Source organism: Sphingomonas sp. Leaf208 (genome assembly GCF_001421415.1).
GTDB lineage: Bacteria > Pseudomonadota > Alphaproteobacteria > Sphingomonadales > Sphingomonadaceae > Sphingomonas.
In genome coordinates this window covers 113,449-158,463 of the sequence record NZ_LMKH01000037.1, presented here as the reverse complement: position 1 = coordinate 158,463, position 45,015 = coordinate 113,449, and the positions used below count along the sequence as shown (strand labels likewise).

The window sequence follows — 45,015 nt, the reverse complement described above, 5'->3', positions numbered from 1 at the left end:
GACGATGCCGTTGAACAACGCTGTCACGCTCTGGCTTCGGCCGGTCTCGTGCTCTTGCTGCGCGCCCTCCCAGAACATTACGAGCGGCCAGCGTTCCGGAYAGTGCGGTCAGAGGCGGCGCAGCGCCAGTCGAACGGGCACGGTATCGACCCGACCAGYRCTCGTYTGATCGAGCGTCGAGCGAAGAATCTGGACCGCCAGATCGATCGTGATTCGCGTTTGCCGGTGCACCCGGCTAAGGAACGCAAAGAGAACAAACTTGCAAGGATTCGTTATGGTTGGACGGTGCCGGCTCTGTACGAACAACGATGAGATTGTGGTAATCGAGCACGTCGCTGCATACATGTGGAGAGCCGTATGGAGCGGGTTGAGGACCGGACGCCGTGGGCTGACGCCGGTGCGACATGGAAAACGGCGTTTCGTGAAATGGCCGTCGCGGCTCAACAGGCGTTGAAAGGCTAGTCACCTCCTTACAAGGTAGACTGAATCAATATTTTGTTAACAGATTTGTTGTCTGCCCGGCCCGGTGATGGACCGGCGCCCGAGCCCGGCCGCTCGGTCATATTTCCTCGTTCTCCGGTTGTAGGTTGCGCTGTACCTCGGAGAGCGAGGAACTTTTTATTGCGCGACCTGACAGCGGAAGCCAGCTAGGTGGGGAACAGCCGTGTTCGTTCTCAGACCGAGCGCTTTTGCCCACTTCGAACTAAGCATCATTGCTTTGTCCTTCGAGGCTTCCGGTAGAAACTGGCTCGGCTCCGTGACATATCCCGGATGCTGAGCCGTCATGAATAAGCGGAAGTCGCCTACGCACTGCACGTGCTCGCTTTGAAGTGGAGATGTACGCCGCACTACAGAGCGGTTCAGGAGTCGTCTGGCTCTTGAAGCGTATTGCAATCCACGCCCGATGACCGGGTGGAGGTTATGAAGATGAAGATCTCGATTTTGGCCGCTCTCGGAATGACCGTGGCAAGCATTGCTCTACCCGTCAGCGCTGACGCTCAACGACATAATGACCGTCAGCCTAGAGCCGTATCTCACGGATCACGTCACGATGGCGGCCGGTACAAAGCCCACAAGGTCGTTCAGCAGGGGCATCGCCCTCGCAGCGCGTACCCTTGGCATTGCAACGACTATAAACTTCGCAATCACATCCGTTGTCACGACTGACGATTATCAACTGTAGGCGCGTACCCCAGTCAGGAGCCGCCTGATTTTGGATTGTTCGCGCCCATTCGATAGCTCGATACCGTACTCCATTGGCGCGACCACCATCTTGCCATCGTTCATGTAGGTCAGCCCAAGGGTCAGCTTCGTATTCTTCGGCCCCGGCATGACCCACGAAACGCGATACGTTGCCAGAACGTGAAGCCTGTTCGTCGCCCCCGCCGCTTCACGAGTGCCAATGCGGCCGCGCGGCTAAAAGTCACGCCGGCTCTGTTGCCGCCGTCATCAATGATTCTTTCCAATGCTGGGCCGAATTGATCCGGCGTGCGTCTTTCGTTTGCCGGGTGCGTACGGCCCCGGCCGGCCCGCCTCGCGTTCACACGGCGCTTGAGGCGGGCCGTTACCACTTGCGGATGTAAGCGAAGAACGGCATTCATCCGTTGCCGGGTTTACTCCCAACGTTTCCCGGCCGGCCCGCCCTCTCCACCCGTCTGGGCGGGCCGTTACGGTTTGGCCATGATGGTACCAGCGAGCTGGCGTGAATCGGGTTCTTTCAACATCGCCGGTCGGTTTGCTTTTTCCGTAAAGTTCGCGCGACCAAGCCTAACCTTTGACTCTGGCTCCGGACGATATGTTCCAGACGCCGGATGACCAACGCCCCCCCCTATCACTACCACGGCACTCCCTCTCTCAAAGGTAGTGAGGCCTAGTGGATCGACACCCCGCCCAGATCGTCGTCACCGGCCGCATAACGATCCTCGTCGGGCTCCAGGTCGGCGTCGCCATCCAGCTTGTCCATCCGGTCGATTTTGCGGGCAGTGAGACGGGACGGCAGCGCGCGGGGCAGGCTTGGACAGCCCCAAGCAGTAGGTCTAGGGGCATCCTGGCGGGGTCCGGGGGCTCGGGTTGCCCTTATGCCTCCTCCCCGTTCTGGCGGCGCTCTATGGCGGTCCGCACGGCCTAGACGCGATCCGGGTTGCCGATTGGCGGGCGCATACCCTCGCCCCGACGTGTTCGGGAAGCCGATGACGCAACAGGAGGCGGTTGGGCCGGAACTGGTATCGGCCCTCTACTCGAGCCGCGACAAGGTGGACCCGAGGATAAAGCCGCTAATCGACATCGGCGCGCCAGTGACGAAGCCGCAGCGCTCGCACAAGGTCGGCGGCGAGTCGGTCGAGTGGACGCCTGCGCAGCACGAACGCTTGCAGGAGCTTACTGGTGGGCAGGCCAAGCCGAAGCTAGACGCGCTGGTAGCAAGAACGGACTGGCGCAAGATGGACGAGGACGAGAAGCACGACCGGGTTTGCAAGGTGACGAAGGACGCAACAAAAAAGGTTCTAGGGGGTGGCGTCGGGCCGGCACGAGTGGGCCGGGTTCCAGACGGTGGAGTAAAACTGGCCGGGAGCGAATCATTAAGCCCCGGGTTCCACATTGAAGCTTGCCGTTCAGTATTGTCAGTTACGCGGCGGGGGTTCCGGTGAGGGAACGTCTTTAGGCACGAAGCAAAAAAAATCCGGTAATGCAACGACTTAACAGTCGGAAAATGGCTCCCTGAGTAGGATTCGAACCTACGGCCACTCGATTAACAGTCGAGAGCTCTACCGCTGAGCTATCAGGGAACGTTGCCGGAGGCGGCTCTATAAACGGCCGGTCGGACGATGCAAGCGGGTTTCGCCGCAAAAATGCAAAGTCGGCGATAAACCGCGTTCAGGCGACGAACTGTTCCATGGTGATGCGGTCGTCGAGCGCGTGCTCCGGATCGAACAGCAGCGTGAGTTCGCGGGCGCGGTCCATGCAGATGTCGACCTGCGCGACGTCGCGAATCTCGCGCTGGTCGGCAACCGCGGAGACGGGGCGCTTGCCGGGGTCGAGTACGCGGATGCGGATGCGGGCCTTGTCGGGCAGAATCGCGCCACGCCAGCGCCGGGGGCGGAACGGGCTGATCGGGGTCAGCGCGACCATGCCCGAGCCGAGCGGCAGGATCGGGCCGTGCGCGGAGAGGTTGTACGCGGTCGAGCCAGCCGGCGTCGCGACGAGGATGCCGTCGCAGGCGAGTTCGGCGAGGACGACGCGATCGTTCACCGTCACTTCGAGATTGGCGGTCTGGCGGGTCTCGCGCAGGAACGAGACTTCGTTGATCGCGGGCAGCGTGTGCGTCCGGCCATCGACGCCGATCGCGGTCATGCTGAGGGGGATGACCTTGAACGGTTTCGCGCGCTCCAGCCGGTCGGTGAGGCCGTGGTGGCGCCATTCGTTCATCAGGAAGCCGACGGTGCCGAGGTTCATGCCGAACACGGGCACGGGCGGCTTGCGGCGCTCCAGCATCGTGTGCAGCGTCTGCAGCATGAACCCGTCGCCGCCGAGCGCGATGATGACGTCCGCCTCCTCGACAGGCACCCACTCGCCCATGTCGGCGAGTTCCGCTTCGGCGGCACGAGCAGGCGGGGTATTGGACGCGACCAGCGCCCGCCGCTCGTACAGGCTCATCCGCCGGTGACGCTCATGTGGCGTGCGACCGCAGGGCCTTCGCCCTGGCCGATGCGGAAGTCGTGCGCCTTGGGCTTGGCGAACAAGCCTGCGTCGATCGCTTCGTCGAGGCCGGCGGTCCCGCCTTCGCGCAGGGCCGCCTTCAGGTCGACCTGATCGTCATGGCCCAGGCACATGTACAGTTTGCCCTCGGTGGTCAGTCGCACCCGATTGCAACCTTCGCAGAAATTGGCGGTCAGCGGCGAGATGAGCCCAAGACGCGTGCCCGTGCCATCGACGTTCCAGTAGCGCGCGGGGCCGCCGGTCTTGTGCGCGTCGCGGGCGAGCGTGAACTGATGGCCGAGATCCTCGAACACCTTGGTCAGCGGCAGGAAGCGATCGGTACGATCCTCGTCGATCGCGCCGAGCGGCATCGTCTCGATCAGCGACAGGTCGAAGCCCTCATCGCGGCACCAGGCGAGCATCGGTGCGATCTCGTCCTCGTTGAAGCCCTTCAGCGCGACCATGTTGATCTTGATCGCAAGCCCCGCGTCGCGTGCGGCGTAAATCCCGCCGATCACCTGCGATACGTCGCCGTGGCGGGTGATGTAGCGAAAGCGCTCGGGATCGCGGCTGTCCATGCTCACGTTGACGCGGCGGATGCCGGCATCGACCATCGCCTCGGCATGCTGCGCTAGGCGCGTGCCGTTGGTGGTCATCGTCAGCTCTTCCAGGCCGGACCCTATGTTGTGACCCAGGCGCTGGACCAGTTCGGCAACGTCCCGGCGCACGAGCGGCTCGCCACCCGACAAGCGAATCTTTGTCACGCCGCGCGCGATGAAACGCTCTGCAATGATCGCGATCTCTTCGAGGCTCAGCAGCTTGCTGCGCGGCAGGAACGTCATCTTTTCGGACATGCAGTACCGGCAGCGCAGGTCGCAGCGATCGGTCACCGAAATCCGCAGATACTTGATCGTGCGACCATGCGTATCGCGCAGCGGCTTTTGCTCGAGGGTGGGCGCGATCGTCATCTTCTCCGAGCTAAGACCTGACTGTCCCACTAACAAGGCCGGATCGGCTGGTATTGGATTGGCGCGCGGCGATACGGCGGCTAGGCTCGCACCAATCGAGCGAGGTGCGACGGATATGGAAGACATGCAGATCGCAACGACGCTGTTCGCGGTATCGTTCCGTCAACGTGATGAGATCGCGGAGATTTTAGCGAGCGCAGGGGCCGGTGCGGCGTGGCAGGCGGCGGTCGTGGGCGATGCCGAAGGGTTGGAAAGCCGGTTCCTGGGGAGTGGTGCCGCGGTCGCGTTGATCGATGCGCGCGGTGCGCTCGACGACGGACTTTCGGCGACGCGCAGACTGGGCGGGTTGGTCGCTACCAACGGTGCGGCGTTGCTGGTGCTGGTATCGCGCGGCGATGTCGAGGCGATCGGCGAGTTCTTTGATGCGGGCGCGACGCAATTCCTTGCCAGTCCGGCGAGCGAAGGCGAACTCGTCCAGGCGCTGCGGTTCGCAGGGCGCCATGCCGCCCGCGCATCCGGCGGCGCGATCGATCGACGCGGCATACCCGGCGCATCGCACTATGACAGGGAGACCGGCGAAGCGCGGCGCTGGATCGTCAGCCGTATCGCCGAGGAGCGGCCGGTGGCGGTGGTGCTGGTCGCGCTGTCGCGCCTCGACATCGTCAATGCGGCGCATGGCCGCCCCGCGGTGGATGGCCTGATCGAAGCGGCCGTGTTGCGCGCGGAGACGGTCGCGCGCCAGGCGATCGGCGTGGATGCGATGGTCGCGCGGCTTGGCGGGTCGGAGTTCGTGCTGGTGATCGAGGCGGCCGGGGCCGCGGTGACGGCGGCGATCACCGCGCTGGACGCGGCGCTCGCGCGGCCGTTCGCGGTGGCCGATACGCGCGCCGTGCTCGGCTGTCGCTTCGGCGTGGCGCAGCGCCAGCCGGGCGACGATGCGGCGGCGTTGCTGCGCCGGGCGAGCGAGGCGCTGGCGGAGGCGAAGGCGAGCGACGGATCGGTGCTCCACGTCGCGCTGCCCGACGGAGTCGCGCCGATCGACGCGCTGGCGATCGACCTGCACCATGCGATCGAGCGCGACGAGATCGACTTGCGTTGGCAGCCGCAAGTCGAGATCGCGAGCGGCAAGATCACGGGGGTCGAGGCCTTGGCACGCTGGAACCACCGGGCGCTCGGGCCGCTCGGGGCGGATACGTTGTTCGACGCCGCCGACCGGGCCGATCTGGGCATCGCGCTGTCGGACCATATCCAGCGGCTGGTGCTGGCCCGTGCGATCGCCTGGCCCGAGGTTCTGGGGACGTTGCGCGTGTCGCTGAACCTGACGGCGGCGGATATCACGCGGCCGGGTTTTGCCGCGCTGTTCCTCGCGCGGATCGACGAGAGCGGGTTCCCGCGCGGGCGGCTGACGGTCGAGATTACCGAGACCGGGCTGATCGAAGACCTCGCGGCGGCGTCGGCGTTGCTGGCGGAACTGCGCGGGGCAGGGTGCCGGGTGGCGATCGACGATTTCGGGACGGGGTATTCAAGTCTCGCCTATCTGAAGTCGCTGCCGCTCGACTACGTCAAGATCGACAAGTCGCTGGTGCGGGACATCGATGGCAGCGCGCGCGACCGTGTGGTGGTGGCGGGCGCGATCACGATGGCGCGTTCGCTGGGGCTGGCAGTGATTGCCGAGGGGGTCGAGCGACCGTCGCAGCTCGAACTGCTCGCCGCGGGGGGATGCAGCCTGTACCAGGGCTTCCTGCTATCCGAACCGGTCGGCGAGGCGGCTTTGCTCGAACTGATGGGGAGAGAATGATGCGTACCGTGATGATACCCCTCGCGATCGTCGCGATCGCAGCACCCGCGATCGCGCAGACGCCCGCCGAAATCGCGATCCGCAAGGGCATGGAAGCAAGCGCGGCGGGCTGGAACGCGGGCGATCTCGCGCGCTTCATGGACATTTATGCCGAGGACGCGGTGTTCGTGACGCCGAAGGGACTGCTGCGCGGCAAGCCGGCGATTGCGGACAAATACCGGTCCAGCTTCAGCGGCACGGGCAATGCGCGCGGCAAGCTGTCGTTCGCGTTCCTGGAGATGCGCGGTCTGGATCCGGCGCATGCGATGCTGTTCGCACGGTGGACGCTGACCGGGGCGTCGACCAGCGAATCGGGCATGACGACTTTGGTATTCGAGCGGCGTGGCGGGACGTGGAAGATCATTTCGGATCACAGCAGCTGAATGTCCGACGAACGATGTGGGATGACACGATGACACAGCGGCTCGACCAGGCGACGGCGGCACGATTTGCCGGGCTGACGCTGGGGCATCTGACCCGCGAATGGCCATACAAGCTCGACCAAGTGCTCGACGGGCCCGGCGACCTGGCGCTGCCGAAGACGCTGCATCCGGTGTTTCATGGCAGTTTCGACTGGCATAGCTGCGTGCATGGCTGGTGGCAGGTGATGCGCCTCGCGCGGCTGTATCCCGACATGGCGGAGGCCGCCGCGGTCGAGGCGCTGGCGGACCGGATGCTCGTCCCCGCGCTGATCGCGGGCGAGGTGGCGTATCTCGATCGGCCGGGCACCGGCGGGTTCGAGCGACCCTATGGCTGGGGATGGCTGCTGGCGCTGCACGACGAGTTGGCGCGGCGACCCGACCGGCCCTGGGCGGCGGCGGTCGAGCCGTTGGCACGCGCGTTTGCGGCGCGGTTCGCGGCTTACCTACCAAAGCTGATTTACCCGGTGCGGAGCGGCAAGCATGATTGCACCGCGTTCGCGCTGGTCCACGCGCTGCGCTGGGCGCGGACGCACGACGCATCGCTCGCCGCGTTGATCGAGGCGCGCGCGCGGGATTGGTACGGCGACGACCATGATTGCCGCCCGTTCGAGCCGAGCGGGGAGGATTTCCTGTCGGCGACGCTGTGCGAAACGGTGTTGATGAAGGATGTGCTCGGGGCGGAGTTCGCGCCGTGGCTGGCGGCGTTCCTGCCCGATCCGTTCGGCCCCGCGACGGCATGCCTGCGCTCCCCCGCGATCGTCAGCGAACGGACGGACGGCCGGCTCGCGCATCTCGACGGCGTGAACCTGTCGCGCGCGTGGTGCTGGCGGACGATCGCCGATGCACTCCCCGATCCTGCCGCCGCGCGCGCGATCGCCGACGTGCACTTGGCGGAGGCGCTGCCGCATCTCGCGGACGACTACATGGGCGAGCATTGGCTGGCGACGTTCGCGCTGCTCGCGCTGGAGGCCGAATGATCTGAAGAGAGGGGCTGGCGTAGCGGACCGCGCTGCCTACAGTCGCATCACTGAACGATAAGAGAGTGATGATGCAAAGACGCCTGCCGTTCCTGGCCTTGCTGGCCCTTTCGACGACCGCGCTGGCCCAGACGCCGGCTCCCGCTACCGATCCGAATGCGTATCTCGAGGACATCCACGGCACGCGTGCGCTCGATACGGTCAAGCGGTGGAACACGCAGTCGCTCGCCGCGCTCGAAGCCAAGCCTGGCTATGCGCGCTACCGCCAGCGTGCGCTCGACCTGTTGCAGGCGGATCGCCAGATCGCGACGCCCGACCAGATTCTCGGCGATCAGGTGCTGAACCTGTGGCAGGACAAGACGAACGTGCGCGGCCTGTGGCGGGTCGCCTCGCTCGCCTCGTTCACCAGCGGCAAGCCGGTGTGGCGGACGCTGATCGATGTCGATGCTCTGGGTAAGGCCGAGGGCAAGAGCTGGGTGTGGAAAGGCGCGACGTGCCGCTCGCCGTCGTACGATCGCTGCATGGTCGCACTGTCGAACGGCGGCGGCGATGCGGTCGAGGAGCGCGAGTTCGACATCCCGACGGGCAAGTTCGTGACCGACGGCTTCTTCGTGCCGAGCTTTAAGACCGGGCTGAACTGGGCCGGGCCGGACGCGCTGTACGTGGCGACCGATTTCGGCGCCGGCAGCCTTACGAAATCAGGCTATCCGCGCACCGTGAAGCGGTGGCAACGCGGCATGCCGCTCTCGGCCGCGGCCACCGTGACGAGCGCGACGGCGGACGATGTCGGGATCGAGACCAGCGTCTTCACCGATGGCGACCGGCGCTATCCGCTGGTGTCGCGCAACGTCGATTTCTTCCATTCGAAGCGCAGTCATATCGCCGAGGACGGCAGGCTGGTGCCGTCGCCGTTGCCCGACGATGCGGAGATCAACGCAGTCCTCGATGGCCGGTTGATCGCGACGCTGGCGTCCGACTGGAAGGGAATCCCGAGCGGGTCGGTCGTGGCGTACAGCGTCCCCGACGTGCTGGCTGGACGCACGCCGACGATCGAGCGCGTGCTGGTACCGACCGCGACGCAGGCGGTGGAGCAGGTCGATTCGAGCAAGTCGGTGCTGTGGGTGAAGATGCTCGACGACGTCTCGGGCCGGCTCGTATCGCTGACGCGCGGCGCGGACGGCGTCTGGACGCAAGGCGTCGCGGCGTTGCCGACCGCATCGACGATCCACCTCGAAGCGACCGCAGGCAAGGACGATGTCGCCTTTGCGGTTGTCGAGAGCTTCCTCAGCCCGCCCGCGCTTTATGCCGTCCGCCCCAACGCGAAGCCGGTGGCGGTCGACACGCTGCCCGCGCGGTTCGATCCCTCGACGATGCAGGTCGAACAGCGGTTCGCGACGTCTAAGGACGGTACGAAGATCCCGTATTTCCTCGTGCGCAAGATGGGCTCGACGGGGCCGGTACCCGCGCTGGTCCACGCGTACGGCGGGTTCCGCAACGCGCAAACACCGACCTACCTCGTCGACCAGCCCTATCGCTCGGGGCCTGCGGGGCTGTTCTGGGTCGAGGAAGGCAACGCGTTCGTGCTCGCCAACATCCGTGGCGGCGGCGAATACGGGCCGCGCTGGCACCAGATGCCGCTGCGTGAAAACCGGCAAAAGGCGTATGACGATCTCCACGCGGTCGGCGACGATCTGGTGCGGACCGGCGTCAGTGCCAAGCGGAAGATCGCGGTATCCGGTCGGTCGAACGGCGGCCTGCTGGTCGGCGTCGCGATGGAGCAGCGGCCCGATCTCTACGGCGCGATCGTGATGGGATCGCCGCTGCTCGACATGCAGCGCTATTCGCATCTGTCGGCGGGTGCGTCGTGGATCGGCGAATATGGCGACCCGGACAAGCCCGCGGACTGGGCGTTCATCTCGAAATATTCGCCCTACCAGAATTTGAAGCGCGGCGTGCAATACCCGACGCCGTTCATCTACACCTCGACCGAGGACGACCGCGTCCACCCCGGCCACGCGCGCAAATTCGCCGCGCGGCTGGAAGCGTATGGCGATCCGTTCTTTTACTATGAGAACCCGGAAGGCGGCCACGCGGCGGGCGCCGACAAGATCGAGGACGCCAAGCGCGCCGCGCTCGTCACCGTCTATCTGAACGCACAACTCGCGCCACAGCGCTGATCGTCAGGAATTCCAAGATGCGTAATTTCCGTCTGTTGCTCAGCGCCGCGCTGCTCGCGCTGCCCGTTTCGTCGATCCCTGCGCCCGTGCTGGCCGCGCAAGCCGAGACGAGCGCGTTCGCGTTGCTGTCGAAGCGCTATGTCGATGGCCTCGCCCGCCTCAATCCGTCGTCGGCGACATCGCTCGGCGATCACCGGTTCGACGCGCAGATCACCGACATGTCCGCCGCCGGGCGCGCCAAACGAGAGGCGTTCTCGAAGGCCATGCTCGCCGACCTCCAGCGGATCGACCGCAAAGCCCTGTCGCGCGAGGAGCAGGTCGACGCGGCGCTGCTCGACAATGCGCTGCGCTACGACATTTGGGATACCGAGACGCTCGGCGGGTGGGCGTGGGATCCGCAGGTCTATAACGACATCGCCGGCAGCTCGCTCTATTCGCTCGCCGCGCGCGATTTCGCGCCGTGGCCGCAACGGCTGAACGCGGCGACCGCGCGGATGGAGGCGCTCCCCGCATTGCTGGCCCAGGCACGCGCCAACATCGTGGTCGCGCGCGTGCCGTCGATCTACGCGACGACCGTGGCGAAACAGAACAGCGGCATCGTCGACATCGCCGAGACCATGCTCGCCCCGCACAAGAGCGAGTTGTCGGCAGCGGACGCCAAGCGGTTCGACGCCGCGCTCGTCAAACTGAAGGCGGCGGTCGCCGAGCATCAGGTCTGGCTCGACAAGACGCTCGTGCCCGGTGCGAAGGGCGACTTCCGCCTGGGCGCGGCGCTCTACGACAAGAAGCTCGGCTTCGCACTGCAATCCGACCTCACCCGGGCCGAGATCAAGCGCCGCGCGCAGGCCGCGATCGTCGACACGCGCGCGCAGATGTACGCGATCGCGCGCCAGATATTCGGGGCCAAGAAGGGCGCGCTGCTGCTTCCCGACAAGCCGTCCGAGGCGCAGCAACAGGCCGCGATCCAACTCGCGCTCGAACTCACCTACGCCAAGCGCCCAGCACGCGACGGCATGATCGACGCCTCGACCAAGGCGCTGGCGCAGGCGACCGCCTTCGTCCGCGACAAGGGGCTGGTCGGAATGCCCGACAGCCCGGTGAAGATCATCACGATGCCCAAGTTCCAGCAGGGCGTCGCAGTTGCGTACTGCGATTCCCCCGGCCCGCTGGAAAAGAACCTCGGCACGTTCTTCGCCGTCTCGCCGATCCCCGACGACTGGACCGAGGCGCAGGCGACCTCGTTCCTCAGCGAATATAACGACTACATGATCCACGACCTCGCGGTGCACGAGGCGATGCCGGGGCATTATCTGCAGCTCGCGCACGCCAATGCGACACAGTCGACGCTGCGCGCGGTGCTCGGCTCGGGGCCGTTCATTGAGGGCTGGGCGGTCTATGCCGAGGGCATGATGGCGGACCAGGGCTATCTGAACGGCGATCCGCTGTTCAAGCTGACCGTGCTCAAGATGCGGTTGCGCTCGATCTCGAACTCGCTGCTCGACATCGGCATCCACACCGAAGGCATGACGCGCGAGCAGGCGATGCAACTGATGACGCACACCGCGTTCCAGCAGGAGCGCGAGGCGGCGGGCAAATGGGTCCGTGCGTCGCTCGGCTCGACGCAGCTGCTGAGCTATTTCACCGGTTATTCGGAGCACATGGCACTGCGCGAAGAGGCCAAGAAGCGGCAGGGCGCGGCGTTCGATCTCAAGCGTTACAACGACGCGTTGCTCGCGCATGGTTCGCCCCCGGTGCGCTACGTCCGCGAACTGCTGTTCGACCTGCCGATCGGCTGACGGCAGGCGGGTGCGCGTAACGCATATCCCGTGGTCGATCCGTTCATCGGCAGGGGGGCGAGGGCATGTCTTGCCGGCGCAGTACGGCGTCGGATCTTACCACGACCCATTCCGTGATGCCGTATTGAGATTGCCGTCGTGATCGTCGTTGGGTTCGCCCGTCCGGGCGCAGAGCGATTGACGCGGATCGCACGACGCCGACAGCATATGGTTTCATACAGTGGCCACGGTAACGGGCGCACGCTTTCAGATTGTCATAGCCCATGCGTCTTCCTCGCCTGTTCAGCCGCCCGTCGAACGACATGGCGATCGATCTCGGAACGGTGAACACCGTCGTCTATTTGCGCGGTCAGGGCATCGTCCTGAACGAACCGTCCGTGGTGGCGATCGAAACGCGCAATGGCGTCCAGCAGGTGCGCGCGGTGGGTGCCGAAGCGAAACTGATGATGGGCAAGACGCCCGACGGGATCGAGACCATCCGGCCGATGCGCGACGGCGTGATCGCCGATCTCGACGTCGCCGAGCAGATGATCAAGTTCTTCATCGAAAAGGCGCATGGCGGGCCCAGCCGACTGCCACGCCATCCCGAGATCGCGATCTGCATCCCGTCCGGCGCGACCCTGGTCGAGCGTCGCGCGATACGCCAGGCGGCGTCCAACGCCGGGGCGCGCAAGGTGTATCTGATCGAAGAGCCGATGGCGGCGGCGATCGGTGCCGGACTGCCGGTGACCGAGCCGGTCGGGGCGATGGTCGTCGATATCGGCGGTGGCACGACCGAAGTGGCGGTGCTGTCGCTGCGAGGGCTTGCCTACAGCACGTCGGCACGGGTCGGCGGCGACAAGATGGACGAGGCGATCAGTTCGATGATTCGTCGCAAGCACAATCTGATGATCGGCGAAGCCACCGCAGAGCGCGTCAAGCTGGCGGTCGGCATGGCGCGGATGCCGGAGGATGGGATCGGCGAGGTCATGCGCGTCAAGGGACGCGACCTGCGTGCAGGGGTGCCACGCGAGATCGAGGTGACGCAGGCGGATATCGCGGCGTCGTTGGCGGATCTGATCGGCCAGATCGTCGAAACCGTGCTGACTGCGCTGGAGAAGACCGAACCCGAACTGGCTGCCGACATCTGCGATCAGGGCATCGTCATGACGGGCGGCGGATCGCTGCTCGCGCGGATCGACGAAGTGTTGTCGGACGCGACGGGGCTGCCCGTCACGGTCGCCGAGAACGCGCTGACCTGCGTCGCGATCGGTGCGGGCCGCGCGATGGAAGAGCCTGTCTATCAGGGCGTGATGACGGAAATCTGATGTACCGGACTAACCGGCGCTCTGCGGTTTCAGCAACGTCGGAATGCACTGCACGTCGTGAAGGTCTCGAACCCGACATCGGTTTTCAAGCGCTTGGCTCGATGACAGGGCAAGGGGTTGGTGGGCCCGGCAGGAATCGAACCCGCAACCTAGCCGTTATGAGCGGCCAGCTCTAACCGTTGAGCTACAGGCCCAACCCGTAACCGCGTTAGCGCAAGCGTCCATCCCGCAAAAGGGCGCACAAGCAAAAGGCAAAGAAAAAGGGCGCTCCCGAAGGAACGCCCTTTCCGACACTAATACTCTATCGAGCGCGAACGCCCGACAGGGTCTTAGTTCATGTTGTCGGTCTTCTCGTCGGCAGCGTCACGGACGTTGTCGGCAGCTGCGTTCATGTTGTCAGCAGCGTTCTCGAGCACGTCGGTAGCGACTGCGTTCGAGGTGTTGTCCGCCATGGCGTCCATGTTGTCAGCCTGCATTTCCATGTTGTCAGCCAGCATGTCCGCGTTGTTCTCAACTGCGGCGGCTTCTGGCGACTTGCTGCAGGCTGCGACGGACATCAGGCCGGCGGCAGCAGCGATCAGAACGATCTTCTTCATTCGAATGCTCCCAAGCATAGTTTCACTCGCGGCCGACCCGATTGCCGTCGCGAAGTCACGTCAAATAGCGGCCCCCGGCGGGCGGTCAATCCGCTAAATTCATCTGTCCGCAAGGTTTGCGGCAGAACGATGACAGATTGGTTCATGCAATTCGTCACTTCTGGGGCACAATTGACCCGATTTCCTCGGGTGCATTGGCCACTGTCGCGATCACCGTGGTCCAGGCCGCGACGTTCTGGCGGAGCTGTTCGGGGTCGATCAGATCCAGCGTGTCCTCGGGCGTATGGTGGTAGTCGAAGTAGCGCAGGCCCGACTGGTTGAGGTCGATTCCGGCGACACCCGTGGCGATCACCGGGCCGACATCGGTGCCGCCGTGCGGGGCGTCGGCACCGCGGACGATCCCGAGCGGCGCGAGCGCGACCGCCAGGCGATCCTCGATCGGCTTGGCGGCGTCGGGCAGGCTGCTCTCGAACCGCCAGACGCGATCGGCACCGAAATCCGATTCGGCGGCGGTCGCGTGGCGTTCGCCGGCGTGCGCCTTGGCGTAGGCGGCTCCGCCGAAGCCGCCGCTCTCCTCGTCGCCAAACCAGACGACGCGGATCGTACGGCGTGGGCGCTGGCTGCCGTCCATGACGATCTTAGCGGCCGCCGCGGTGATCGCGATGCCCGCGCCGTCATCGATCGCGCCGGTGCCCAGATCCCAGCTGTCGAGATGGCCGCCGACCAGCACGATGCCCGCCTTGGGATCCGTGCCGGGGACTTCGGCGACGACGTTGCCTGATTCGCGCATCCCGACCTGCTTGTCTTCCAGGACCAGCTTCAGCGTCACGGGCTTGCCGAGCTTCACCAGCCGCTCGACATGCTCGGCGTCCGCGACCGACAGCGCGGCGGCGGGGATCGGCGTCACGCCCGTGTCGAAATTGGTGTTGCCCGCATGCGGCCCGCGGCCGTGATCGGTGCCGATCGACCGGATCACGATCGCCGCCGCGCCCTTCTTGGCGGCGACGTTCGGTCCGACGAAGCGCGCGGTGCCCTGCGATCCATAGCTCGACCCGTCCTGGGTCGGCTGCATCGTGTTCGACACGAAGGCGATCTTGCCCTTCAGGCTGCCGTCGGCGGCGAGCGCCAGGTCGTTGTACGTCGGGAAATACACGATCGGCAGGGTCAGCCCGCCCGGCGGCGTTGCGCCCGAATTGCCGAGGCCGACCAGATGCAGCTTCTGCGCATAGGGCGCGACCAGCTCACCACTCTCCGTGCCACGCGACCAGACCGGCAGCTGGTATGGCTCGATCCGCACATTCTTGAACCCGAGCGCCTTCAGCTTGGCCACCGACCAGGCGCGCGCCCGTGGTGCCGCCTCGGTGCCGGTCATCCGCGGGCCGACCTCGGTCGTGATCCCCTCGACGATCTTGTAGGCGGTATCGTCGGTCAGCGCCTTGTCGCGCAGTGCCGCAACCTTCGCGTCAACCCCGGTCGCGGGTGCAGCGGTGCGCTGCGCGGCAAGAGGAACGGCGGTGATTGCAGCACAGGCCGCCAGAAATGGTGCGATACGCGTCATCAGCAATTCCCCTTGGTGTCGGCCTCCTTCGTTAGGTCCCAGCTCGCGCGTTGCCAACCTTCGCGGCTGCCCTTACATGCGCAGATCAATCCCTCCCTCACGAACACCCGAACGGAGACCCCCGTGGCCGGCCAATACGCCTATGTCATGAAGGACATGACGAAGACCTTTCCCGGCGCGCCCAAGCCGGTGCTGTCGAACATCAATCTGCAATTCTATCATGGCGCCAAGATAGGCATCGTAGGCCCCAACGGCGCGGGCAAGTCGACGCTGATCAAGATCATGGCCGGCATCGACAAGGACTATACCGGCGAGGCATGGCCGGGCGAGAACGTCACGGTCGGCTATCTGGAGCAGGAGCCGCAGCTCGACGCCACCAAGACCGTGCTGGAGAACGTCAAGGACGGCGCGCGCGGTGTCGCGGACATGGTCGATCGCTTCAACGCAATCTCCGCCGAGATGGGCGATCCCCAGGACGACACCGACTTCGACGCGCTGCTGGAGGAGATGGGGACGCTTCAGGAGCAGATCGACGCGATCGACGGCTGGACGCTCGACAACCAGCTTGAGGTTGCAATGGAAGCGCTGCGTTGCCCGCCAGGCGACTGGCCGGTCGACAAGCTTTCGGGTGGTGAGAAGCGCCGCGTCGCGCTGACCCGCCTGCTGATCCAGAAGCCGGGTATCCTGCTGCTGGACGAGCCCACCAACCATCTCGACGCGGAAAGCGTCCAGTGGCTGGAGAACCATCTGAAGGATTATGCGGGCGCGGTGCTGATGATCACCCATGACCGCTATTTCCTCGACAACGTCGTTGGCTGGGTGCTCGAACTCGATCGCGGCAAGTATTTCCCGTACGAGGGCAATTACTCGACGTATCTCGAGAAGAAGGCCAAGCGCCTCGAGCAGGAGGACCGCGAGGAATCCGGTCGTCAGACCGCGATCAAGAACGAGCTCGAATGGATTCGTCAGGGTGCCAAGGCACGCCAGACCAAGTCCAAGGCGCGTATCGCCAACTTCGAACGCCTCGTCTCCGCACAGGAGAACCGCTCGCCGGGCAAGGCGCAGATCGTCATCCAGGTGCCCGAGCGTCTCGGCGGCAAGGTCATCGAGCTCGAGAACGTCTCCAAGGCTTACGGCGACAAGCTGTTGTTCGAGAACCTTTCGTTCACGCTGCCCGCGGGCGGCATCGTCGGCGTCATCGGTCCCAACGGCGCCGGCAAGTCGACGCTGTTCAAGCTGATCACTGGGCAGGAGACGCCGGACAGCGGCACGATCGACAAGGGTTCGACCGTGCGGCTCGGCTATGTCGACCAAAGCCGCGACCATCTCGACGACAAGAAGAACGTCTGGGAGGAAATTTCCGACGGCCTCGACTCGATGAAGGTCAACGGGTTCGACCAGTCGACGCGCGCCTATGTCGGGGCGTTCAACTTCAAGGGCCAGGACCAGCAGAAGAACGTCGGCAAGCTGTCGGGCGGCGAGCGCAACCGCGTCAACATCGCCAAGATGTTGAAGCGCGGCGGCAACGTGCTGCTGCTCGACGAGCCCACCAACGATCTCGATGTCGAGACCTTGGGCGCGCTCGAGGAAGCGATCGAGAATTTCGCAGGGTGCGCGGTGGTGATAAGCCACGATCGCTTCTTCCTGGATCGTCTCGCCACGCACATCCTGGCGTTCGAGGGCAACAGCCATGTCGAATGGTTCGAGGGCAATTTCGAATCCTACGAAGAGGACAAGCGCCGCCGTCTGGGCGATGCGGCGGATCGTCCTACCGCGCTGTCCTATAAGAAGCTGACGCGCTGACCCGATGTTGCGGGGGCTCGATGAGGAACTGGTCGCTCACAAATACGCGCACGTCGAGCGCGAGCGCCGGTTTCTCGTCGACCCTGCGCGTCGGCCCGATCTGGCCGATGCGCCGTATATCCTGATCGAGGACCGGTACATCGAGGGTACGCGGCTGAGGCTGCGCGCCATGACCGATAGCGGCTCGGGGCGCGTGGTCCTGAAGGTCGGCAAGAAATACGACGTTGCCGATGTGCTGAGCAGGCCGACGGTCACGACGTATCTTGATCGGGACGAGTATGACCTGCTGGCGAGACTGCCGGCACGATCTTTGAGGAAACGCCGGTATCCGGTGGGTGCTGACTTCGGCATCGACCTGTTCGAAGGAGCGCTCGCCGGGCTCGAACTCGCCGAGATCGAGCAGGACGACGCGGCCGCTTTGACGTCGATCGTCAGCCCCGAATGGGCAATCGCGGAAGTCACGCATGATCCGCGATTTCAGGGTGGGCGATTGAGCCTGCTGGATGCGGCAGGCGTGACGAGACTTATTGCCAGTAACATCGAGTGAGTATGACGGTTATCGAACAATCTCCCGGCGGCGATCGGCCCCCTGGCGCAGGCGAACTGGAATATCGTCTTCGTCAGCAGTCGATCCTGGCCGATTTCGGGATCGAGGCGCTGCGGGCGCGGGATCTGCAGCCGATGTTGCAGCGCGCGACCGAGTTGTGCGGCGAGGGGATGCGGTCGAAATACTGCAAGTTCCTCGAATACCGTCCCGAACAGAACACCTTGTTGGTCCGCGCAGGAATCGGCTGGGCGCCGGGGGTGGTCGGGTCGACCGAGATGCGGACCGATCTCGGTTCGCCGGCAGGGTTCGCGCTGGAGACCGGGCTGCCGGTGATATCGAACCACCTTGAGAACGAGCAGCGCTTCCGGACGCCGGAGTTCATGGCGCAGCACAATATCCGCCGCGCAATCAACGTGCTGGTCGAGACGTCGGGTAAGCGGTTCGGCGTGCTTGAAGTCGACAGCCCCGACGAAGGCAAGTTCGAGCCCGCCGATTTCGCGTTCATGCAGGGGTTTGCGAACCTTATCGGCGTCGCGATCGAGCGACAGCAGGCGGAGCAGCGGCTGAGCGAAGCGATGGAGCATCAGGAGTTGCTCACGCGCGAAGCCAGCCACCGGGTGAAGAACAGTCTCGCTCTGGTGTCGGCGATGCTCAATCTTCAGATGCAGGATGATGATGATCCGCGGATCCGCCGGCTGCTCGGCGATGCCCAGGCGCGGATCACCGCGATTGCGCAGACGCACGACCAGCTCTGGCGTGGCGATCAGGTCGGCATCGTCGCGCTGAACGATCTGGTCTGCGGGATCGCTACGGGGCTGGGGGAGCAGTCGCTCAACCACCGGATCGACTGCGATATCGAGGCGATCCTGATCAGCGCGGACGTGGCGATCCCGATGGGGTTGCTGGTCACCGAACTGGTCACCAACGCGATCAAATATGCCTATGGCGACGACGGCGGCGTGATCCTTGTCACCGTGCGGAGTGCTGACGGGCGGATAATCTTGACGGTGTCCGACGAGGGCGGCGGGTTGCCGGCGGACTTCGACTTGAAGACAGCATCGCGGAAAAGCCTTGGGATGCGGATGATCGGCAGCCTCGCGCGACAGTTGCGCGGGACTGTGACGATCGAGAACGCTGCGGTCGGGACGTGCGCGACGCTGGACGTGCCCGATCCTCGGGTCGAGGTCGCAGGCTAGGCACTGTTCTCCTGCGAACGCAGGAGTCCAGGGTCAGGAGCGTTTCGTTTGGTATCCTGGGTTCCTGCTTTCGCAGGAGAACGGCAGTTAAGCGGCGACCGCGTCGGCTTTAGTCGCCATCCACGCTTCGGCTTTTGCCAGCGCGGGGGCGTCGTCGACGTCGATCCAGTCGATGTCGCTGCAATCCACGATCCGGGCCAAGCCTTGCGCGGCTAGCAGGCGAACGCCCTCCGTGAGCGAGGGGCTCGCGAGCGTTGCCAGCGCGTCCGACAGCGCAGGGCCGATCGCGAAGACGCCGGTGTCGTAGCAGTCGTGCGGTTCGAGCCCCTTGCCGATCGCGACGATGCGGTCGCCTTCGGTCGCCACGCAGGTGACGTCCTCCGGGTCGACCCAGTCATGACCGAGCCGTCGGTCGATGCCGAGGCGCAGACCACCGCCCGCGCCGGCCCTCGCCATGCGCGCGTAGAGTTCGGGGCTGACGAGGTGGTCGCACATTGCGAGAATTGCTTCACTACCGCCGAGCGCATCGCGCGCCGCCAGTACCGAAACGCCGTTGGGTTCGCGGTGATCCGCGAGAACCGTCTCGACCTTCAACGGCCAACGCCGGCTCGCGAGATACGCCTCGATCGCCTCGCGCCCGTAGCTCACCGTCACGATCGCCCGCGCGAAACCAGCCTCGGCCAGCCCTTCAAGCGCGTGAGCGATCAACGGCCGCCCCGCCACCGCGCAGAGCGGCTTGTACGGGGCGGAGGTGCGAAGGCGGCTGCCTTCCCCGGCGGCGAGGATGATCGCCGTTTGAATCCGGGGCGCATCGATCATGTCAGGCGGCCTTGATGAACCGCTCGACTTCGATCTGCGCGAGATCGTCGGTCATCTGCGTGCGCGGGTGCTTGCAGAAATAGGCCGAGGCAGGGTCGATCACGCCGGCGATGCCGCGATCCTTGGCGATCTTGGCGCAACGGATCATGTCGATCGCGACGCCCGCCGAATTGGGGCTGTCCTCGACCGATAGACGCAGCTCGATGTTCATCGGCACGCCGCCGAACAGCTGGCCTTCCATGCGCAGGAAGCAGACCTTGTTGTCGTTCTGCCAGGGCACATAGTCCGACGGACCGATATGGACGTTGTCGTCGTCCATGCGCTCGGCCGCGACCGACTGCACGGCTTCGGTCTTCGAGATCTTCTTCGACTCGAGACGGCGATGGTTTGACATGTTGAGGAAGTCGGTGTTGCCGCCGGTGTTAAGCTGGTACGTACGATCCAGCTTCACGCCGCGCTTGGCGAACAGGTCGGTCAGCACGCGGTGGACGATCGTCGCGCCGAGCTGAGCCTTGATGTCGTCGCCGATGATCGCGACGCCGGCGTCTTCGAACTTCTTCGCCCAGACCGGGTTCGAGGCGATGAAGACGGGGATGTTGTTGACGAACGCCACGCCCGCTTCGATCGCGCATTCGGCGTAGAATTCGGTCGCTTCCTGCGAACCGACCGGCAGGTAGTTCATGAGAACGTCGGCGCCCGATGCCTTCAGCTCGGCGATGACCTCTTCACGCGTCGGTTCGGCGGCGTCCGAGACGAGGAACGTACGGTCGTCCTTGAAGTCGGCCATATGGTCGGCGACGCCGTCCAGCTTCTTGCCCATCTTCACGATCGTGCCGGTGTTGCCGACATTGGGTGCGAACACCGCGGTGCAGTTCGGCTTGGCGAAGATCGCCTCGGCGACGTCCTTGCCGACTTTCCGGCGATCGACGTCCCAGGCCGCGACGACCTTGATGTCGCTCGGCTTGTAGCCGCCCATATCGAAATGCATCAGGCCAACCTGGTCGTTTGCCCCCTCGCGATAATGCTCGAGGCCCTGGACGAGCGAGCTCGCGCAGTTGCCGATGCCGACCACGGCGATCCGAATGCTATTCATTACTGACCCTGTTCCTTACGAAAGATGCATGCGCGACGCGGTCTTTGGTCGCGTTGCGGAAGTATTACGAACGAAAGCCCGCTCGACACGACGGTGCCAGACGAGCCCGACGATGGCCACGAGCGTCAAAGGGACGATCTCGAACCACCAGAAGATGCGTGGGTTGCCCGCGAAACAGGCGACGAAGATCGCCCATACCCGGACATTCGCGGTAAGCAAGGCCATGAAGCGCAACGGCGCGACGGCGCGGGCACCGTACAGGGCCCCGAGCGCGACCGGATCCGCCGACTGACCGAGCGTGCGCTCGAACGGCATTGCGATCCGGTCGATGCTGCTCGCGACGCCGTCGTAGAAGCGGACGAGCGCGTTGCCGGTCGGAACGGGAAGCGCTTCGAGCGCCACGCCCTTGATGCGACGATGGAAGCGTGAGCGCTCGCCCTCGTACATGTTCGACTGCACCGCATGTGCGCCACCGGCGGCAAAAGCGAGGACCCAGGCCTCGGGCGTGTCGATCGTCAGCGCGAGCGAGATGTAGATCAGCGCGAAGACGCCGTGATCGCATAGCCCGTCGAGCATGCGACCGAGCGGGCTCGCCGTCTTGGTTGCACGCGCGACCATGCCGTCGAGTCCGTCGGCGATAAGCCACCCCATCGACAGCACCAGGCCGACCAGCGCGAGGGCCCAGTTTCCCCATTGCGTGTAGGCAAGCGCCGCTGCTCCGCCGAGGCAAAGCCCCGCCACCGACACCGAATTGGCCGAAATTCCACGCGCCAACGCAAGCGGCAAAAGCGCACGGCCTGCCGGGTGAATCAGCCAAAGATTAGATGGGATCTCGATCCGGCGATCGCGCGATCCATCCGGTGGAGCCACTGTCATAGGATTTTCATAATGCGCCGGATGGGCGATTTATGCAAGGTGGCGCGGCTGACCTTACGGAACGCTTGACCGCAATTCCTTGATCCAGATCTCGGCAGTTCCATCCGACGGCGCACGCCAGTCGCCACGCGGCGATAGCGCACCGCCTGCCGAGACCTTCGGCCCGTTGGGCATCGCCGACCGCTTGAACTGGCTGGTCGTAAAGAACCGGAACAGGAATTTCTCCAGCCAATGGCGGATCGTCGGCAGGTCGTAGGCGACGCGCGCGTCCGCGGGCAGGTCTTCCGGCCATGCGCCGACGCTCGCATCGCGCCATGCGTGCCAGGCGAGAAACGCGATCTTCGAGGGGGCAAGGCCGTAGCGGATCACGTAATGCGCGAAGAAATCGTTCAGCGCATAGGGCCCGATCATCGACTCGGTGCTCTGCAATGCGCCATCCGCGCCCGCCGGAACGAGCTCGGGCGAGATCTCCTGCGCCAGGATCGTCGAGAGGATCGCGTCGGTCGCCGCGTCATACTGATCGGTGCGGATACACCAGCGGATCAGGAACTGGATAAGCGTCTTGGGCACGCCGCTGTTCACCGCGTAATGGCTCATCTGGTCGCCGACGCCGTAGGTGCTCCAGCCGAGCGCCATCTCGCTGAGATCGCCAGTGCCGAGCACGATCCCGCGCCGCTGGTTGGCAAAGCGGAAGAGATAGTCGGTGCGCAAACCCGCCTGCACGTTCTCGAAGGTAATGTCGTAGACGGGTTCACCCTCGCTGAAGGGATGGCCGATGTCCTCCAGCATCCGCGTGGCGGCGGGGCGGATGTCGATCTCTTCCGCGGTGATGCCGAGCGCGCGCATGAGTGCCCAAGCGTTAGCCTTGGTCCCTTCGCCGGTTGCGAAGCCGGGCATGGTGAAGCCGAGGATCGCGCTGCGAGGCCGCCCGAGGCGGTCCATCGCCTTCGCCGCGACGATCAGCGCGTGGGTCGAGTCGAGCCCGCCGGACACACCGATCACGATCGTCTCGGCATTCGCGGAGACGAGGCGCTTCGAGAGCGCCTCCACCTGGATGTTGAACGCCTCGTAGCAATCGTCGCCGCGCCGCGCCGGGTCGTTCGGGACGAACGGGAACCGGCGGATGGCGCGTTCGAGGCCAGCGTCCTCAAGTACCGGCGCGTGATCGAACGCGATCCGCCGGAATCGTGTTTCGGGGTTGCCGGCGAACATCGCCGCATCGTTGAACGTGCCGGTCCGTAGGCGTTCCTGCGTGATCCGTTCGCAGTCGACGTCGGCGACGACCAGTTCGGGCTCGGTCGAGAACCGCGCCGACTCAGCGATCTGCTCGCCGAGTTCGTGGACCAGTCCCTGGCCGTCCCAGGCGACCTCTGTAGTGCTTTCGCCCGGCCCCGCGGCGGAATAGACATAGGCGCAGACCGCGCGGGCCGATTGCGCCGCCGCCAGCATCGCCCGGTCGCGCGCCTTGCCGATCACGATGTTCGACGCGGACAGGTTGCAACAGATCAGCGCCCCGGCGAGGGCGCCCGCGGTCGAGGGCGGGGTAGGGGCCCAGTAATCCTCGCAGATCTCGGCATGGAACACGAAGCCGGGCAGATCGCGCGCGGCGAAGATCAGGTCGGTCCCGAATGGTATCGCTTCACCGTCAAGGTCGATCGTCAGTCCAGTCATTCCCATGCCGCTGGCAAACCAGCGCTTCTCGTAGAACTCGCGGTAGTTGGGCAGGAACGTCTTCGGCACCACGCCGAGCACATGCCCCCGCGCGATCGCCAGCGCACAGTTATACAGCCGACCGTTGCGCACCAGCGCGGCGCCGACCAGCAGCACCGGCCGCAAGATCGCGCTCGCCTCAACCACCGTCCCGATCGCGGCTAGCGTAGCTCGCTGCTGCGCGGTCTGAAGATGGAGGTCGTCTATCGCGTAGGAGGTGAGGTTCAGCTCCGGGAAGACGACGAGGTCGACGCCCTTCGCATCCGCCTCGCGCGCCAAGGCGATCGTAGCCTCGGCATTGGCGCCGGTATCCCCCACCGAAGCCCGCGGCGTCGCGGCGGCAACCCGGATCAGCCCGTGACTATGGATCGCGTAGAATGGATGCGTCATGACGCACCGATAAACGCCCCGAGCCGGTCACGCCACCGGCTTGCGCACGTCAGGCACGAACGATGCGCGCGGCGTAACATCCGCGTCTGGCGTAATGGGCCTGCAGATACGCCACGTCCGGCACCGCGAAGAAGCGCTCGATCAGCGGGATCAGGTCCGTGCCTGCGACCAGGTCGGCGTCGATCATTTCGTCGTCGAATCCAAAGGCGCGCAGGGATATCGGCCGGATGCGGATCGCCTCGGGGATGGCGTTGAGCAGGTCCAGCGGTTCCGTCTCCGCCTCGGATACGAAGATCGCGTGGCGCGAGCGGTAGGGCGTGTCGGCCGGCTGATGTTCGTAGTTGATCAGGATCGCGGTTTCGCCGATCTCCAGGTCGCGTACCGCGATGCGATCGGGAAAGCCGGGCTTGGCGTCGACACTGTATCGCCGGGCGCCCGCTAGCGCGAGGCCGGCATCGGAGGCGCCGAACAGGTGTCGAAACTGGTCGGGGTCGAGCCCCTGAACGCGGAAGGACATGATCGCTCCTCTTGAGTATGAGCGAGCTTCATGTCCTGGATCGGGTGCACGTGCGTCCCGTCGCTTGCTATCAAACGGATGCGCCTGGACTCATTCCAGTTTGCTTCGGAGGCTATTTTGACGATCACGATGTTCGGCATCAAGAATTGCGACACGATCAGGAAGGCGCGGACATGGCTGGATGCGCACGACGTGGACTATGCGTTCCACGACTATAAGACCGCCGGAATCGACGCCGCGCATCTGAACGACTGGATCGGCCGGGTTAGCTGGGAGGTGTTGCTCAATCGTGCGGGGACGACGTTCCGCAAACTTCCGGATGTGGACCGAGCGGATCTCGATGCCGGGAAGGCCATCGCGCTGATGCTGGCGCAATCGTCGATGATCAAGCGGCCTGTGCTCGATACCGGCAAGACGCTGCTGGTCGGGTTCAAGCCCGAAGCGTATGAGGCGGCGGGGCTGGGGCACGCCTGAAGGAGATCAGTATGCCGGTTGCAAGTTGGAATGGCCACGAGATCGCTCGATCGGACGATACCGTCGTCGTCGAGGGCAATCATTATTTTCCCGCCGACAGCGTCGATCCGGCATTGCTAGAGGATAGCGCCACGCATTCGAGCTGCCCGTGGAAGGGTGTGGCGAGTTACAAGACGTTGGTCGTCGACGGGAAGCGCAATGTCGATGCGGTCTGGTATTATCCAGAGCCGAAGTCGGCAGCTGCCGAGATCAAGGATCGCTATGGGTTCTGGAAGGGCATCGTCGTTGCATAAGGACGGGCGCGCCATTGTTTGAGTCCTCCCCCGCCAGGGGGAGGTGTCGCCGAAGGTGACGGAGGGGGAGGATACGGAACAGGCGTTTCGCTTACCTCCCCCTCCGGCTGGCAAGTGCCAGCCACCTCCCCCTTGCGGGGGAGGATCCAGACTTGAGGTTTAGATCGCGCCCGAGAACGTGTCGCACTGCTGCGGATCGCCGCTGTCCAACCCACGCTTCAACCAAGACTGGCGCTGTGCCGAAGTCCCATGCGTGAAGCTGTCCGGTACCACGCGACCCTGCGACTGCTTCTGCAACGTATCGTCGCCGATCGCCTGCGCCGCGGTCATGCCCTCTTGGATATCCCCGGCCTCGAGCCGCGTCTTGTTCGCCGCCGCCCACACGCCGGCGTAGCAATCCGCCTGCAATTCGAGCCGCACCGACAGCGCGTTGCCCTCGGTCTCGCTCGCCTGGCGCTGCGCCTGCTGGACCTGCGCGTTGGTACCGAGCAGCTTCTGGATGTGATGGCCGAACTCGTGCGCGATCACGTAGTCCTGTGCGAAGTCGCCGTTCGCCTTGAAGCGAGTCGACAGTTCGTTGAAAAAGCTCGTGTCGAGATAGATGCCCTGGTCGGTCGGGCAATAGAATGGCCCCATCGCCGACTGCGCGGCGCCGCAACCCGAGCGGCCATTGCCGTCGAAGAACACCAGCTTGGGCGCCTCGAACCGCTGGCCGTTCTTCTGGAAGATCGCTTCCCAGGTATTGTCGGCCGAGCTGAAGGCGTTGCAGGCAGCCTTGCTTTCGGCGTTCAGCGAACAGCTCGACTTGGTATCGGTGCCCGAGCGCGGTCCGCTCTGCGTCGTCGGTGCCGAAGTCTGTCCGCCACCGAGCAGCCCGCCAAGGCCACCCATGCCGCCGAACACTGCCATCAGGATCAGCACCACGACGATCCCGCCGCACCCGAAGCGGCTGCCGATCATCGGCAACAGCCCCATCAGCAGGCCGCCACCGCCGCCGCCAAAGCCGCCGCCTCCGTCGCCCGACCCGCGCTGGTCCTCGACGTTGATGTTCGGATCGTAATCGTCGAGCCGCATGGATATGCCCCTTTTCGTTTCTTCTCGGGAACGAAATGCGCAAGGTGGCGCTAGGGTTGCACGGCGGCAGAATACGCTGCGCGAAGATGGGGGAGTATGCATGTTCCTGAAGGGCAAGACCGCGGTCATCACCGGATCCACGTCGGGAATCGGGCTCGCCTACGCCAAGGCGTTCGCAGCCGAAGGCGCAGCAGTGGTGCTCAACGGGTTCGGCGATGCCGATGTGATCGAACGTGAGCGGGCGGCGTTGGCGCAGGCCAGCGGCGCGATCGCGCTCTACGAAGCCGCCGACATGACCAAGCCCGACCAGATCGCCGCAATGGTCGAGCGGGCAGCGGCCGAGACCGGCAGCGTCGACATCGTCGTCAACAACGCTGGCATCCAGCATGTCGCGGGGATCGCCGATTTCCCGATCGACAAGTTCGACGCGATCATCGCGATCAACCTGTCCTCGGCCTGGCACATGATGCGCGCAGCCGTGCCGCACATGCGCGCCAAGGGCTGGGGCCGGATCATCTCGACCGCGTCCGCGCACTCGCTGGTCGCGAGCCCGAACAAGTCCGCCTACGTCATGGCGAAGCACGCGATCGCCGGGCTCACCAAGACGATCGCGCTGGAGACCGCGACCGACGGCATCACCGTCAACTGCATCTCGCCGGGCTATGTCTGGACGCCGCTGGTCGAGAACCAGATCCCGGACACGATGGCGGCCCGCGGGATGACGCGCGACCAGGTGATGAACGACGTCCTGCTCGCCGCCCAACCGACCAAGGAATTCGTCACCCCCGAACAGGTCGCGGCGTTCGCGCTGTTCCTGTGTCGCGACGAAGCCAAGGCGATCACCGGGGCCAATTTGTCGATGGATGGCGGCTGGACGGCGGCGTGATGGTGCCCCGTGGTGCGAGAATATGATTGTAGTACGGCATGTTAGAGGGTTAGCTTCGGATATGCACACGCGGTCGACGACGAAGCGGACATGGTTGGCCACCGGGGCCTGTCTCATACTAGCCGGATACGGTTCGAGCGCATCGCCCGCGACGTTGATCGGCTCGGGCGCCGTGTCGCCGCTCGATACCGATCGCGACTCCGACTGGCGGCGTGTCGCCACGGTCGCTGATCGCGCGCGTTTGCGGGGCTGGCGTGGTGCATGGATGGACGCGCTGGCACAGGTCGACGCGAAGGACCTTGCCGCCGAACCGATATTGTTCGATCCGGATCACGCGCTCGCCGACGCCCTGCCGCCCGCCGGAAGTTATCAGTGCCGCACGTTCAAGCTCGGCGCGCGTGGTGGGATCGGCCCGACATACAGCGCATCCGCCTGGTTCGCTTGCCGGATAGACTCGAACGGCGACACCGATGTCGTCAGCCTGGTCAAGGTCGATGGATCGCAGCGCCCTGTCGGCACGGTCTTCGTCGACACCGCGTCGCGCGCGATATTTCTCGGCACGATGGAGCTCGGCGATGAAAAGCGCCCGATGCGCTATGGTCGCGACGCCAATCGCGACATGGCCGGCTTGATCGAACGGATCGGCACGCGGCGGTGGCGCGTCGTCCTCCCGTATCCGCGATTTGAGTCGGTCCTCGACGTGGTCGAACTGATACCCGCGCCTTAGTGGGCGGGTACTGGTCCCGCCGTGGCAACGACCGCCGTTGTGTTGGCGGCGGTTGCCTGTGACGGGGAGATCGGCGGCAGGCTAGCGAGATAGTCCTTGCCGTGCACCCCGACCGGGATGACGCGACCGGCATTCGCGGCGCCGACGGCCTTCAGGTACGAACGTGGCTTCTTCATCAGCTTGGGCTGGTCGAGTCCGGTCAGGCCCACGATCCGCGCCGCTTCCTTCACGAACGTCACGCAATTGTGATCCGAAAGGCGGTAGACGCTGTCGGGCTTGCCCTCGCTCCAGGCGTCTACCAGCCGCAGCACCGCGTTGTATTGCGTGTCGCTCATCACGACCGAGAATTGCGCATCGCTGCTCGCGACATATCCCGGCCTGGCGATGTCGAGCTTGCCTGGCACGGGCCCCATCAAGAGCGCCGGCGAAACCGATTTCGCGGTGAAACCGGCGTTGGCGTCGACCGGCGCGCCGCCGGCGTCGGGTATGCCCCGCAACGTGAAGAACGCGTGCGGGAAGCTGTTGCCGAGCTCGTGGCTCCAGAAGGTGATGGTGACGGCAGCCTGTGCGGGGAGCGCGTATCCCAGGCACAGGCAGAGCAGGGCGATCAGCCGAAGTAGCGGTCTCATCCCCCAATATTATTTTGGAATGTCGAGCCTTACCAGTGTGATGAGTCTGATTTAGATCAGATTTGCGTAGTATTTTGTGCGGTCGCCGGGGCAGGCGAAGCGGATGCGGCAAGCGTCGCGTTCTCGCGCTTCTCTGGTCGAATATAGATCGAGGAGAGCATCGGGATGGCGGCACGCAACTCGGTTTCGATCGCCTCGATCAGCGTCTCGCCGTCGCCCATCGTCACCGAATCGTCGAAGTCCGCGCTGATCGCGGCGAAGATGCTCTCGGGCGCGGTGTGGATCGTGCGGACGTGATTGACCGAGACGATCGCGGGATGGGCGGCGACGATCTTGCGGATCGTCGCGATCACCGCCGGGTCTGCGCGCTCGCCGATGAGTAGTCCCTTCGATTCCCGCGCGAGCAACACCGCGACCAGCGCGAGGATCAGGCCGATCGCGATCGAGGCGGCGCCATCGATCCGCGGATCGTTGAACGCATGGCTCGCCCAGATGCCGATCCCGGCGATGACGAGGCCGGCCAGCGCCGCGGAATCCTCGAACAGCACGATGAAGCCGGCCGGATCCTTCGACCGATGGATCGCCTGCCACCAGCCCATGTCGCCCTTCGACTTCGAGAACTCCCGCACCGCGATCGTCCAGCTGCTGCCCTCGAGCGCGAACGAGATCGCGAGGACGACGTAGTTGATGGTCGGGCTGGTAAGTGGTTCGGGCTCTTGGATATGCCGCCAGCCCTCGAAGATCGACACGCCCGCGCCGATCGCGAAGATCAGGATCGCGACGACGAACGCCCAGAAATACAGCTCGCGGCCATAGCCGAACGGGTGCGCCTCGTCGGCGGGGCGCTTGGCCTTTTTCTGCCCGTAGAGCAGCAGCACCTGGTTGCCGCTGTCGACCACCGAGTGGAAGCCTTCGGTCAGCATCGACGACGATCCGGTCATCCCGGCGGCGACGAATTTCGCCACGCCGATCCCGAGATTGGCGGCGAGGGCGCCGTAGAGGACGATGTCGTCCTTGATGCGAGCGGTCAGTGTCTTGGCCATCCCGCCGTCCTACACGAGGGGACTGGGTTGGAAAGGGCGGCTTTCGCAAGGGGATGCTTAGTTCGGCGTGATCTCGACGGTGCCCTGGTAGGCGGACGCACCCGCCACCCCCACTCCGTCATCCTGACGAAAGTCAGGATCCAGAGCCACAAGCTCCAGCGCCCGTTACCCTGGATCCTGACGTTCGTCAGGATGACGGGCTTCGGGAGCGCACCGTCCTTTTAAACAGGAATACCCGCCGGTGGACGAGCCACCGGCGGGATCCTTTCCTCCCCAGGAAACTGTGTGAATCGGTTTAGCCGAGCCGGCCGAGGCGATGGTACAGCGCACTCATCCGCGTCAGCCGTTCGTCGTCGATCGAGGTCTTGCTGATCATCTCGCCGAGGACTTCCTTCATCAGCGCGAAATCGTTGGTCGAGAAGACGGCACGGGCGCGGGGTTGTTCGGTGGTCGTCTGCATGGCTTGCCTCCTTCGATGATCGTCTTATCTCTCTCTTTACACCGATCGTGCGCCAAGAGAGGTGATGCACAGGCAATAGCGTTCGAAGCCGGCACGTTGGAAGGCCGCCCCGAGCCGCCGCAACGTCGCGGTGTCCGTCCAGCTTGTGGAACACGTGTCGTTCTGTAAACATCGTGACAGGAGGGTTTGCGATGGCGGAACGGAAATTGCTGGCGGGGCACGCGATCCGTCGCTTGCGGCGCGGGGCGGGGCTGACGCAGGCGGCGATGGCCGACATGCTCGCGATCAGCCCGAGCTATCTCAACCTCGTCGAGCGTAACCAGCGGCCGATCTCCGCGACGCTGCTGATCAAGCTGGCCGAGAGCTTCGACTTCGATCCGCGGTCGCTCTCGGCGGGTGAACCGGGCGGCGGTGCGGATGCGATCCGGCGGCGGCTGGCCGACCCGATGTTCGCCGACCTGGAGATCGACCGCAACGAAGTCGAGGAATGGCTTGCCAGTGCCCCCGGCGGTGCGGCGGCATTTGCGCGCGTGTTCGACCGGATCGGCGGCGGCGCGGTGGTCGAAGCGGGCGACGATCCGGTCACGCTCGTCCGTCGCGAGATCGAGCGTTGGCGGAATCATTTCGCCGATCTCGACGCCGCGGCCGAAGCGCTGGCCGACGAACTGCGGCTTGGCGCTGGCGACCTCTACGGCGCGATTGCCGAGCGGTTGCGCGCGAAGCACAGCCTGACCATCCGCGTACTGCCCGCCGACGTGCTCCCCGACACGCTGCGCCGCCTCGACCTGCACGCGCGGCAATTACAGCTGAGCGAGATGCTCGACCCCGCCTCGCGCACGTTTGCGGTCGCGTTCCAGCTCGGCCAGATCGAGGCGAAGGCGGAGATCGATGCGCTCGCCAAAGGCGCAGGGTTCACCGATCGCGCCGCGGAACGGCTCTATCGCCGCCACCTGCTCGGCTATTTCGCCGCCGCGCTGATGATGCCCTATGCGCGTTTCCTCCGTGGATGCGAGACGACGGGGTACGACATCGAACTGCTGCAACGCCGGTTCGGCGCGGGCTTCGAACAGGTCGCGCACCGGCTGACGACGTTGCAGCGCGTCGGCGCACGCGGCTTGCCCTTCTTCATGATCCGGATCGACCGCGCGGGGCAGGCGTCGAAGCGCTATCCCGGCGCCAGCGGCGCGGCACTCGTCGAGGCCGACGGGCGCTGTCCGTTGTGGCGGCTGCATCATGCGTTCGACCGACCGGGCAGCCTGATGGTCCAGCTAGTCGAACTGGAGGACGGCGCGCGCTGGCTGACGATGGCGCGCACCGTGACGCCGCAGGGCAGCCGATTTGGCGCAGTGCACGCCGAGTTCGCCATCGGTCTCGGCGTCGCGGCGGCGCAGGCGGGTGTGCTCGCGGCGGCGAGCGGCTTCGATCTGGCGGGCAGGGCGATGCCGATCGGGCTCGGCTGCCGCGCCTGTTTCCGCAACGATTGCCCGCAACGGTCTGTTGCGCCGGCCGGGCGGGCGCTGCTGATCAACGAGCGGGAGCGACGGACGTCCGCGCTGACATTTGCGGGCGACTGAACAATCCTCCCCCGCAAGGGGGAGGTGGCAGGCGCTTGCCTGACGGAGGGGGAGGAAGGCGAAACCGCTGTTCCGTTGTCCTCCCCCTCCGTCACCTCCGGCGACACCTCCCCCTGGCGGGGGAGGATTAAGGTCAGGCGCCAGCGACCATCAGCGCGTCCAACTGGTCCTTCGACAATTCCAGCGTCATCGCAGGCAGCAGGTCTTCGATCTGCTTCACGCTGGTGGCGCTCGCAATCGGCGCCGTCACGCCCGGCTGCGCGATCAACCACGCCAGCGCAACCTGCGCGTGGGTCGCGCCAGTAGCTTCGACAACCGAGTCCATCGCATCGAGGACAGCCTTGCCGGTACCTTCGAGCAATTCGCCCATCCGACCGCCGCGAACGCTCTGGCTCAGATCGTCCTTCGTCCGGTACTTGCCGGTGAGGAAACCCGAGGCGAGGCCGTAATAGGGCAGCACGCCGATGTTCTCGGTGACGCAGTAATCCTGCAATTCGCCCTCGAACTTGGTGCGGCTGACGAGGTTATATTCGGGCTGGAGAACGTGATAGCGCGGCAGGTCCGACGTCTTGGCAGCCTCGACCGCGGACTTCAGGCGGGCGGCGTGGAAGTTCGAGGCGCCGATCACGCGCACTTTCCCCGCATCGACCAGCTTGCCAAATGCTTCGAGGACAGCCTCCTGCGACTGTGACTCGTCGTCCTGATGCGCGTAGTACAGGTCGATGCGATCTGTACCGAGGCGCTTCAGCGAGGCTTCGGCAGCGGCGGCGATACGCGCGGGGGCGAGCTTCTCGCCGCCTTCGCCGGGGAGCATGCCGACCTTCGTCGCGATCAGCACGTCGTCGCGCTTGCCGCTCGCCTTCAGCCATTCGCCGATCATGCTCTCGGATTCGCCACCCTGATGGCCGTCGACCCAGGCCGAATAGACGTCCGCAGTGTCGATCATCGTGCCGCCGCCCGCGACGAACGCGTCGAGCACGGCGAAGCTGGCGGCGCGGTCGGCAGTCCAGCCGAACACGTTTCCGCCGAGGACGAGCGGGGCGATCTTCAGATCGGTCGAGCCGAGGCGGCGGAGGGTCATCGGGTCTGGTCGCTTTGATTCGAGGGGAGTTCGGTATTGGGCGCGGCATCGTCAAGAACGGCGGCGTCAGGAGCGGCGGCGACCGCGTTCAGGTCGACGCTGTTCGCATCGAGCATCGCGGCGACTTCGTTCAACTGGTGCGCTTCGTCGGCGGTGACCGCGCCGGGTTCGCTCGCGGGCGAGCACGCCGCCAGCGCTGAAATAGCAAACAGCGCCCCCACCATCATGCCGTCGTGCCAGCGAACGCTGGCATCCTCCCGGAGCGGTCGTCGTGACCCGGACCGGGAGTCCCCAGCGTTCGCTGGGGTGACGGAGAAGTGGGGGCGCCTTGGCAAGGCTTAGTCCTTGATCGCATTGCCAGCGCGGGTCAGCGCGTTACCGGTAGCATCGGCCGCACGGTCCGCACCGTTGCTGATCGAGGCGCCTGCCCGGTCTGCACCGGCTTCGATCCGGTCACCGGCGCGGTCGGTCTTGGCGTCGAGGTGATCGGTCGAGTTGTCGATGCGCGCACCGGCGTTGTCGAGCGAACGCTCTGCCGAACCCAGCGCGCGATCGCTGGCGGCGCTGACGTCGTCGACGGCATTGGCGGTGGTCGCGCTGGCATCGGCGGCGATCGCGTTGGCGGCTTGTGCGGTCTGGTCCTGCGCATTGTTGCTGCAGGCGGCGAGACCGGCGGTAAGCGCCAGGGCGGGGATCAGGAACTTCTTCATAGGTATCTACTCCCGTGGATGTCGTCTTGTGGACCGGGGAATGCCCAGCCCATAGCGCAATCGAACGCGGACGAAGCGTTTCCGATCCGTCACGATCGGCGGGATGCGATAAGTCGCGGGTGCCGATCGGTAATGTTCGAGACGCACACGCCCGCGTTGACCTCATATAAAGAATTCTTTATATGTCCTCGTATGACGATGGCGCTCGAAATCTTCCGTGCTTTGGCGGACGCGACCCGGTTGCGGATCCTCGCGCTGTTGCGGCGGATGGAGCTGTCGGTCGGCGAGCTCGCCCAAGTGCTGGGGCAGAGCCAGCCACGCGTCTCGCGGCATGTGAAGATCCTGTGCGATGCCGGGCTTGCCGAGCGTCGTAAGGAAGGCAGTTGGGTGTTCGTCGCGCTCGGGTCCCCGGACGTGGTCGAGCCGATCGCGCGTTCGCTCGACGTATGGGCAAAGACCGAGCCGGACCATTGGGCGGTCGCGGATGCGGCACGGCTTGCGGCGGTGCGTGCAGACCGGGCGGCGAGTGCCGCGGCGTGGTTCGAGGGGCACGCCGACGAGTGGGACGCGATCCGGTCGCTGCATGTCGCCGACAGCGAGGTCGAGGCGGCGATGGCGGCCGTGCTCGGCGATGCGCCGGTCGGCACGCTGATCGACATCGGTACGGGCACCGGGCGGATGCTCGAACTGTTCGGCGGACGCGCGACGGTCGCGCTAGGGATCGATCGCAGTTCGGAGATGCTGCGGCTGGCGCGGGCGAAACTGCACGACATGACGCACGCCGAGTTGCGTCAGGCGGACCTGTATGCGCTGCCGATGGCGGATGCCGCGGCGGACGTCGCGATCCTGCATCACGTGTTGCACTTCGCGCAGCAGCCCGGCGCGGCGGTGAGCGAGGCGGCGCGGGTGCTAGCGCCCGGCGGACGGTTGCTGATCGCCGACTTCGCCAGCCACGACCGCGAGGAACTGCGGGTGCGCGATGCGCACACGCGCCTGGGGTTCGCGGACGAGCAGATGGCGGCGTGGTTCGAGGCGGCAGGCTTGCAGACGGCGCGCGTCGAGACGCTCGAGGGCGGTGAGTTGACGGTGAAATTATGGCTCGGTCGAAAGATCGGCGCGAGCTTGCGTGAGGTGAAGGCGGCATGACGAACATTTCGATCCCCCAACTGGCCGAAGCGCGCCGCGCGCTCGAAGAACCGCTGTTCGCGGATCTTGCGGGTGATGTCGGTCTGAGCTTCGAATTCTTCCCGCCGAAGAGCGAGAAAATGGAGACGCAGCTCTGGGAGGCGATCCGCACGCTGGAGCCGCTCGGCCCGGACTTCGTGTCGGTGACGTACGGCGCGGGCGGCTCCACGCGCGAGCGGACTCACGCGACGGTGGCGCGGATCCAGCGCGAGACGTCGATGAACGCCGCCGCGCATCTGACCTGCGTCGAGGCGACGAAAGACGAGATCGATCAGGTCGCCGAGGAATATTGGGCGGCGGGCGTGCGGCATATCGTCGCGTTGCGCGGTGACATGCCCACCTTGGGCCAGCCGTATCAGGCACATCCGGGCGGGTATGAGAATGCGGCGGCTCTGGTCGCAGGTTTGCGGAAGCTGCACCCGTTCGAGATCTCGGTCGCGGCGTATCCCGAGTGCCATCCGGAATCGGGTGGGCATGATGCCGACATCGACAATCTGAAGCGCAAGATCGATGCCGGTGCGACCCGCGCGATCACGCAGTTCTTCTTTTCGCCCGAAGCGTACTTCCGGTTTCGCGACCGAGTTGCAGCCGCCGGGATCACCGCGCAGATCTTGCCGGGGATCCTGCCAGTATCGAACGTCGCACAGACGCGGAAATTCGCCGGGCTCTGCGGCGCTGAGATCCCGGCGTGGATGGACCGCTTGTTCGAGGGGCTCGACGATCATCCGTCCGCTCGGCAGCTCGTCGCGGCGACGATCGCGGCCGAGATGTGCCGGCGGCTGTATGCGGGCGGCGTGAAGGACTTCCACTTCTACACTCTCAACCGCGCGGAACTGGCCTACGCGATCTGTCACATGCTCGGTGTGCGTGCGAAGCCGGTCGCGAAGGTCGCGGCGGCGTAATTCCCCTCCCGCTTGCGGGAGGGGTCAGGGGAGGGGCTGGCCCGATCCGACCGTCTCGTTTGCGGCACTTCCCTCCCCTGACCCCTCCCGCCAGCGGGAGGGGAGGAGATCGACGATGACACCACGTGAACGTTTCAACGCGGAAGCCGCCAAGCGCATCCTGATCACCGACGGCGCGTTCGGCACCGAGATCCAGAACTGGAAGCTCGACGAGGCGGCTTACGCAGGGTCGCTCGGCTTGTCGCACGACCAGAAGGGCAACAACGACATCCTGGCGATCACCAAGCCGGACGTCCCCGAGACGATTACGCGCGAATATCTCGAGGCGGGGTCGGACATCGTCTCGACCAACACGTTCAGCGCGAACGTCATTTCGCAGGCCGATTACGGCGCGGAACATCTGGTGCGCGAGATCAACGTCGAGTCCGCGCGGATCGCCCGTGCGCTAGCCACCGAATATGAGGCGAAGGACGGCCGCCCTCGCTTCGTCGCCGGCGCGATCGGGCCGACCAACAAGACGCTGTCGCTGTCGCCCGACGTCAACGATCCCGGCTTCCGCGAGATCGATTTCGATTATCTCAAGGGCGTGTACCGCGAGCAGATCGACGCGCTACTCGAAGGCGGCGAGGGGGGTGGCGTCGACTTCATCCTGATCGAGACGGTGTTCGACACGCTCAACGCCAAGGCGGGCATCATGGCGGCGATCGAGGCGGGCGACGCGCTCGGGCGCGATGTGCCGATCATGATGTCGATGACGTTGACCGATCTCAGCGGGCGCAACCTGTCGGGGCATACGGTCGAGGCGTTCTGGCATGCGGTGCGGCATGCCAAGCCGATCACGATCGGGCTGAACTGCTCGTTCGGCGCGGAGCAGCTGCGGCCGCATGTGAAGACGCTGTCGGCGATCGCCGATACGCTGATCATGGTGTATCCGAACGCCGGCCTGCCCAACGAACTCGGCGAGTATGACGAGCAGCCCGAGACGACGGCCGGGCTGGTCGGCGAGTGGGCGGTGGCCAAGCAGGTCAACGTGCTAGGCGGCTGCTGTGGGTCGACCCCGGCGCATATCAAGGCGATGGCGGACGGCGTGCGGGGGCTCGAGCCGCGGGTTGTGGCTCGGCCGGAAGTGCGGACCAAGCTCGCCGGCCTCGAACCATTCACGATGGCGGCGTAAATCCTCCCCGKMMCGGGGAGGAATTGGAAAACCGATGACCACGACAACCTCCACCTCCTTCGTCAACATCGGCGAGCGCACCAACGTCACCGGCTCGGCGCGTTTCAAGAAGCTGATCATGGCGGGCGACTATCCCGCCGCGGTCGAGGTCGCGCGGCAGCAGGTCGAGAGCGGCGCGCAGGTGCTCGACGTCAACATGGACGAGGGGCTGCTCGACGCGCATCACGCGATGACGACGTTCCTGAAGCTGATCGCCGCCGAGCCCGACATCGCGCGCATCCCGTTCATGGTCGACAGCTCGAAATGGAGCGTGATCGAGGCCGGGCTGAAGTGCGTCAGCGGCAAGCCGATCGTCAATTCGATCAGCATGAAGGAGGGGGAAGAGCAGTTCCTCGCCCAAGCGCGCAAGTGCATGGCGTACGGTGCTGCAGTGGTCGTGATGGCGTTCGACGAGGTCGGGCAGGCGGACACCAAGGCGCGGAAGGTCGAGATCTGCGAGCGGGCGTACAAGCTCCTCGTCGGGATCGGGTTCCCGCCCGAGGACATCATCTTCGATCCCAACGTGTTCGCGGTTGCGACGGGGATCGAGGAGCATGACAATTACGGCGTCGACTTCATCGAGGCGTGCCGCGAGATCAAGGCACGCTGCCCGCACGTCCATATCTCGGGCGGGCTGTCGAACTTCAGCTTCTCGTTCCGCGGCAACGAGCCCGTGCGCCGCGCGATGCACAGCGTGTTCCTGTACTATGCGATCCCCGCAGGCATGGACATGGCGATCGTCAACGCCGGCCAGCTCGACATCTACGACGACATCGATCCCGAACTGCGCCAGGCGGTCGAGGACGTGGTTCTCAACAAGGATCCCGAGGCCGGCGATCGGCTGGTGGCGCTCGCCGAACGCTATCGCGGCACCGACGTCGTCGCCGAGAAGGCCGCGGCGGAATGGCGCTCGCTGAGCGTCAACAAACGGCTCGAATATGCGCTGGTCAAGGGCATCGACCTCCATGTCGTCGAGGACACCGAGGAAGCGCGGCTGATCATCGACGGCAATAACGGGCGGCCGATCGAGGTGATCGAAGGCCCACTAATGGACGGCATGAACGTCGTCGGCGACCTGTTCGGATCGGGCAAGATGTTCCTGCCGCAGGTGGTGAAGTCGGCGCGCGTGATGAAGAAGGCGGTCGCGCATCTGCTGCCGTATATCGAGGCGATGAAAGAGCCCGGCGCGCGCGGCAAGGGCAAGATCATCATGGCGACCGTCAAGGGCGACGTGCACGACATCGGCAAGAACATCGTCGGCGTAGTCCTGCAGTGCAACGGCTTCGACGTGGTCGATCTCGGCGTAATGGTGCCGTGGTCGAAGATCCTCGAATCCGCGAACGAGAACGATGCGGACATGATCGGGCTTTCCGGACTGATTACGCCGTCGCTCGACGAGATGGTCACGGTCGCCGAGGAGATGAAGCGCGCGGGCATGACGATGCCGCTGCTGATCGGCGGCGCGACGACCTCGAAGGTGCATACGGCGCTCAGGATCGCGCCGGCTTATGACGGCCCGGTGGTGCATGTGCTCGATGCGAGCCGTGCGGTGGGTGTCGCGTCGACCTTGGTCTCGGACACGATTCGCGACGAGTTCGTGACGAAAATCGCGGACGAGTATGAGGCGGTGCGGATCTCGCGCGCGAACAAGGGGCAGAGCGAGTTGCTGCCCTTGGCGACCGCGCGGGAGCGTAAGTTCGTGGCGGACTTCGCGCTCAAGCCGCCCGCACCAGCGAAGCCCGGCGTGCATGTGTTCGCGGACTGGGACCTGTCGGACCTGCGCGACTATATCGACTGGACGCCATTCTTTCGCGCGTGGGAGCTGGCGGGGAATTTCCCGGCGATCCTGACGGATGAAGTGGTCGGCGAGAGCGCGAGTTCGCTGTATGCGGATGCGCAGGCGATGCTCGACACGATCGTCGCGGAGAAGTGGCTGACGCCGCGCGGGGTCGCGGGGTTGTGGCCGGCGCGGCGTGAGGGTGATGATGTGGTTGTATCCTCCCCGGCACGGGGAGGGGGACCGCGCAGCGGTGGAGGGGGCGTGCCACACAGCGTCCCGCTCGCGGAGGCCCCCCTCCACCATCCTGCGGATGGTCCCCCTCCCCGTGCCGGGGAGGAATATAGATTGCCCATGCTCCGCCAGCAGATCGCCAAGCGCGAAGGCCGCGCCAACATGTGCCTCGCCGATTTCGTCGACACGCAGGACGACTGGTTCGGCGGCTTCGCGGTCGGCATCCATGGGATCGACGACCACATCGCCCGCTTCAAGGCGGACAACGACGATTACAACGACATCCTGCTGAAGGCGCTCGCCGACCGCTTCGCCGAAGCCTTCGCCGAACGCCTCCACAAGCACGTCCGCACCGATCTCTGGGGCTATGCCCCCGACGAACAGCTCACCAACGAAGCGATGATCAAGGAACAATATCGCGGCATCCGCCCCGCGCCGGGCTATCCCGCATGCCCCGACCACAGCCTCAAGCCGATCCTGTTCGACCTGCTCGACGCCGAGACCGCGACCGGTCTGGAACTGACGGAGAGTTTCGCGATGTTCCCGACCGCAGCGGTCTCGGGCTTCTATTTCGGTCACCCGCAAGCAGAGTATTTCGGGGTAGCCCGGGTCGGTCGCGACCAGCTCGAGGATTACGCCGCACGCCGCGGCGCGGACCTGAAAACCGCCGAACGCTGGCTCCGTCCAAACCTCGACTAGGCTGACTCACCTCTCAACCCGGCCGTCATCGTGACGAAAGTCAGGATCCAGGGTTGCGACAGCCAGCCCTCGTGGCTCTGGGTCCTGACTTTCGTCAGGATGACGGGGGGCTCCTGTCTGACGAGCCCCCCAAGAAGCTGGCGTAACCCTTAAGCCCCCGCTTCGGCCGGCTTCCCCTCGCGCACGTCACCCGGAAGGCCAGTGATCGTCTTCACCTCCATGAAATCCGTCAGCCCGTAGCGCCCGTTCTCGCGACCATTCCCCGACTGCTTGTACCCGCCGAACGGCGCACCGATGTCCGGGCTCCACGAGTTGATCGTCACCAGCCCCGCCCGCAACCGCGGCGCAACCTTCGCTGCCGCTGCCGGATCACCCGAGATCGTCGCCGACAGCCCGTATTCGGTCGCGTTGGCAATACGGATCCCCTCGTCCTGATCGGCATACGACGTGATCGTCGCGACCGGACCGAACGTCTCCTCCTGCGCGATCCGCATGTCCGGACGCACGTCGGTAAACAGCGTCGGCTGGATGTAATACCCAGCGTTACGCCCGTCCGGCCGACCCACGCCGCCCGTCACCAAGGTTGCGCCTTCGTCGATCGCGGACTGGATCAGCCCCTGGATCTTGTCGAACTGCGCCTTGTTGACGACCGGGCCGATGTGCTGGCCCATCTCGGCCGGATCGCCGACCTTGGTCTGCTCCATCATCGACTTCACGATCGCGGTCGCCTCCGCGACCTGGCTGGCATGCACGAGCAGGCGAGTTGGAGCGATGCAGCTCTGGCCGGAATTGGCGAGCACGCCCGCGACAGTTGGCGGCAGGACGGTCGCAAGGTCGGATCCCTCAAGCACGAGGTTCGCCGCCTTGCCGCCAAGCTCCTGATGCACCCGCTTCACGGTAGGGGCCGCCGCCAACGCGACCGCGATCCCGGCGCGCGTCGAGCCGGTGAAGCTCACCATGTCGACGTCGCGGTGCGCGCACAGCGCCGCGCCAACGCCTGGGCCGTCGCCGTTGACGAGGTTAAACACCCCCGCCGGCACGCCCGCCGCATCCATGATCTCGGCCAGGATCACCGCGCACGATGGCGCCTCCTCGGACGGCTTCAGGATCATCGTGTCGCCCGCCGCCAGCGCAGGCGCGACCTTCGCGCAGATCTGGTTGAGCGGCCAGTTCCACGGCGTGATCATCGCGACGACGCCGAGCGGTTCGTGCACGACGGTCGCCTTGCCAATCGTCTCGGAGAATTCGAACGCCGCCAGCGCTTTCGCGGTCGCCGAGAAATGCGCGAGCCCGGTGGGGGCCTGCGCCATCGAGGCCAGCGCCATCGGGGCGCCCATCTCCTGCGACATCGCCTTCGCCAGATCGGGCATCCGCGCCTTGTACTCGGTCATGATCCGGCCGAGCACATCGAGGCGTTCCTGCACGCTGGTCTGGCTCCAGCTTTCGAACGCGGAGCGCGCCGCGGCCACGGCCTTGTCGACATCGGCGGCGGTGCCCAGCGTGACTTCGGTGCACGGCTGCTCGGTCGACGGGTCGATCACCTGATAGACGGTGCCGCCCTCGCTATCGACCCAAGCGCCGTCAATATACTGCTGCAAATAGCTTTTCATCGTGCCTCTCCGCATCATGTCTTGCGCAGGAATGGGCTCGCCGGAGATCGGTTGCAACCCGAAACGCATGCCGTAGGTTGATCGAGAAATTCATCAGGAGGCCGGTATGGCGAGAGTGGCATTCATCGAGAAGACTGGCGGTCCCGAGGTCATTCAGTGGCGCGACGTCGAACTGCCGCCGCCGGGCAAGGGCGAGGTGTGGATGCGCAACACCGCGGTCGGGCTGAACTATATCGACACCTACCACCGCAGCGGCGTGTACCCGATCGACCTGCCCTCGGGGCTCGGCAGCGAGGCTGCGGGCATGGTGATGGCGGTCGGCGAGGGCGTGACCGATTTCGCGCCCGGCGACCGGGTCGGCACCTTCGGACCGTCCCGCGGCGCGTACGCGACCGAGCGCAACGTGCCCGCGAACCAACTATTCAAACTGCCCGACACGCTCGACGACCAGACCGCCGCGGCGATCCTGCTCAAGGGCTGCACTGCCGAGTTCCTGGTCGAGCGCTGCGCCAAGGTGCAGGCAGGCCAGACCGTCCTCGTCCACGCGGCGGCGGGCGGGGTCGGCCACATCCTCGTCGGCTGGCTGAAGGCGATCGGCGCGACCGTGATCGCCAGCGTCGGCAGCGAGGATAAGGCGGCACGCAGCCGCAAGGCTGGCGCCGATCACGTCATCCTCCACAAGTCCGAGGACATCGCCGCGCGCGTCCGCGAGATCACCGACGGCAAGGGCGTGCCGGTTGTTCTCGACGGTGTCGGTCGCGCGACGTGGGACGCGTCGCTGGATAGCGCGGCCAGGCGGGGGCTGATCGTCAGCTATGGCAATGCGGGCGGGGTGGTCGACGGCGTCAACATCGGCATCCTTGCGCGGAAGGGCTCGCTGTTCGTGACCCGGCCTACGCTGTTCGATTACTACGTCACGCCGGACGAAAGGCAGGCCGGCATCGCCCGCCTGTTCGCGATGCTCGACAACGGCGCGGTCACACCGGAGATCGGTCGGACCTTTCCGCTCGAAGAGGCTGCCGCCGCCCATCGCGCAATCGAGGCGGGTGAGACTTCGGGGAGCACGATCCTGCTGCCGTAACTGTGTGCGAGAAGGTGTGTTCACGCGAAGGCGCGAAGGCGCGCAGAAGATTTGTTCACGCGGACACGCGGAGACGCGGAGACGCGGAGGTGTTGCGGGCGGTACGGGCGTCTCGTTCATCATCTTGCGGCGATGATGAAGGGGACCGTTGGTCCCGGAGAACTCTCCGCGTCTCCGCGTCTCCGCGCGAACCCATTCTTCTCGTCTCTTCGCGCCTTCGCGCCTTCGCGTAAACCAATGCGACGTTCTCGCTACGCGACGGACGGCGTTGTAGCCTCCGGCCGACGCCGCAAGACGCTTGTACGCGCGACGATCCACGATAGGACGGAAGCTTGCCCGAGTGAGACCGTGATGAGCCTGAACATTCTGCTGGTCGAGGACGATGCCGTGTTCGCGCAGGCGATGGCCGAGGAACTACGCGGGTTCGATCACGGCGTGACGGTGGCGCCGGATGGCCGCGACGCGCTCGCCGCGGTTGACAGCCAGGCGTTCGACGCGGTGATCCTCGACCGGATGCTCCCCAAGATCGACGGCATTTCCGTGCTGGAACGGCTACGGAGCGCGAACATCACGATGCCGGTCATCATGCTCAGCGCGCTCGGCCGCTCGGTCGAGAAGGTCGAGGGGCTGGAAGCTGGCGCGGACGACTATGTGGTCAAGCCGATCGCGGCGGTCGAGCTGAACGCACGCCTGCTCGCGCTGATGCGCGGGCGCGGCTGGACCGGTAGCGCCGGCGATACGATCCACGCCGGCGATATCGTCGTCAGCCCGACCAAGTTCCGCGCGTGGCGCGACGGCATCGCGCTCGATCTCGGCAAGCTCGAGTTCAAGCTGCTCGCCGAGTTCGTCGCCAATGCCGATGCGGTACTGACGCGCGCGATGCTGGTCGAGCGGGTCTGGGGGTACGACTTCGCACCGACCACCAACATCGTCGATGTCTATGTCCGCCACCTCCGCGTGAAACTGACCGCAGCGGGTGGCGACGATCCCATCCGCACGGTGCGCGGCGTCGGATACATGCTGCGCGGATGACCCGCCTGCGATCGCTGCGCGCGTTGACGCTGGCGTTCCTGATCGCGTTCCTCGTCGCGACGCTCGGCACCGGGTTCGCGATCTACACCGCGACGCAACGCACGATCGAGCGACTGGTCGATCGCCGCATCCTGGTCGTGAGCGATGCCGCCGCCGGCATTTCCGGCGACCGCAGTCCCGAAGAGCTCGTCCGGCGGATCAACGCCGCGACCCGCGAGCGTGACACCGGCGATATCGGCTTCCTGCTGCTGGATGCGACCGGTCGCAGGCTCGGCGGCAACATCGCCTTGCCGCGTCGCCTGCCGACGGGGTTCTCGACGGTCGCGCTCAAGGACCAGATCGCGGGACTGTCCGCCGGGCGTGCGCTGGTCCGCGACGTCGGGCACGGCATGACGCTGGTGACGATCGCCGAGACCGAACCGTTCGACGACTATAATGCGGCACGTGTCCGGATCTACCTGATCGGCTTCGGATCGATCCTGCTGGTCGTCATCGGTGGCCTGCTGTTTTTCGTCATCACGATCGGACGGCGGATCGGCGAGACGCGGCGGACGGTCGACGCGATCATCGACGGTGACCTGTCGCGGCGCGTACCGGTCGATCGATCGGGCGGCGAGTTCGCGCATCAGGCGATGGCCTTCAACCGCATGCTCGACCGTATTTCGGAGCTGATGGCCGGTATCAGCAACGTCTCCAACGATATCGCCCACGATCTTCGCACGCCCTTGGCACGCCTGCGCAGCCAGTTGGCGCTGGCGTTGCGGCGGGCCCAGACGGACAGCCAACGCGACGATCTCGAAACCGCGATCGCAATGAGCGACGAACTGCTCGAGATGTTCGCGGCGATGCTGCGGATCGCCGAGATCGAAGGCGGCGATCAGCGCGCGGCGTTCGCGACGCTCGATCTTGCGGCGCTGGCCGACGATATCGCGACGATGATGCAACCGGTAGTCGCCGATGGCGGCCGGACGCTGACGCTGGAAACATCGCCCATGGCCGAGATCGTCGGCGATCGCCAACTGCTAGGCCAGCTGCTCGTGAACCTGATCGAGAATGCGCTCCGCCACACCCCACCCGGCACCCGCATCGAGATCGGCGTCACGACCACCGGCAAGACTGCCATGCTCACGGTGACCGATACCGGCCCCGGCATTCCGGTGGAGCAGCGCAAGCTGGCGTTGCGGCGGTTCGGGCGGCTCGACGCCAGCCGCCACGACGAAGGGCACGGCCTCGGACTGCCGCTGATCCAGGCGATCGTCCGGCTTCATTGCGGCACGATCGCACTCGAAGACGCGGCCCCCGGACTGCGCGTCGTCATGGCGCTGCCCAAGGGCTGAAACGACGAAACCCGGACAGGCTGAGCGCCTGTCCGGGTTTCCATTTCTATGCGGCAAGCCCGATCAGAACTTGACCGAAGCCTCCATGCCGTAGGTGCGCGGCGCGTTGAAGTTGCCGTAGTCGCCCAGCACGTTGTTGACGCTGCCCGATGTGAGGTTGGTCGTCGGCGCGCCCGGCAGGCTGTTCGACGGGTCGCGGCGGAACACGTACTGCTTGTCGAACAGGTTGCGGACCCAGGCCGAGATCGTCACCGCGTTGTTGCCGCCGACGTGGATGTTCGCCAAGGCGAGACGGGCGTTGGCGATGAACGCGGGGTCGTTCTTGGTCGCGAACTGATCGAAGGTCTGCGTCGCCTGCGAGTAATTGCCGTCGAGGTGGAACTTCAGGTCCATGTCGCCGACCGGCATCGTGTAGTCGACCGATCCGTTGGCGGCATTGCGCGGCGTGAACACGATGTAGAAGTTCTGATACACGCCGGTCGACGCGATCAGCACGGGCGGGATCTTCGTGTAGGTGTAGGCATAGCCCGCGGTCAGCGTCAGGCCGTCGACCGGCTGCACGGTCAGGTCGGCCTCGATCCCGCGGATCTTGGTGATGCCGGGCGCATTGATCGTCACGAGGTTGTTGAAGCTGCCCGACGCGGTCGTCTGGATCGAGCTGATGTCGACCTGGCTGTTCTTGCGATCCATGATGTAGCCGGCAAGGTTCAGG

41 protein-coding genes and 2 tRNA genes (1 of these 43 only partly in view) are annotated in these 45,015 nt (G+C 65.4%); 23 read left to right on the top strand and 20 right to left on the bottom strand.

The window, feature by feature from the left end; all coding sequences use genetic code 11:
* Both ASE69_RS23105 and ASE69_RS20165 read left to right on the top strand, forming a co-directional pair.
* The coding region (locus ASE69_RS23105; RefSeq protein WP_235519007.1) for a hypothetical protein at nt 1-312 on the top strand (312 nt) is incomplete at its 5' end.
* 1,877 nt (nt 313-2,189) lie between these two features.
* On the top strand, nt 2,190-2,645 hold the full coding sequence (locus tag ASE69_RS20165) for a hypothetical protein (RefSeq protein WP_156362432.1): 456 nt from the start codon (nt 2,190-2,192) through the stop codon (nt 2,643-2,645).
* Between the two features lie 63 nt (nt 2,646-2,708).
* On the opposite strand, the gene ASE69_RS20160 is transcribed toward ASE69_RS20165, so the two are convergent.
* The 3 genes from ASE69_RS20160 to moaA all read right to left on the bottom strand — a co-directional run bounded on the left by ASE69_RS20160 (nt 2,709) and on the right by moaA (nt 4,661).
* Nucleotides 2,709-2,783 (bottom strand) — tRNA-Asn (locus ASE69_RS20160).
* A gap of 88 nt (nt 2,784-2,871) precedes the next feature.
* On the bottom strand, nt 2,872-3,651 hold the full coding sequence (locus tag ASE69_RS20155; protein WP_056490697.1) for an NAD kinase: 780 nt from the start codon (nt 3,649-3,651) through the stop codon (nt 2,872-2,874).
* Nucleotides 3,648-4,661 (bottom strand): GTP 3',8-cyclase MoaA, encoded by a 1,014-nt coding sequence (gene moaA / locus ASE69_RS20150; RefSeq protein ID WP_056490694.1) that lies wholly within the window; start codon nt 4,659-4,661, stop codon nt 3,648-3,650. Before moaA ends, ASE69_RS20155 begins: the two co-directional genes overlap by 4 nt.
* A 124-nt stretch (nt 4,662-4,785) precedes the next feature.
* Between moaA and ASE69_RS20145 the strand changes: the two genes are divergently transcribed.
* From ASE69_RS20145 to ASE69_RS20120, 6 genes are all read left to right on the top strand, one after another.
* The gene (locus ASE69_RS20145; protein WP_235519006.1) at nt 4,786-6,459 is read left to right on the top strand and encodes an EAL domain-containing response regulator; all 1,674 of its coding nucleotides are present in this window, start codon (nt 4,786-4,788) and stop codon (nt 6,457-6,459) included.
* On the top strand, nt 6,459-6,881 hold the full coding sequence (locus ASE69_RS20140; protein ID WP_162236897.1) for a YybH family protein: 423 nt from the start codon (nt 6,459-6,461) through the stop codon (nt 6,879-6,881). Before ASE69_RS20145 ends, ASE69_RS20140 begins: the two co-directional genes overlap by 1 nt.
* A 29-nt stretch (nt 6,882-6,910) precedes the next feature.
* Nucleotides 6,911-7,897: a DUF2891 domain-containing protein gene (locus ASE69_RS20135; RefSeq protein ID WP_056490761.1), complete on the top strand. Its 987-nt coding sequence runs from the start codon at nt 6,911-6,913 to the stop codon at nt 7,895-7,897.
* 68 nt (nt 7,898-7,965) lie between these two features.
* Nucleotides 7,966-10,074: a prolyl oligopeptidase family serine peptidase gene (locus ASE69_RS20130; protein WP_056490685.1), complete on the top strand. Its 2,109-nt coding sequence runs from the start codon at nt 7,966-7,968 to the stop codon at nt 10,072-10,074.
* A 17-nt stretch (nt 10,075-10,091) separates the two neighbouring features.
* On the top strand, nt 10,092-11,870 hold the full coding sequence (locus ASE69_RS20125; RefSeq protein WP_056490682.1) for a DUF885 domain-containing protein: 1,779 nt from the start codon (nt 10,092-10,094) through the stop codon (nt 11,868-11,870).
* A gap of 263 nt (nt 11,871-12,133) precedes the next feature.
* On the top strand, nt 12,134-13,177 hold the full coding sequence (locus ASE69_RS20120) for a rod shape-determining protein (RefSeq protein WP_056490679.1): 1,044 nt from the start codon (nt 12,134-12,136) through the stop codon (nt 13,175-13,177).
* A 118-nt stretch (nt 13,178-13,295) separates the two neighbouring features.
* Here the strand turns inward: ASE69_RS20120 and ASE69_RS20115 are convergent.
* From ASE69_RS20115 to ASE69_RS20105, 3 genes are all read right to left on the bottom strand, one after another.
* Nucleotides 13,296-13,371, bottom strand: a tRNA-Ile gene (locus ASE69_RS20115).
* 135 nt (nt 13,372-13,506) lie between these two features.
* Nucleotides 13,507-13,773, bottom strand: coding sequence for a hypothetical protein (locus ASE69_RS20110; RefSeq protein WP_031393308.1), 267 nt, complete (start codon nt 13,771-13,773; stop codon nt 13,507-13,509).
* A 154-nt stretch (nt 13,774-13,927) separates the two neighbouring features.
* A complete protein-coding gene (locus ASE69_RS20105; protein WP_056490676.1) occupies nt 13,928-15,331 on the bottom strand; it encodes a M20/M25/M40 family metallo-hydrolase in 1,404 nt (467 codons plus the stop codon).
* A gap of 123 nt (nt 15,332-15,454) precedes the next feature.
* On the opposite strand from ASE69_RS20105, the gene ettA reads away from it, so the two are divergent.
* Genes ettA through ASE69_RS20090 form a run of 3 tightly spaced genes read left to right on the top strand, consistent with a single transcriptional unit; the run spans nt 15,455 to nt 18,877 of the window.
* Nucleotides 15,455-17,134, top strand: a complete 1,680-nt coding sequence (ettA, locus tag ASE69_RS20100) for an energy-dependent translational throttle protein EttA (RefSeq protein ID WP_056062887.1) — start codon at nt 15,455-15,457, stop codon at nt 17,132-17,134.
* 4 nt (nt 17,135-17,138) lie between these two features.
* On the top strand, nt 17,139-17,681 hold the full coding sequence (locus ASE69_RS20095; RefSeq protein ID WP_056490673.1) for a hypothetical protein: 543 nt from the start codon (nt 17,139-17,141) through the stop codon (nt 17,679-17,681).
* Between the two features lie 2 nt (nt 17,682-17,683).
* On the top strand, nt 17,684-18,877 hold the full coding sequence (locus ASE69_RS20090) for a sensor histidine kinase (RefSeq protein WP_056490670.1): 1,194 nt from the start codon (nt 17,684-17,686) through the stop codon (nt 18,875-18,877).
* Nucleotides 18,878-18,964: 87 nt separating this feature from the next.
* On the opposite strand, the gene ASE69_RS20085 is transcribed toward ASE69_RS20090, so the two are convergent.
* Genes ASE69_RS20085 through ASE69_RS20065 form a run of 5 tightly spaced genes read right to left on the bottom strand, consistent with a single transcriptional unit; the run spans nt 18,965 to nt 24,282 of the window.
* Nucleotides 18,965-19,696 carry an NTP transferase domain-containing protein gene (locus ASE69_RS20085; protein WP_056490667.1) on the bottom strand — a complete coding sequence of 244 codons (732 nt, stop codon included), beginning with the start codon at nt 19,694-19,696 and terminating at the stop codon, nt 18,965-18,967.
* A gap of 1 nt (nt 19,697) precedes the next feature.
* Nucleotides 19,698-20,789 carry an inositol-3-phosphate synthase gene (locus ASE69_RS20080; protein WP_056050788.1) on the bottom strand — a complete coding sequence of 364 codons (1,092 nt, stop codon included), beginning with the start codon at nt 20,787-20,789 and terminating at the stop codon, nt 19,698-19,700.
* A gap of 15 nt (nt 20,790-20,804) precedes the next feature.
* Nucleotides 20,805-21,665, bottom strand: a complete 861-nt coding sequence (locus ASE69_RS20075; RefSeq protein ID WP_056490664.1) for a CDP-alcohol phosphatidyltransferase family protein — start codon at nt 21,663-21,665, stop codon at nt 20,805-20,807.
* 54 nt (nt 21,666-21,719) lie between these two features.
* Nucleotides 21,720-23,765 (bottom strand): NAD(+) synthase, encoded by a 2,046-nt coding sequence (locus ASE69_RS20070; RefSeq protein ID WP_056490662.1) that lies wholly within the window; start codon nt 23,763-23,765, stop codon nt 21,720-21,722.
* A 49-nt stretch (nt 23,766-23,814) separates the two neighbouring features.
* Nucleotides 23,815-24,282: a DUF1203 domain-containing protein gene (locus ASE69_RS20065; protein ID WP_056490659.1), complete on the bottom strand. Its 468-nt coding sequence runs from the start codon at nt 24,280-24,282 to the stop codon at nt 23,815-23,817.
* A 117-nt stretch (nt 24,283-24,399) separates the two neighbouring features.
* Here ASE69_RS20065 and ASE69_RS20060 point away from each other — a divergent pair, with 117 nt between their 5' ends.
* Both ASE69_RS20060 and ASE69_RS20055 read left to right on the top strand, forming a co-directional pair.
* Nucleotides 24,400-24,756 (top strand): ArsC family reductase, encoded by a 357-nt coding sequence (locus ASE69_RS20060; RefSeq protein WP_156362431.1) that lies wholly within the window; start codon nt 24,400-24,402, stop codon nt 24,754-24,756.
* An 11-nt stretch (nt 24,757-24,767) separates the two neighbouring features.
* Nucleotides 24,768-25,049: a DUF427 domain-containing protein gene (locus ASE69_RS20055; RefSeq protein WP_056490655.1), complete on the top strand. Its 282-nt coding sequence runs from the start codon at nt 24,768-24,770 to the stop codon at nt 25,047-25,049.
* Between the two features lie 159 nt (nt 25,050-25,208).
* On the opposite strand, the gene ASE69_RS20050 is transcribed toward ASE69_RS20055, so the two are convergent.
* Nucleotides 25,209-26,123 (bottom strand): neutral zinc metallopeptidase, encoded by a 915-nt coding sequence (locus ASE69_RS20050; RefSeq protein ID WP_056490653.1) that lies wholly within the window; start codon nt 26,121-26,123, stop codon nt 25,209-25,211.
* A 100-nt stretch (nt 26,124-26,223) separates the two neighbouring features.
* Between ASE69_RS20050 and ASE69_RS20045 the strand changes: the two genes are divergently transcribed.
* Both ASE69_RS20045 and ASE69_RS20040 read left to right on the top strand, forming a co-directional pair.
* Complete coding sequence (locus ASE69_RS20045) at nt 26,224-27,009, top strand: 3-hydroxybutyrate dehydrogenase (RefSeq protein WP_056490650.1); 786 nt, start codon at nt 26,224-26,226, stop codon at nt 27,007-27,009.
* Nucleotides 27,010-27,103: 94 nt separating this feature from the next.
* Nucleotides 27,104-27,736: a DUF4893 domain-containing protein gene (locus tag ASE69_RS20040; protein ID WP_235519005.1), complete on the top strand. Its 633-nt coding sequence runs from the start codon at nt 27,104-27,106 to the stop codon at nt 27,734-27,736.
* On the opposite strand, the gene ASE69_RS20035 is transcribed toward ASE69_RS20040, so the two are convergent.
* From ASE69_RS20035 to ASE69_RS22685, 3 genes are all read right to left on the bottom strand, one after another.
* Nucleotides 27,733-28,365, bottom strand: a complete 633-nt coding sequence (locus ASE69_RS20035; RefSeq protein ID WP_056490646.1) for a hypothetical protein — start codon at nt 28,363-28,365, stop codon at nt 27,733-27,735. The two genes, ASE69_RS20040 and ASE69_RS20035, sit on opposite strands and share 4 nt — an antisense overlap.
* A gap of 56 nt (nt 28,366-28,421) precedes the next feature.
* A complete protein-coding gene (locus ASE69_RS20030) occupies nt 28,422-29,408 on the bottom strand; it encodes a cation diffusion facilitator family transporter (protein WP_056490643.1) in 987 nt (328 codons plus the stop codon).
* Between the two features lie 295 nt (nt 29,409-29,703).
* Nucleotides 29,704-29,868: a hypothetical protein gene (locus tag ASE69_RS22685; protein WP_164913371.1), complete on the bottom strand. Its 165-nt coding sequence runs from the start codon at nt 29,866-29,868 to the stop codon at nt 29,704-29,706.
* Nucleotides 29,869-30,059: 191 nt separating this feature from the next.
* Between ASE69_RS22685 and ASE69_RS20025 the strand changes: the two genes are divergently transcribed.
* Nucleotides 30,060-31,442, top strand: a complete 1,383-nt coding sequence (locus ASE69_RS20025) for a helix-turn-helix domain-containing protein (RefSeq protein WP_056490641.1) — start codon at nt 30,060-30,062, stop codon at nt 31,440-31,442.
* A 133-nt stretch (nt 31,443-31,575) separates the two neighbouring features.
* Here the strand turns inward: ASE69_RS20025 and ASE69_RS20020 are convergent, their stop codons facing one another.
* From ASE69_RS20020 to ASE69_RS20010, 3 genes are all read right to left on the bottom strand, one after another.
* Entirely contained in the window at nt 31,576-32,523 is a 948-nt protein-coding gene (locus ASE69_RS20020; RefSeq protein ID WP_056490638.1) for an aldo/keto reductase, read from the bottom strand.
* Nucleotides 32,520-32,750 (bottom strand): hypothetical protein, encoded by a 231-nt coding sequence (locus ASE69_RS20015; RefSeq protein WP_056490636.1) that lies wholly within the window; start codon nt 32,748-32,750, stop codon nt 32,520-32,522. Before ASE69_RS20015 ends, ASE69_RS20020 begins: the two co-directional genes overlap by 4 nt.
* A 111-nt stretch (nt 32,751-32,861) precedes the next feature.
* Nucleotides 32,862-33,233: a hypothetical protein gene (locus ASE69_RS20010; RefSeq protein WP_056490632.1), complete on the bottom strand. Its 372-nt coding sequence runs from the start codon at nt 33,231-33,233 to the stop codon at nt 32,862-32,864.
* 192 nt (nt 33,234-33,425) lie between these two features.
* On the opposite strand from ASE69_RS20010, the gene ASE69_RS20005 reads away from it, so the two are divergent.
* The 4 genes from ASE69_RS20005 (at nt 33,426) to metH (ending at nt 39,243) form a co-directional block, all read left to right on the top strand.
* Nucleotides 33,426-34,379: an ArsR/SmtB family transcription factor gene (locus tag ASE69_RS20005; protein WP_056490629.1), complete on the top strand. Its 954-nt coding sequence runs from the start codon at nt 33,426-33,428 to the stop codon at nt 34,377-34,379.
* A complete protein-coding gene (gene metF / locus ASE69_RS20000) occupies nt 34,376-35,320 on the top strand; it encodes a methylenetetrahydrofolate reductase (RefSeq protein WP_056490628.1) in 945 nt (314 codons plus the stop codon). The genes ASE69_RS20005 and metF overlap by 4 nt, the downstream gene beginning before the upstream one ends.
* Before the next feature lie 115 nt (nt 35,321-35,435).
* On the top strand, nt 35,436-36,494 hold the full coding sequence (locus ASE69_RS19995; RefSeq protein ID WP_056490626.1) for a homocysteine S-methyltransferase family protein: 1,059 nt from the start codon (nt 35,436-35,438) through the stop codon (nt 36,492-36,494).
* Nucleotides 36,495-36,528: 34 nt separating this feature from the next.
* A complete protein-coding gene (gene metH, locus ASE69_RS19990; RefSeq protein ID WP_056490624.1) occupies nt 36,529-39,243 on the top strand; it encodes a methionine synthase in 2,715 nt (904 codons plus the stop codon).
* 149 nt (nt 39,244-39,392) lie between these two features.
* On the opposite strand, the gene ASE69_RS19985 is transcribed toward metH, so the two are convergent.
* A complete protein-coding gene (locus ASE69_RS19985; RefSeq protein WP_056490752.1) occupies nt 39,393-40,853 on the bottom strand; it encodes an aldehyde dehydrogenase family protein in 1,461 nt (486 codons plus the stop codon).
* A gap of 106 nt (nt 40,854-40,959) precedes the next feature.
* Between ASE69_RS19985 and ASE69_RS19980 the strand changes: the two genes are divergently transcribed.
* The 3 genes from ASE69_RS19980 (at nt 40,960) to ASE69_RS19970 (ending at nt 44,303) form a co-directional block, all read left to right on the top strand.
* Nucleotides 40,960-41,934 carry a quinone oxidoreductase family protein gene (locus ASE69_RS19980; protein WP_056490620.1) on the top strand — a complete coding sequence of 325 codons (975 nt, stop codon included), beginning with the start codon at nt 40,960-40,962 and terminating at the stop codon, nt 41,932-41,934.
* Between the two features lie 351 nt (nt 41,935-42,285).
* Nucleotides 42,286-42,966 carry a response regulator transcription factor gene (locus ASE69_RS19975; protein WP_200924211.1) on the top strand — a complete coding sequence of 227 codons (681 nt, stop codon included), beginning with the start codon at nt 42,286-42,288 and terminating at the stop codon, nt 42,964-42,966.
* A complete protein-coding gene (locus tag ASE69_RS19970) occupies nt 42,963-44,303 on the top strand; it encodes an ATP-binding protein (RefSeq protein WP_056490617.1) in 1,341 nt (446 codons plus the stop codon). The genes ASE69_RS19975 and ASE69_RS19970 overlap by 4 nt, the downstream gene beginning before the upstream one ends.
* Before the next feature lie 63 nt (nt 44,304-44,366).
* On the opposite strand, the gene ASE69_RS19965 is transcribed toward ASE69_RS19970, so the two are convergent.
* Nucleotides 44,367-45,015, bottom strand: partial view of a TonB-dependent receptor gene (locus tag ASE69_RS19965; protein WP_082453276.1) — the 3' end only. 1,871 nt of this gene lie beyond the right edge of the window; the window shows 649 of its 2,520 coding nt (coding positions 1,872-2,520); the start codon falls outside the window, past its right edge — the gene reads right to left on this strand; it ends in the stop codon at nt 44,367-44,369.

Coding starts and splice junctions, on each gene's coding strand:
- ASE69_RS20165 (WP_156362432.1), top strand. CDS start 2,190: ATGACGCAACAGGAGGCGGTTGGGCCGGAACTGGTATCGGCCCTCTAC.
- ASE69_RS20155 (WP_056490697.1), bottom strand. CDS start 3,651: ATGAGCCTGTACGAGCGGCGGGCGCTGGTCGCGTCCAATACCCCGCCT.
- moaA (WP_056490694.1), bottom strand. CDS start 4,661: ATGACGATCGCGCCCACCCTCGAGCAAAAGCCGCTGCGCGATACGCAT.
- ASE69_RS20145 (WP_235519006.1), top strand. CDS start 4,786: ATGCAGATCGCAACGACGCTGTTCGCGGTATCGTTCCGTCAACGTGAT.
- ASE69_RS20140 (WP_162236897.1), top strand. CDS start 6,459: ATGCGTACCGTGATGATACCCCTCGCGATCGTCGCGATCGCAGCACCC.
- ASE69_RS20135 (WP_056490761.1), top strand. CDS start 6,911: ATGACACAGCGGCTCGACCAGGCGACGGCGGCACGATTTGCCGGGCTG.
- ASE69_RS20130 (WP_056490685.1), top strand. CDS start 7,966: ATGATGCAAAGACGCCTGCCGTTCCTGGCCTTGCTGGCCCTTTCGACG.
- ASE69_RS20125 (WP_056490682.1), top strand. CDS start 10,092: ATGCGTAATTTCCGTCTGTTGCTCAGCGCCGCGCTGCTCGCGCTGCCC.
- ASE69_RS20120 (WP_056490679.1), top strand. CDS start 12,134: ATGCGTCTTCCTCGCCTGTTCAGCCGCCCGTCGAACGACATGGCGATC.
- ASE69_RS20110 (WP_031393308.1), bottom strand. CDS start 13,773: ATGAAGAAGATCGTTCTGATCGCTGCTGCCGCCGGCCTGATGTCCGTC.
- ASE69_RS20105 (WP_056490676.1), bottom strand. CDS start 15,331: ATGACGCGTATCGCACCATTTCTGGCGGCCTGTGCTGCAATCACCGCC.
- ASE69_RS20095 (WP_056490673.1), top strand. CDS start 17,139: ATGTTGCGGGGGCTCGATGAGGAACTGGTCGCTCACAAATACGCGCAC.
- ASE69_RS20090 (WP_056490670.1), top strand. CDS start 17,684: ATGACGGTTATCGAACAATCTCCCGGCGGCGATCGGCCCCCTGGCGCA.
- ASE69_RS20085 (WP_056490667.1), bottom strand. CDS start 19,696: ATGATCGATGCGCCCCGGATTCAAACGGCGATCATCCTCGCCGCCGGG.
- ASE69_RS20080 (WP_056050788.1), bottom strand. CDS start 20,789: ATGAATAGCATTCGGATCGCCGTGGTCGGCATCGGCAACTGCGCGAGC.
- ASE69_RS20075 (WP_056490664.1), bottom strand. CDS start 21,665: ATGACAGTGGCTCCACCGGATGGATCGCGCGATCGCCGGATCGAGATC.
- ASE69_RS20070 (WP_056490662.1), bottom strand. CDS start 23,765: ATGACGCATCCATTCTACGCGATCCATAGTCACGGGCTGATCCGGGTT.
- ASE69_RS20065 (WP_056490659.1), bottom strand. CDS start 24,282: ATGTCCTTCCGCGTTCAGGGGCTCGACCCCGACCAGTTTCGACACCTG.
- ASE69_RS20055 (WP_056490655.1), top strand. CDS start 24,768: ATGCCGGTTGCAAGTTGGAATGGCCACGAGATCGCTCGATCGGACGAT.
- ASE69_RS20050 (WP_056490653.1), bottom strand. CDS start 26,123: ATGCGGCTCGACGATTACGATCCGAACATCAACGTCGAGGACCAGCGC.
- ASE69_RS20045 (WP_056490650.1), top strand. CDS start 26,224: ATGTTCCTGAAGGGCAAGACCGCGGTCATCACCGGATCCACGTCGGGA.
- ASE69_RS20035 (WP_056490646.1), bottom strand. CDS start 28,365: ATGAGACCGCTACTTCGGCTGATCGCCCTGCTCTGCCTGTGCCTGGGA.
- ASE69_RS20030 (WP_056490643.1), bottom strand. CDS start 29,408: ATGGCCAAGACACTGACCGCTCGCATCAAGGACGACATCGTCCTCTAC.
- ASE69_RS22685 (WP_164913371.1), bottom strand. CDS start 29,868: ATGCAGACGACCACCGAACAACCCCGCGCCCGTGCCGTCTTCTCGACC.
- ASE69_RS20025 (WP_056490641.1), top strand. CDS start 30,060: ATGGCGGAACGGAAATTGCTGGCGGGGCACGCGATCCGTCGCTTGCGG.
- ASE69_RS20020 (WP_056490638.1), bottom strand. CDS start 32,523: ATGACCCTCCGCCGCCTCGGCTCGACCGATCTGAAGATCGCCCCGCTC.
- ASE69_RS20015 (WP_056490636.1), bottom strand. CDS start 32,750: ATGATGGTGGGGGCGCTGTTTGCTATTTCAGCGCTGGCGGCGTGCTCG.
- ASE69_RS20010 (WP_056490632.1), bottom strand. CDS start 33,233: ATGAAGAAGTTCCTGATCCCCGCCCTGGCGCTTACCGCCGGTCTCGCC.
- ASE69_RS20005 (WP_056490629.1), top strand. CDS start 33,426: ATGACGATGGCGCTCGAAATCTTCCGTGCTTTGGCGGACGCGACCCGG.
- metF (WP_056490628.1), top strand. CDS start 34,376: ATGACGAACATTTCGATCCCCCAACTGGCCGAAGCGCGCCGCGCGCTC.
- ASE69_RS19995 (WP_056490626.1), top strand. CDS start 35,436: ATGACACCACGTGAACGTTTCAACGCGGAAGCCGCCAAGCGCATCCTG.
- metH (WP_056490624.1), top strand. CDS start 36,529: ATGACCACGACAACCTCCACCTCCTTCGTCAACATCGGCGAGCGCACC.
- ASE69_RS19985 (WP_056490752.1), bottom strand. CDS start 40,853: ATGAAAAGCTATTTGCAGCAGTATATTGACGGCGCTTGGGTCGATAGC.
- ASE69_RS19980 (WP_056490620.1), top strand. CDS start 40,960: ATGGCGAGAGTGGCATTCATCGAGAAGACTGGCGGTCCCGAGGTCATT.
- ASE69_RS19975 (WP_200924211.1), top strand. CDS start 42,286: ATGAGCCTGAACATTCTGCTGGTCGAGGACGATGCCGTGTTCGCGCAG.
- ASE69_RS19970 (WP_056490617.1), top strand. CDS start 42,963: ATGACCCGCCTGCGATCGCTGCGCGCGTTGACGCTGGCGTTCCTGATC.